Source organism: Streptomyces paradoxus (assembly GCF_014202475.1).
In the GTDB taxonomy this organism is placed as follows: domain Bacteria; phylum Actinomycetota; class Actinomycetes; order Streptomycetales; family Streptomycetaceae; genus Streptomyces; species Streptomyces paradoxus.
On sequence record NZ_JACHGV010000002.1, the window covers coordinates 570,873 to 627,984 of the forward strand.

At 71.2% G+C, this 57,112-nt stretch carries 47 protein-coding genes and 2 tRNA genes (2 of these 49 only partly in view); 26 read left to right on the plus strand and 23 right to left on the minus strand.

What is annotated here, in order from left to right:
- Together folC and HNR57_RS07525 are read right to left on the minus strand one after the other, a co-directional pair.
- Positions 1–1,113: the 5' portion of a bifunctional tetrahydrofolate synthase/dihydrofolate synthase gene (folC, locus tag HNR57_RS07520; protein ID WP_184558048.1), read on the minus strand. Its footprint begins 411 nt before the window's first position; only the first 1,113 of its 1,524 coding nucleotides appear in the window; the start codon lies at positions 1,111–1,113; its stop codon lies off the left edge, out of view.
- A 164-nt stretch (positions 1,114–1,277) separates the two neighbouring features.
- A complete protein-coding gene (locus HNR57_RS07525; protein WP_184558063.1) occupies positions 1,278–3,902 on the minus strand; it encodes a valine--tRNA ligase in 2,625 nt (874 codons plus the stop codon).
- Positions 3,903–4,040: 138 nt separating this feature from the next.
- On the opposite strand from HNR57_RS07525, the gene HNR57_RS07530 reads away from it, so the two are divergent.
- Positions 4,041–5,003, plus strand: a complete 963-nt coding sequence (locus HNR57_RS07530) for a hypothetical protein (protein ID WP_184558067.1) — start codon at positions 4,041–4,043, stop codon at positions 5,001–5,003.
- 67 nt (positions 5,004–5,070) lie between these two features.
- On the opposite strand, the gene clpX is transcribed toward HNR57_RS07530, so the two are convergent.
- From clpX to HNR57_RS07555, 5 genes are all read right to left on the minus strand, one after another.
- The gene (gene clpX, locus HNR57_RS07535; protein ID WP_031114127.1) at positions 5,071–6,357 is read right to left on the minus strand and encodes an ATP-dependent Clp protease ATP-binding subunit ClpX; all 1,287 of its coding nucleotides are present in this window, start codon (positions 6,355–6,357) and stop codon (positions 5,071–5,073) included.
- Positions 6,358–6,538: 181 nt separating this feature from the next.
- On the minus strand, positions 6,539–7,246 hold the full coding sequence (locus HNR57_RS07540) for an ATP-dependent Clp protease proteolytic subunit (RefSeq protein WP_031107154.1): 708 nt from the start codon (positions 7,244–7,246) through the stop codon (positions 6,539–6,541).
- A gap of 109 nt (positions 7,247–7,355) precedes the next feature.
- Positions 7,356–7,961 (minus strand): ATP-dependent Clp protease proteolytic subunit, encoded by a 606-nt coding sequence (locus tag HNR57_RS07545; RefSeq protein WP_030818448.1) that lies wholly within the window; start codon positions 7,959–7,961, stop codon positions 7,356–7,358.
- Between the two features lie 337 nt (positions 7,962–8,298).
- Positions 8,299–9,678, minus strand: a complete 1,380-nt coding sequence (gene tig / locus HNR57_RS07550; protein ID WP_184558070.1) for a trigger factor — start codon at positions 9,676–9,678, stop codon at positions 8,299–8,301.
- A gap of 192 nt (positions 9,679–9,870) precedes the next feature.
- A tRNA-Pro gene (locus HNR57_RS07555) sits at positions 9,871–9,947 on the minus strand.
- A gap of 164 nt (positions 9,948–10,111) precedes the next feature.
- Here HNR57_RS07555 and HNR57_RS07560 point away from each other — a divergent pair.
- A tRNA-Gly gene (locus HNR57_RS07560) sits at positions 10,112–10,185 on the plus strand.
- A gap of 69 nt (positions 10,186–10,254) precedes the next feature.
- Here the strand turns inward: HNR57_RS07560 and HNR57_RS07565 are convergent.
- Both HNR57_RS07565 and HNR57_RS07570 read right to left on the minus strand, forming a co-directional pair.
- A complete protein-coding gene (locus HNR57_RS07565) occupies positions 10,255–12,651 on the minus strand; it encodes a serine/threonine-protein kinase (protein WP_184558073.1) in 2,397 nt (798 codons plus the stop codon).
- Between the two features lie 113 nt (positions 12,652–12,764).
- Positions 12,765–12,959, minus strand: a complete 195-nt coding sequence (locus HNR57_RS07570) for a hypothetical protein (RefSeq protein WP_010041885.1) — start codon at positions 12,957–12,959, stop codon at positions 12,765–12,767.
- 697 nt (positions 12,960–13,656) lie between these two features.
- Here HNR57_RS07570 and HNR57_RS07575 point away from each other — a divergent pair.
- Entirely contained in the window at positions 13,657–14,769 is a 1,113-nt protein-coding gene (locus tag HNR57_RS07575; protein WP_376772209.1) for an acyltransferase family protein, read from the plus strand.
- Between the two features lie 15 nt (positions 14,770–14,784).
- Here HNR57_RS07575 and HNR57_RS07580 read toward each other — a convergent pair whose 3' ends face one another.
- From HNR57_RS07580 to HNR57_RS07595, 4 genes are all read right to left on the minus strand, one after another.
- A complete protein-coding gene (locus HNR57_RS07580) occupies positions 14,785–15,222 on the minus strand; it encodes an HD domain-containing protein (RefSeq protein ID WP_184558877.1) in 438 nt (145 codons plus the stop codon).
- Positions 15,223–15,236: 14 nt separating this feature from the next.
- Positions 15,237–17,660 (minus strand): ABC transporter permease, encoded by a 2,424-nt coding sequence (locus HNR57_RS07585; protein WP_184558080.1) that lies wholly within the window; start codon positions 17,658–17,660, stop codon positions 15,237–15,239.
- Positions 17,660–18,448 (minus strand): ABC transporter ATP-binding protein, encoded by a 789-nt coding sequence (locus tag HNR57_RS07590; protein ID WP_184558083.1) that lies wholly within the window; start codon positions 18,446–18,448, stop codon positions 17,660–17,662. The genes HNR57_RS07585 and HNR57_RS07590 overlap by 1 nt, the downstream gene beginning before the upstream one ends.
- A 120-nt stretch (positions 18,449–18,568) precedes the next feature.
- Entirely contained in the window at positions 18,569–19,747 is a 1,179-nt protein-coding gene (locus HNR57_RS07595) for a PP2C family protein-serine/threonine phosphatase (protein WP_184558086.1), read from the minus strand.
- Between the two features lie 162 nt (positions 19,748–19,909).
- Between HNR57_RS07595 and HNR57_RS07600 the strand changes: the two genes are divergently transcribed.
- The gene (locus HNR57_RS07600) at positions 19,910–21,169 is read left to right on the plus strand and encodes a GNAT family N-acetyltransferase (protein WP_184558088.1); all 1,260 of its coding nucleotides are present in this window, start codon (positions 19,910–19,912) and stop codon (positions 21,167–21,169) included.
- 13 nt (positions 21,170–21,182) lie between these two features.
- Here the strand turns inward: HNR57_RS07600 and HNR57_RS07605 are convergent, their stop codons facing one another.
- Both HNR57_RS07605 and HNR57_RS07610 read right to left on the minus strand, forming a co-directional pair.
- Entirely contained in the window at positions 21,183–21,992 is an 810-nt protein-coding gene (locus HNR57_RS07605) for an Fpg/Nei family DNA glycosylase (RefSeq protein ID WP_184558091.1), read from the minus strand.
- Between the two features lie 325 nt (positions 21,993–22,317).
- Positions 22,318–22,803, minus strand: a complete 486-nt coding sequence (locus HNR57_RS07610) for a ribose-5-phosphate isomerase (protein ID WP_142163952.1) — start codon at positions 22,801–22,803, stop codon at positions 22,318–22,320.
- Positions 22,804–23,082: 279 nt separating this feature from the next.
- Between HNR57_RS07610 and HNR57_RS07615 the strand changes: the two genes are divergently transcribed.
- On the plus strand, positions 23,083–24,573 hold the full coding sequence (locus tag HNR57_RS07615) for an amino acid permease (RefSeq protein WP_184558094.1): 1,491 nt from the start codon (positions 23,083–23,085) through the stop codon (positions 24,571–24,573).
- A gap of 92 nt (positions 24,574–24,665) precedes the next feature.
- On the opposite strand, the gene HNR57_RS07620 is transcribed toward HNR57_RS07615, so the two are convergent.
- Positions 24,666–26,549 carry a protein kinase domain-containing protein gene (locus tag HNR57_RS07620; protein WP_246554381.1) on the minus strand — a complete coding sequence of 628 codons (1,884 nt, stop codon included), beginning with the start codon at positions 26,547–26,549 and terminating at the stop codon, positions 24,666–24,668.
- Between the two features lie 241 nt (positions 26,550–26,790).
- Here HNR57_RS07620 and HNR57_RS07625 point away from each other — a divergent pair, with 241 nt between their 5' ends.
- Entirely contained in the window at positions 26,791–27,516 is a 726-nt protein-coding gene (locus HNR57_RS07625) for a hypothetical protein (RefSeq protein WP_184558100.1), read from the plus strand.
- 87 nt (positions 27,517–27,603) lie between these two features.
- Here the strand turns inward: HNR57_RS07625 and HNR57_RS07630 are convergent, their stop codons facing one another.
- Positions 27,604–28,185, minus strand: coding sequence for a biotin transporter BioY (locus HNR57_RS07630; protein ID WP_184558103.1), 582 nt, complete (start codon positions 28,183–28,185; stop codon positions 27,604–27,606).
- 460 nt (positions 28,186–28,645) lie between these two features.
- Here HNR57_RS07630 and HNR57_RS07635 point away from each other — a divergent pair, with 460 nt between their 5' ends.
- The 7 genes from HNR57_RS07635 to HNR57_RS07665 all read left to right on the plus strand — a co-directional run bounded on the left by HNR57_RS07635 (position 28,646) and on the right by HNR57_RS07665 (position 36,459).
- Positions 28,646–29,845 (plus strand): ROK family protein, encoded by a 1,200-nt coding sequence (locus HNR57_RS07635; protein WP_184558106.1) that lies wholly within the window; start codon positions 28,646–28,648, stop codon positions 29,843–29,845.
- A 231-nt stretch (positions 29,846–30,076) separates the two neighbouring features.
- Positions 30,077–31,135, plus strand: a complete 1,059-nt coding sequence (locus HNR57_RS07640) for an ABC transporter substrate-binding protein (protein ID WP_184558109.1) — start codon at positions 30,077–30,079, stop codon at positions 31,133–31,135.
- Positions 31,132–31,995, plus strand: coding sequence for an ABC transporter permease (locus HNR57_RS07645; RefSeq protein WP_184558112.1), 864 nt, complete (start codon positions 31,132–31,134; stop codon positions 31,993–31,995). Before HNR57_RS07640 ends, HNR57_RS07645 begins: the two co-directional genes overlap by 4 nt.
- Positions 31,971–32,705 carry an ABC transporter ATP-binding protein gene (locus HNR57_RS07650; RefSeq protein WP_184558115.1) on the plus strand — a complete coding sequence of 245 codons (735 nt, stop codon included), beginning with the start codon at positions 31,971–31,973 and terminating at the stop codon, positions 32,703–32,705. Before HNR57_RS07645 ends, HNR57_RS07650 begins: the two co-directional genes overlap by 25 nt.
- Positions 32,702–34,045 (plus strand): LLM class flavin-dependent oxidoreductase, encoded by a 1,344-nt coding sequence (locus HNR57_RS07655; RefSeq protein WP_184558118.1) that lies wholly within the window; start codon positions 32,702–32,704, stop codon positions 34,043–34,045. The genes HNR57_RS07650 and HNR57_RS07655 overlap by 4 nt, the downstream gene beginning before the upstream one ends.
- A 13-nt stretch (positions 34,046–34,058) precedes the next feature.
- Positions 34,059–34,952 (plus strand): TauD/TfdA dioxygenase family protein, encoded by an 894-nt coding sequence (locus HNR57_RS07660; protein ID WP_184558121.1) that lies wholly within the window; start codon positions 34,059–34,061, stop codon positions 34,950–34,952.
- Positions 34,953–35,073: 121 nt separating this feature from the next.
- Positions 35,074–36,459 (plus strand): amino acid permease, encoded by a 1,386-nt coding sequence (locus HNR57_RS07665; RefSeq protein WP_184558123.1) that lies wholly within the window; start codon positions 35,074–35,076, stop codon positions 36,457–36,459.
- Here the strand turns inward: HNR57_RS07665 and HNR57_RS07670 are convergent, their stop codons facing one another.
- The gene (locus HNR57_RS07670) at positions 36,460–38,652 is read right to left on the minus strand and encodes a tetratricopeptide repeat protein (RefSeq protein ID WP_221342167.1); all 2,193 of its coding nucleotides are present in this window, start codon (positions 38,650–38,652) and stop codon (positions 36,460–36,462) included.
- On the minus strand, positions 38,649–39,068 hold the full coding sequence (locus tag HNR57_RS39160; RefSeq protein ID WP_221342168.1) for a hypothetical protein: 420 nt from the start codon (positions 39,066–39,068) through the stop codon (positions 38,649–38,651). The genes HNR57_RS07670 and HNR57_RS39160 overlap by 4 nt, the downstream gene beginning before the upstream one ends.
- 151 nt (positions 39,069–39,219) lie before the next feature.
- On the opposite strand from HNR57_RS39160, the gene HNR57_RS07675 reads away from it, so the two are divergent.
- Positions 39,220–39,870, plus strand: a complete 651-nt coding sequence (locus HNR57_RS07675) for a superoxide dismutase (RefSeq protein WP_184558128.1) — start codon at positions 39,220–39,222, stop codon at positions 39,868–39,870.
- Positions 39,871–39,981: 111 nt separating this feature from the next.
- Here HNR57_RS07675 and HNR57_RS07680 read toward each other — a convergent pair whose 3' ends face one another.
- The 3 genes from HNR57_RS07680 to HNR57_RS07690 are packed head-to-tail and all read right to left on the minus strand — an operon-like array spanning position 39,982 to position 42,875.
- Complete coding sequence (locus tag HNR57_RS07680; protein ID WP_184558132.1) at positions 39,982–40,758, minus strand: SAM-dependent methyltransferase; 777 nt, start codon at positions 40,756–40,758, stop codon at positions 39,982–39,984.
- Positions 40,759–40,770: 12 nt separating this feature from the next.
- Positions 40,771–41,394: a histidine phosphatase family protein gene (locus tag HNR57_RS07685; RefSeq protein ID WP_184558135.1), complete on the minus strand. Its 624-nt coding sequence runs from the start codon at positions 41,392–41,394 to the stop codon at positions 40,771–40,773.
- A complete protein-coding gene (locus HNR57_RS07690; protein WP_184558138.1) occupies positions 41,391–42,875 on the minus strand; it encodes an FGGY-family carbohydrate kinase in 1,485 nt (494 codons plus the stop codon). Before HNR57_RS07690 ends, HNR57_RS07685 begins: the two co-directional genes overlap by 4 nt.
- Positions 42,876–43,031: 156 nt before the next feature.
- Here HNR57_RS07690 and HNR57_RS07695 point away from each other — a divergent pair, with 156 nt between their 5' ends.
- The 10 genes from HNR57_RS07695 to HNR57_RS07740 are packed head-to-tail and all read left to right on the plus strand — an operon-like array spanning position 43,032 to position 52,900.
- A complete protein-coding gene (locus tag HNR57_RS07695; protein WP_184558140.1) occupies positions 43,032–44,453 on the plus strand; it encodes an ABC transporter substrate-binding protein in 1,422 nt (473 codons plus the stop codon).
- Between the two features lie 3 nt (positions 44,454–44,456).
- On the plus strand, positions 44,457–45,341 hold the full coding sequence (locus HNR57_RS07700) for a carbohydrate ABC transporter permease (RefSeq protein ID WP_184558143.1): 885 nt from the start codon (positions 44,457–44,459) through the stop codon (positions 45,339–45,341).
- Entirely contained in the window at positions 45,338–46,162 is an 825-nt protein-coding gene (locus tag HNR57_RS07705; RefSeq protein ID WP_184558146.1) for a carbohydrate ABC transporter permease, read from the plus strand. The genes HNR57_RS07700 and HNR57_RS07705 overlap by 4 nt, the downstream gene beginning before the upstream one ends.
- Positions 46,159–47,250, plus strand: a complete 1,092-nt coding sequence (locus tag HNR57_RS07710; protein WP_184558149.1) for an ABC transporter ATP-binding protein — start codon at positions 46,159–46,161, stop codon at positions 47,248–47,250. The genes HNR57_RS07705 and HNR57_RS07710 overlap by 4 nt, the downstream gene beginning before the upstream one ends.
- Positions 47,247–48,080 (plus strand): DeoR/GlpR family DNA-binding transcription regulator, encoded by an 834-nt coding sequence (locus HNR57_RS07715; RefSeq protein WP_184558151.1) that lies wholly within the window; start codon positions 47,247–47,249, stop codon positions 48,078–48,080. Before HNR57_RS07710 ends, HNR57_RS07715 begins: the two co-directional genes overlap by 4 nt.
- A complete protein-coding gene (locus tag HNR57_RS07720; protein WP_184558156.1) occupies positions 48,052–49,137 on the plus strand; it encodes an ABC transporter ATP-binding protein in 1,086 nt (361 codons plus the stop codon). Before HNR57_RS07715 ends, HNR57_RS07720 begins: the two co-directional genes overlap by 29 nt.
- Positions 49,134–50,165, plus strand: a complete 1,032-nt coding sequence (locus HNR57_RS07725) for a 2-hydroxyacid dehydrogenase (protein ID WP_184558159.1) — start codon at positions 49,134–49,136, stop codon at positions 50,163–50,165. Before HNR57_RS07720 ends, HNR57_RS07725 begins: the two co-directional genes overlap by 4 nt.
- Before the next feature lie 19 nt (positions 50,166–50,184).
- A complete protein-coding gene (locus HNR57_RS07730) occupies positions 50,185–51,609 on the plus strand; it encodes an FGGY-family carbohydrate kinase (RefSeq protein ID WP_184558162.1) in 1,425 nt (474 codons plus the stop codon).
- Positions 51,610–51,635: 26 nt separating this feature from the next.
- Complete coding sequence (locus HNR57_RS07735; protein WP_184558166.1) at positions 51,636–52,673, plus strand: glycerophosphodiester phosphodiesterase family protein; 1,038 nt, start codon at positions 51,636–51,638, stop codon at positions 52,671–52,673.
- Positions 52,673–52,900, plus strand: a complete 228-nt coding sequence (locus tag HNR57_RS07740; RefSeq protein ID WP_107454981.1) for a hypothetical protein — start codon at positions 52,673–52,675, stop codon at positions 52,898–52,900. Before HNR57_RS07735 ends, HNR57_RS07740 begins: the two co-directional genes overlap by 1 nt.
- 3 nt (positions 52,901–52,903) lie before the next feature.
- Here the strand turns inward: HNR57_RS07740 and HNR57_RS07745 are convergent, their stop codons facing one another.
- On the minus strand, positions 52,904–53,542 hold the full coding sequence (locus HNR57_RS07745; RefSeq protein ID WP_184558183.1) for a mycothiol-dependent nitroreductase Rv2466c family protein: 639 nt from the start codon (positions 53,540–53,542) through the stop codon (positions 52,904–52,906).
- A 137-nt stretch (positions 53,543–53,679) separates the two neighbouring features.
- Between HNR57_RS07745 and pepN the strand changes: the two genes are divergently transcribed.
- A complete protein-coding gene (pepN, locus tag HNR57_RS07750) occupies positions 53,680–56,259 on the plus strand; it encodes an aminopeptidase N (RefSeq protein ID WP_184558200.1) in 2,580 nt (859 codons plus the stop codon).
- A gap of 196 nt (positions 56,260–56,455) precedes the next feature.
- A protein-coding gene (locus HNR57_RS07755) for a hypothetical protein (RefSeq protein ID WP_184558202.1) crosses the window boundary here: on the plus strand, positions 56,456–57,112 show its 5' portion. Its footprint extends 384 nt past the window's final position; 657 of the gene's 1,041 nt are visible here — the first part of the coding sequence; the start codon lies at positions 56,456–56,458; its stop codon lies beyond the right edge, outside the window.

The following is a 57,112-nucleotide window of genomic DNA, read 5'->3' on the forward strand; positions in this document are numbered from 1 at the left end:
GACTTCCAGCCGGCCCGGCGAGGCCACGGCGGCGAAGGCCTTGCGGACCGTGTCCGGATCCAGCGCGTCGGCCCGCTGCGCGCCGACGCCGAAGAACGCCTCGACGGCGGCCAGGGCGACGGCCGCGTTGTGCGCCTGGTGCGCGCCGTGCAGCGGCAGGTACACCTCGGGGTACTCGCCGCCGAGCCCGCGCAGCGTCACCAGCTGCCCGCCGACGGCCACCTGCCGCTCGACGACACCGAACTCCAGCCCCTCCCGGGCCACGGTCGCGTCCACCTCGACGGCCTTCTTCAGCAGCACCTGCGCCGCGTCGACCGGCTGCTGCGCCATGATGACCGTCGCACCCTGCTTGATGATGCCGGCCTTCTCCGTGGCGATCTCGGCGTGCGTGCTGCCGAGCCGGTCCGTGTGGTCGAGGTCTATGGGCGTGACGACGGCGACGTCCCCGTCGATCACGTTCGTGGCGTCCCAGGAGCCGCCCATGCCGACCTCCACGACGGCGACGTCCGCGGGGGCGTCGGCGAACGCCGCGTACGCCATGCCGGTGAGCACCTCGAAGAACGACAGCCGGTACTCCTGCGCGGCGTCGACCATCTCCACGTACGGCTTGATGTCCTGGTACGTCTCGATGAACCGCTCGGGCGAGATGGGGGCGCCGTCGAGACTGATGCGCTCGGTGATCGACTGCACGTGGGGCGAGGTGTAGCGGCCGGTGCGCAGCTCGAAGGCGTTGAGAAGGGCCTCGATCATGCGGGCCGTGGAGGTCTTGCCGTTCGTGCCCGTGATGTGGATCGACGGGTACGACCGCTGCGGCTCCCCCAGCACGTCCATCAGCGCGGCGATACGGCTGACGGAGGGCTCCAGCTTCGTCTCGCCCCAGCGCGTGGCCAGCTCCGCCTCGACCTCGCGCAGGGCCTTGTCGACCTCGGGGTCGGCGGGGCGCGTGGGGACGTCGGCGTCAGGCGGGCCGCCCTGGGTGCGCAGGGTGCGGCTGCCGGCCTCGATGACCGCGAGGTCGGGGTCGCGGGTGGTCTCCTCCGCGATGATCTCGTCGAAGGCGTTGAGGGGGTCGGGCTGGTCGTCGGCGTTGTGGTCTGGAGGGAGCTCGCTCACGGGGCCCAGTCTACGGAGCGGGGGTGACATCGGTCGGGGGTGGCTTGTGTCGTCGCGTGTGTGCGGGTTCGCCGTGGCTTGTCGCGCAGTTCCCCGCGCCCCTGAACTGCGCGAAGGCCCCCGGTGGCGACAAGCACCGGGGGCCTTCACACCGTACGGACGGGCTACGCCTGCGGCAGCCTCTCCAGCTGTGCCTGGATGCGGGCGATGTCCTCCTCCGCCTTGGCCAGGCGGGTGCGGATCTTGTCGACGACGTGGTCGGGAGCCTTCGCCAGGAACGCCTCGTTGCCGAGCTTGGCGTTCGCCTGGGCCTTCTCCTTCTCGGCCGCGGCGAGGTCCTTCGCCAGGCGCTTGCGCTCCGCCGCCACGTCGATCGTGCCGGAGAGGTCGAGGGCGACCTCGGCACCGGCGACCGGGAGGGTCGCCGTGGCCGTGAAGGCGTCGCCCTCCGGCTGGAGGCGGAGCAGCTGGCGGATGGCCGCCTCGTGGGGCGCGAAGGGCGTGCCGTCCAGGGTGAGGCGGGCCGGGACCCGCTGGCCGGGCTGGAGGCCCTGGTCGGCGCGGAAGCGGCGGACCTCGGTGATGACCGATTGGAGGCTCTCGATCTCGCGCTCGGCGTCGGCGTCCCGGAAGCCGCTGTCCTTCGGCCAGTCGGCGATGACGACCGACTCGCCGCCGGTCAGCGTCGTCCACAGGGTCTCGGTGACGAACGGGACCACCGGGTGCAGCAGCTTCAGCGTGACGTCGAGGACCTCGCCCAGGACGCGCTTGCTGACCTCGGCCGCCTCGCCGCCCGCCTGGAACGTCGTCTTGGACAGCTCGACGTACCAGTCGAAGACCTCGTCCCACGCGAAGTGGAACAGGGCGTCGGAGAGCTTGGCGAACTGGTAATCCTCGTAGAACGCGTCGACCTCGGCGACCACCGAGTTGAGGCGGGAGAGGATCCAGCGGTCGGTTGCCGACATCTTCGAGACGTCCGGCAGCGGGCCCTCGATCGTCGCGCCGTTCATCATCGCGAAGCGCGTCGCGTTCCAGATCTTGTTGGCGAAGTTCCGGGAGCCCTGCACCCAGTCCTCGCCGATCGGGACGTCGACGCCCGGGTTGGCGCCGCGGGCGAGGGTGAAGCGGAGGGCGTCGCTGCCGTACTTGTCCATCCAGTCCAGCGGGTTGACCGCGTTGCCGAAGGACTTCGACATCTTCTTGCCGAACTGGTCGCGGACCATGCCGTGCAGGGCGATGGTGTGGAACGGCGGGGTGCCGTCCATCGCGTACAGGCCGAACATCATCATCCGGGCGACCCAGAAGAAGAGGATGTCGTAGCCGGTGACCAGGACGGAGTTCGGGTAGAACTTCGCGAGCGACTCGGTCTGTTCGGGCCAGCCGAGCGTGGAGAACGGCCACAGGCCGGAGGAGAACCAGGTGTCGAGGACGTCGGTGTCCTGACGCCAGCCCTCACCGCTCGGCGGCTCCTCGTCGGGGCCGACGCAGACGATCTCGCCGTTCGGGCCGTACCAGACGGGAATCCGATGCCCCCACCACAACTGCCGCGAGATGCACCAGTCGTGGAGGTTGTCGACCCAGTCGAAGTAGCGCTTCTCCATCTCCTGCGGATGGATCTTGACGCGCCCGTCGCGGACCGCGTCACCGGCCGCCTTGGCGAGCGGGCCGACCTTGACCCACCACTGCATGGACAGGCGCGGCTCGATGGTGGTCTTGCAGCGCGAGCAGTGGCCGACGGAGTGGACGTAGGGCCGCTTCTCGGCGACGATCCGCCCCTCGGCGCGCAGGGCCCCGACGATCGCCGACCGCGCTTCCAGCCGGTCCAGGCCCTGGAAGGGGCCGTGGGCGGTGATCACGGCGTGCTCGTCCATGATCGTCAGGGCCGGGAGGTCGTGGCGCTGGCCGATCTCGAAGTCGTTCGGGTCGTGCGCCGGGGTCACCTTGACGGCGCCCGTGCCGAACTCCGGGTCGACGTGCTCGTCGGCGACGACCGGGATGGAGCGGTCGGTCAGCGGCAGCTTGACCAGCTTGCCGATCAGGTGCTTGTACCGCTCGTCCCCGGGGTGGACCGCGACGGCCGTGTCACCGAGCATCGTCTCGGCACGGGTGGTGGCGACGACGATGGTGTCGTCCCCGTCGCCGTACTTCATGGAGACGAGCTCGCCGTCGTCGTCCTGGTACTCGACCTCGATGTCCGAGATCGCGGTCAGGCACCGGGGGCACCAGTTGATGATGCGCTCGGCGCGGTAGATCAGCTCGTCGTCGTAGAGCCGCTTGAAGATGGTCTGGACGGCCTGGGACAGGCCCTCGTCCATCGTGAAGCGCTCGCGCGACCAGGCGACACCGTCGCCCAACCGGCGCATCTGGCCGCTGATCTGCCCGCCGGACTCGCCCTTCCACTGCCAGACGCGCTCGACGAACGTCTCACGGCCCAGGTCGTGGCGGGACTTGCCCTCCTTGGCGAGCTCCCGCTCGACGACGTTCTGCGTGGCGATGCCGGCGTGGTCCATGCCGGGCTGCCACAGCGTTTCGTACCCCTGCATGCGCTTGCGGCGGGTCAGGGCGTCGATGAGCGTGTGCTCGAAGGCGTGCCCGAGGTGCAGGCTGCCCGTGACGTTCGGCGGCGGGATGACGATGGTGTACGGCGGCTTGTCGCTCTTCTCGTCCGCCTCGAAGTAACCCCGCTCTACCCAGCGCTCGTACAGCGGCCCCTCTACGTCGGCCGGCGCGTACTGGGTCGGCAGGTCGGTGCTGGGCGCTGGTGGCTGCTGCTGAGCGTTCTCGGTCACGGGGGTCAGTTTAGAGGTGTCACGACCCCGTCCCGAAACGCGTTTCCTTTGTAACGGTGGGAGCCCCGATGCCATGCACACGGCGGGTCTGCGCCAGGATGTCCGGAACACATAAGCATCTGGAGGGGAACCCAGAACATGAGCTACAACCAGCCGGGCCCGTACGGCGGGCAGCCCCAGCAGCCCGGTCCGTACGGCCAGCCCGGCCCGTACGGCCAGCCGCCGCAGGCGCCCCAGCCCGGCTACGGCTACCCCCAGCAGGCCCCTCCGCCCCAGCCCGGCTACGGCTACCCGCAGCAGCCCCCGCAGGGCGTCCCGCCCCAGCAGGCGCCTTACGGCCAGCAGCCCCCGTACGGCCAGCAGCCGCCCTACGGCCAGGCCCCGTACAACGTCCCCCAGCCTCCCGCCCCGGGCGGCGGCAAGAAGAAGGCCGGGCTCATCATCGGCGCGGTCGCCGTCGTGGCGGCGATCGGCGTGGGCGCGTACTTCGTGATCGGCGGGGGCGGCGGCGCGGGCGCCCTGGAGGACGACGGGCCGCACAAGCTGGCTACGCCGGCGAAGGTGCTGAGCGAGTACAACCGCATGACGAAGGACGGGCAGACCGCCGGCGACGACTCCGCCAAGGAGCTGGAGAAGAGCGGCATCGAGAACGCCAAGTCCGTGCTGGGCTCCTACTCCACGGTGGACATGAGCAAGTACGACCCCACCGATCCGTCCTCCGCCGCCCAGATGGCAACGGCCAAGGGCGTCACGTTCGTCGGCGTCTACGGCAAGGTCTCCGACCCCGAGGCGGCCCTGGACACGCTCTTCGCCAACTTCAAGAAGTCGGCGGAGAAGGACTCCTCCAGCAGCGGCAAGAGCAAGACCGAGCTGATCGGTGAGCCCGAAGAGGCGGACCTCGACGGCGCGGTCATGAAGTGCCAGGCGGCCAAGGGCCAGGACCTGATGACCAAGAAGGAAAAAACCGACTGGTTCTGCGCGTGGGCCGACTACAGCACGATCGTCATGGTGTCGCCGGGTGAAGCCGCCGGAAGCGTCACCAAGGACACCGCCATCGACATCACCACCAAGGTCCGCCCGGAGATCCGGGTGAAGGCCTGACGACGCCGAAGGCACAAAGGGAAGGGGCCCCGGTCGATGACCGGGGCCCCTTCCCTTTACGTCCGTGTCACGCCGTCTTCTGCTCGCCCGGCCCCCGCCCCCGCGCATCCCGCGGGATCAGCGTCGGGTTGACGTTCGACTGGACGACGTCCGCCGTGATGACGACCCGGGCCACGTCCTTGCGGGACGGGACCTCGTACATCACGCCCTGGAGGACTTCCTCCATGATGGCGCGCAGGCCGCGCGCGCCGGTCTGGCGGAGGATGGCCTGGTCGGCGATGGCTTCGAGGGCCTCGCGCTCGAAGTCCAGCTCCACGCCGTCGAGTTCGAAGAGGCGCTGGTACTGCTTGACGAGCGCGTTGCGCGGCTCGACGAGGATCTGGAGCAGGGCCTCGCGGTCGAGGTTGTGGACCGAGGTGATGACCGGGAGACGGCCGATGAACTCGGGGATCATGCCGAACTTGACCAGGTCCTCCGGCATGACCTCCTGGAACTGGTCCTTGGACTCCATCTCGCGCTTGGAGCGGATCTGCGCGCCGAAGCCGATGCCCTTGGCACCCGCCCGGGCCTCGATGATCTTCTCCAGGCCGGCGAAGGCACCGCCCACGATGAACAGCACGTTCGTCGTGTCGATCTGGATGAACTCCTGGTGGGGGTGCTTGCGGCCGCCCTGCGGCGGGACCGAGGCCGTGGTGCCCTCCAGGATCTTCAGCAGGGCCTGCTGGACACCTTCGCCCGAGACGTCGCGCGTGATCGAGGGGTTCTCACTCTTCCTCGCGACCTTGTCGATCTCGTCGATGTAGATGATCCCGGTCTCGGCCTTCTTGACGTCGTAGTCGGCCGCCTGGATCAGCTTGAGCAGGATGTTCTCGACGTCCTCGCCGACGTATCCGGCCTCCGTGAGTGCCGTGGCGTCGGCGATCGCGAAGGGGACGTTCAGCATGCGCGCGAGGGTCTGCGCGAGGAGGGTCTTGCCGGAGCCCGTGGGGCCGAGGAGCAGGATGTTGGACTTCGCCAACTCGATGGCGTCGTCACGGCCGTTCGCCCCGCCGTTCTCGCCGGCCTGGACGCGCTTGTAGTGGTTGTACACCGCTACGGACAGGGCCTTCTTGGCGGCCTCCTGGCCGACCACGTAGCCCTCGAGGAACTCGTAGATCTCGCGGGGCTTCGGGAGTTCCTCCCAGCGGACCTCGCTGGTCTCGGCCAGCTCCTCCTCGATGATCTCGTTGCAGAGGTCGATGCACTCGTCGCAGATGTACACACCGGGCCCTGCGATGAGCTTCTTGACCTGCTTCTGGCTCTTGCCGCAGAACGAGCACTTGAGCAGATCGCCGCCGTCACCGATGCGTGCCACGGTGTGCTTCCCCTTCGCCTGGGAGACTCCTGGACGTCGACGTCCAGCGGACTCCTGGTGCTGCCTTATGTCCGACGGTACCTTGCCGGGCCCCCCGTTCGGGCCCCCCTTGGCGCGGTTCGCTTTGACGTGAACCGAGCCAAACCGTGCCAAGGGGCGGCAGACGATACAGACTCTCGCCTCAGCGCAGGCTCGAGTTGTCCATCTTCCGGGTGGTGATGATCTGGTCGATCAGGCCGTAGCTCAGCGCGTCCTCGGCCGTGAGGATCTTGTCGCGCTCGATGTCCTCGCGGATCTTCTCGACCGGCGTGGTGGAGTGCTTGGCCAGCATCTCCTCCAGCTGCGAGCGCATCCGCAGGATCTCGTTCGCGGCGATCTCCAGGTCGGAGACCTGACCGCGGCCGGTCTCGCTGTACGGCTGGTGGATCAGCACACGGGCGTTCGGCAGCGCCATCCGCTTGCCGGGCGTACCGGCGGCCAGCAGGACGGCGGCGGCGGAGGCGGCCTGGCCCATGCAGACCGTCTGGATGTCCGGCTTCACGTACTGCATCGTGTCGTAGATCGCCGTGAGCGCCGTGAAGGAGCCGCCGGGGCTGTTGATGTAGACCGAGATGTCACGGTCGGGGTCCATCGACTCCAGGCACAGCAGCTGCGCCATGACGTCGTTGGCGGAGGCGTCGTCGATCTGGACGCCGAGGAAGATCACGCGCTCCTCGAAGAGCTTCGCGTACGGGTCGTACTCGCGGATGCCCTGGGAGGTGCGCTCGACGAAGCGGGGGATGACGTAGCGGGACTCGGCCTGCGGGCCGGTGTAGCGACCCTGCGAGGCGCTCATGTCCTGCACGGCGTGCATACGGTCGTAGATCCCGCTGCCGGGGAACTGGTTCACGGTGTCTCCTGAAAAGGGCTGAGGCGGTCGGCTGGGGCTGTCTGGGGTCGCTGGGGCCCGGGAGGGCTCCGCGGGCCTCACGGGGCGCCACAGGCCCCGTGGGGACCGCTCAGGCCCCGGTGCCGCCGCCGCCCGGCATACCGGCGGCCGTGGGGATGACGTCGTCGATGAGGCCGTACTCCTTGGCCTCGAAGGCGTCGAACCAGCGGTCGCGGTCCGAGTCGCGGGTGATCTGCTCGACCGACTGCCCCGTGTGCTGGGACGTGAGCTCGGCCATGCGCTTCTTGGTGTGCAGCAGCCGCTCGGCGTGGATCTTGATGTCCGAGGCCGAACCGGCGAGGCCCGCGGAGGGCTGGTGGATCAGGATCTCGGCATTCGGCAGCGCGAAGCGCTTGCCGGGGGTGCCGGCGCTGAGCAGGAACTGACCCATCGAGGCCGCGAGGCCCATGGCGATGGTGACCACGTCGTTCTTGATGAACTGCATGGTGTCGTAGATCGCCATGCCGGCCGTGATGGAACCGCCGGGGCTGTTGATGTACAGGTAGATGTCCTTGTCCGGGTCGGCGGCAAGGAGCAGCAGCTGCGCGGTGATCTTGTTGGCGATGTCGTCGTCGACCGGCTGGCCGAGGAAGATGATCCGCTCGTTGAGCAGCCGGTTGTAGACCTGGTCGCCGAGGCCGCCACCGATAGAGGGCTCGCCGGCGGCTGAGGGCATCAGATTCGTCACGTATCCACCTGCTCGTCTTACGACGGCGCCGGGCCGTCTCACGTTTCCCTAGGGGCTAGGAGCCGTTCGGGGACTCCACTGCCCTCGTATTCATGGACCCTAACGCGCGGGTCCCTTCGGGGAATCCCGGAGATGGGAGTGTTCGCCGGGGGCGTAGCGCTGCGCATCAGGCCCGGGGGTGGTTTCGGGCCGTGGGGGGCTTCGGGCTTCGTCGTGGTTGGTCGCGCGTTCCCCGCGCCCCAGGGGTGCGCTACCCCCCCCCGGGCGGCAAGAAGGCCCTGGGGCGTACCCCAGGGCCTTCTCACTGACTCACCGCGACCGGGGCTCAGCCCTCGGTCTTCTCCTCGGCGGAGGCCTCCGTGGCCTCGGCCTCGGAGGACTCGGTCTCGTCCTCTTCGTCGTCGAGGTCGATGACCTCGCCGTTGGTGTCCTTGACCGTGGCCTTCTCGACCACGACGGCCAGGGCCTTGCCGCGGGCGACCTCGCCGACCAGGAGCGGAACCTGGCCGCCCTCGACGACCGCCTGGGCGAACTGGTCCGGGGACATGCCGGAGGAGGCCGCGCGGCGCATGAGGTGCTCGGTGAGCTCCTCCTGGTTGACGTTCAGCTTCTCCTGCTTGACCAGCTCGTCGAGCACGAACTGGGTCTTGATGCCCTTGACCGCGGCTTCCTTGGTCTCGGCGTCGAACTCCTCCTCGCTCTTGCCCTGGATCTCCAGGTACTTCGCGAGGTCGAGGCCCATCTGGCCGAGCTGGTGGTGCTCGAGGTTGTGCTTGCGGGTGTTGATCTCGTCCTCGAGCAGCTTCTCGGGGACCGGGACCTCGACCAGGTCGAGCAGCTTCTCCAGGACGCGCTCCTGGGCCTGCGTGGCCTGGTCGTACTGCTTCATGTTCTCGAGGCGCTTGCGGCTGTCCGCGCGCAGCTCCTCGATGGTGTCGAACTCGGAGGCGAGCTGCGCGAACTCGTCGTCCAGCTCGGGCAGTTCACGCTTGGCGACCTGGGTGACCTTGACGGTGACCTCGGCCTCCTTGCCGGCGGCGGAGCCGCCCTTGAGCTCGGAGGTGAAGGTGGCCTCGCCACCGGCCTCCAGGCCCTTCACGGCGTCGTCGATGCCTTCCAGCAGCTCACCGGAGCCGATGGTGTAGGAGACGCCGTCGGCGACGCCGTCCTCGAGGACCTCGCCGTCGACCTTGGCCTGCAGGTCGATCGTCACGACGTCGCCGTCCTCGGCGGCACGCTCGACCGGGGCGGTGGAGGCGAAGCGCTCGCGCAGCTCCTCTACGGCCTTGTCGACGTCCTCGTCGGTGACCTCGACCGCGTCGACCTCGACCTCGATGCCGGAGAAGTCCGGGATCTCGATGGACGGGCGGATGTCGACCTCGGCGGTGAAGTTCAGCGTCTCGCCGTCCTTCAGCTCCGTGATGTCGACCTCGGGCTGGCCCAGCACGCTGAGCTCGGCCTCGTTGACGGCGTCGGTGTAGAACTTCGGAAGCGCGTCGTTGACCGCCTCCTCCAGAACCGCACCGCGGCCGAACCGCTGGTCGATGACCCGGGCCGGGACCTTGCCCTTGCGGAAGCCCTTCACCGTGACCTGCTGGTTGATCTTCTTGTACGCCGCGTCGAGGCTGTCCTTGAGCTCCTCGAAGGGCACCTCGACAGTGAGCCGAACCCGAGTCGGGTTCAGGGTCTCCACGGCGCTCTTCACGGTTCGGTCTCCTTGTGGCTGACTTCTTGGTTTCTGCCGGGGCCAGAACGGCCCGGCGGATTTCGCCGCCCGGAGACTTCAGACGCTGAGACACACGGGCGTGCAGCTTGCATAGTAACGGCAGCGACTACACCGCCCAAAAGGCGATCACGCGAGTGATCCGATGGGCGATCACGCGAGTGATCGGGTGGCTGGTCGGGGTGGCGGGATTTGAACCCACGGCCTTCCGCTCCCAAAGCGGACGCGCTACCAAGCTGCGCCACACCCCGTCTGGTGCGACACGTAGGGTACATGCCGTCGGGCGGTGCGGCGGCCGGATTTCCACAGGGCCCGGGCCGCGTCGGCTCCGGCGGGAATGCGGTGTGCGACGACAGGGGCCGACCCGCTACGATGCCTTCAGTGCCGCGGTCACCCGACCTGCGGCGCGTGCTGTGCGGGCGTAGCTCAATGGTAGAGCCCTAGTCTTCCAAACTAGCTACGCGGGTTCGATTCCCGTCGCCCGCTCCATATGGCTCAGGGCCAGGCCGGAGGATTCATTCCTCTGCCTGGCCCTGAGTGTTTCCCGAGGTGGGCCCGTCACTGTCCGAGGGTCCGGACGTCCAGGGTGTAGACGGAGCGATCGCCGTACGGGACGTACAGGGCGTCCCCGGCCAGGGTGAGGGGGGCGCCGGAGGCGTTGTCGGCCTCGCCGCTGTCGTCCCGGCCGTCGCGGGTGCCTTCGATCTTGCCGGTGGTGACGTTCAGGGCGGCCACCCGGCCACTGGGGGACGCGAAGTAGACGTGCGTGGCGGAGGCGGCCGGCGGGCCCTGCTGTTCCACGGTGGAATTGCTGTCCCAGCGGGTCCGGCCCGTGCGGGGCGAGACCGCGCTGACGCCGCCGCTGCCCCGGGTGAAGTAGACGGTTCCGCGCAGGAGGTACGCGCCGGAGGCCTCGGACTGCCTGCCGGCGACCCGCACGGCGGTGAGCTCGCGCGAGGAGGTGTCGAGCAGGGTCAGGCCCTTGCCGGGCGAGTCCGCGTCCGCCAGCACCAGGCTGCCGCCGTCCCGGCCGAGCAGGTCCTGGGCGCCCTTCGTCTCGACCGTCCAGCGGGGCTTGCCGTCGGCCGTGCCGATCTCGGACACGGTGGTCCTGGCGGTGTCCTGCTGCCACCTGCCGGTGGTGCAGATCTGGTAGGCCCGGCCGGTCACGGCGCGCAGCAGGCAGTTCTCCGCACCCTGGGGCTCGGGGCGCTTCCAGCGGACCTCGCCCGTGCCGGCGTCGAGCAGGGCGTACTGCTCTCCCTGAGCGCCGTAGGACGTGATGACGCCTTCGGGGACGGCGACCGCGCCGCCCTGTTCGCCGTCGGGGGCGGTAGCCGTCTGGCCGTCGGCCGTCTCGGTCCGCCACAGCACCTTGCCGGTGCCGGCGGCCAGGGCGGAGACCGTATAGGTGAACAGCGGCCCGGCTCCGTCCGCCATCTGCCTCTCGTCCACCTGGTAGGCGAAGACGCGGGCGTCGCCCGTGCCGATGATCGAGCCCTCGTCGCTGGACAGGCTCTCCGGCCCGGTGGGGTCCACCAGGCGGGTCCAGGTGTTGCGGCCGCCGGCCAGGTCGAAGCGGGTCGCCATGACCTGGGCGCCGGCGCAGACCAGGGACGTGTCCACCACCGCGCAGTTCCGGAAGGAGTCGCGGCCCATGCCGCGATCGATGCCCTTGGGGACCTTCGCCCTGGTGGCCCAGGGTTTCCAGCCCTCGGGGAGGTCGGCCGCCCTGGGCTTGGAGGAGGGCGGGCGGTCGTTGTCGCGGATCAGGGTGACGGTGGTCGTGACGATCGCGGCGAATGCGACGGCCACGGCGGCCGCGACCAGCAGCAGCCCGTGTCTGCGGCGGGTGCGGGTGCGCCCCGCCCCGGGCGCGGGTGCGCCGGCCGGGTCGCGGGGCGCGGCGTCGCCGAACCGCCGTTCCGTCGGGGTTCTGCCGGGCCCGGGGCGCCGCGCCTCGTGGCGCTCGGCGTCGTCCGGTCCGCCGTCCGCCTCGTCGGGCAGCGGGTGGGACGTTTCGTCCCGCTCGGCGCGGGCCGCGTCGGGCCATGCCGTGCCGGCCGGCTCGGTCGGCCGGGCGCCCGGCCACGGACGTACGGGGCGCGGTGCGGCGATGCCGGGCACCAGGACCGGGCCGGGGGCGCCGCCCTCGCGGAGCAGCGTGAACAGTTCGTCCGCTGCGGGGCGGTCCTTCGGCTTCTTCTCCAGGCAGAGGCGGATGAAGGGGAGCAGTTCGCCGGGTACGCCGGTGAGTTCCGGTTCGCCTTCGACGACCCGCAGGGCCGTCTCGTACGGGCTCGGGCTGTCGAACGGTCCGCGGCGGGTGGCGGCGTAGGCGAGGACCGAGCCGAGGGAGAACATGTCGGCGGCCGGGCCGACGTCCTGCGGGGAGGCCAACTGCTCCGGGGACATGAAGGGCGGGGTGCCCATGACGCGGCCGGTCTGGGTGAGGACGTCGGAGGCGGCGAACTCGGCGGCGCGGGAGATGCCGAAGTCGATGACGCGCGGGCCGTCCTCGGCGAGCATCACGTTGGCCGGCTTCAGGTCGCGGTGGACGACTCCGGCGCGGTGGATGTCACGCAGGGCCTCGGCGAGGCCGGCGGCCAGGCCGCGCAGGCGGGGCAGCGGGAGCGGGCCGTGCTCGCGGACGTGGGTGCCGAGGTCCGCGCCCGGGATGTAGAGCGTGGCCATCCAGGGGTGCGGGGCGTCGGCGTCTGCGTCCACGACGGGGGCGGTGAAGGCGCCGCTGACCCGGCGGGCGGCGGCCACCTCGCGGCGGAAGCGGGTGCGGAACTCGTTGTCGTCGGCGTACTGGCTGTGCACGACCTTGATGGCGAGGCGCCGGCCGGAGGCCGAGCGGGCCAGGTAGACCACACCCATGCCGCCGGAACCGAGGCGGTCCTCGATGCGGTAGCCGCCCACCTCCGCCGGGTCGGAATCGCGCAGCGCCATCCCCGTACGTTCCCCCCGTCACGCACCGTCCTGTGGTCGGGGCGAGCGTAACCGCCCCTGCGCCGGGCCCTGAGCGCGGGGCGCGGGGCGCGGGAGGAGATGCCGGCGTCCGGTCAGAAACTGATGGAGTTGATGGTCTCCGCTATCGAGTTGAGGAACCGGTTGATGGACGGGGCCATGCCGGTCGAGGCGAGGAAGAAGCCGAAGAGGATCGCCACGATCGCCGGCCCCGCCTTGATGGATCCCCCTCTCAGCAACACCACAAGGATGATCGCCAACAGCAGCACCACAGACAGTGAAATGGCCACAACTGATCACACCCTCGGTCGGTCCGCTCTCCCGGCCCGGGGACGCGACCCCGCGCACCCCCGCCAGAACCATCGTGCCACCAACACGGCCGGGCTATGCGGCCGGTGACGCATCGACCACACACGTGTCGCACCCGGCCGCGCGGCACGTTTGTGTTCAGGGTCTCAACACCGAGGAGTCGCACGGCAATTCGACGAGCCATCCGCACAGGGAATTCGACCGCATCGTTTCCATCTCCACACAACGCGTTCGCAGCTAATTCGAATTGCTGCCACATGCCCATCAACCACCCCGTGAGGCAGGGTCCGAAGAGGGCTGAAGCGGACATTCCGCTGGAGTCGCCTGCTGGTCTTATGCACCGCTTAGTCCGGAAGTATCACGACAAGCAGGGCCCAGGTGGTGCACACAATCCGCCAACGGATGATGTGTCGGCCATCACGCCGACAGTGACGTCAACTACCCGTAATCCGGGGGTACCCGCAGCGAATAGCCAGGAATCACGTCCGGCGTTTTACGAATAGCTGCAGGGAACGCTAGGGTGCCTCAGATGTTCCACGCTGCCTCGTCCCCCGAACGCGCAGCGAGGTCCCGGATCGTCTCCCCGAGCTCCTGGTGGGAGGGTCTGTGACGAACTCGCTGCGACCGAACGGCGACCGCAGGGCGCCACTTCCCCCGGCACAGTCGCCGGCCGACGGAGTGCCGAGCCCGCGCTCGCCGCTGAGCACGCAGAAGAAGCAGAACGGCAAGCAGCGCGACGCGTTCTTCGACAACGCGAAGTACCTCGCGATCGTGCTGGTGGCCATGGGCCACGCCTGGGAGCCGCTCAAGAGCGACAGCCGGATACTGGAGGCGGCGTACCAGGTCGTCTACGCGTTCCACATGCCTGCGTTCATCCTCATCTCCGGGTACTTCTCGCGCAGTTTCGACATGCGGCCCGACCGGCTGAAGCGCCTGATCACCGGCGTGGCCGTGCCGTACATCATCTTCGAGACGGCCTATCCGCTCTTCAAGCGGGTCATCGACAACGACCCGCACCAGGAGATCAGCCTCCTCGACCCCTGGTACCTGACCTGGTTCCTGGTCGCGCTGTTCATCTGGCGTCTGACCACCCCCATCTGGAACCTGGTGCGCTGGCCGCTGCCGCTCGCGCTGGGGCTCGCCATGCTGGCGACCGTCACGCCGGAGATCGGTGACGACCTGGATCTGCAGCGCGTCCTGCAGTTCCTCCCGTTCTTCGTGCTGGGCCTCGTCATGAAGCCCGAGCACTTCCACATGGTGCGCCGCCGTTCCGTGCGGATCGCCTCGGTGCCGGTGTTCGCCGTCGCGCTGGCCTTCAGCTGGTGGGCGGTGCCGCGCATGAACACCGCGTGGTTCTACCACCGTGACGCCGCACAGGAGCTGGGTGCGCCCTGGTGGACCGGCCCGGTCATGGTGCTCGCGATGTTCGGCTGCTCCCTGGTGCTGACCGCCTGCTTCTTCGCCTGGGTGCCGCGCCGCCACATGTGGTTCACGGCCCTCGGCGCCGGCACGCTCTACGGCTACCTGCTGCACGGCTTCCTGGTGAAGGCCGGCGACTACCAGGGCTGGTTCGAGGCGTCCTGGCTGCACCGGCCGGCCGGTGAGATCCTCGTCACCGTCCTCGCGGCCGCCGTCGTGACCGCGCTGTGCACCAAGCCGGTGCAGCGCGGGTTCCGGTTCGCGATGGAGCCGAAGATGGAGTGGGCCTTCAAGAAGGACGCCGCCCAACTCGCCCGCGAACGCCAGAGCGGCGAACGGCGCGAGCGTGAGCGCGAGAAGGTCAACGCCTGACCCGCACAGCGGAGTTCATCCCACGAGACCGAGAAGTGCGCGCATCCGTGCGTACTTCTCGGTCAGTCGTTCACGGGTCGCCTCGTCGAGGACCGCGAGGCGGGCCGGGTCCGCGTTGTGCGCCAGGTCCGACTCCTTCACCAGCAGCGCCCCGGGCGTGGCGAGGATCCGCGCGGCGTACGCCTCCGGCGGCTCCCCCGCCCGTTTGGTGACCGCGAGGACGATGTCCTTCGTACGGCTGCTCAGCGCGGCCTCCCGCAGCCACCGTGCGGAGAGGACGTCGTCCTCGACGGCGTCGTGCAGCCAGGCCGCCGCGATCTGTTCCTCGTCGCCGCCCCGCGCCCGTACGCCCTCCGCCACCGCCCGGAGGTGTTCGGTGTAGGGCCGTCCCGCCTTGTCTCTCTGGCCGGTGTGCGCGGCGCGGGCGGTGGCCTCGACCTGGGCCAGGGTCATGCGCGATGTCTCGGTCACCGCTCCAGTGTCTCCCCGCGCAGCGCCGCCCGGGCCGGCAGGGTGACCGCGGCCAGGCCGAGGACGAGGATCGCGGCGGCGAACGAGCCGTACACGAGCGGGGGTATGTACGGCCCCCGGCCCGTCAGGCCCCTCATCATCGGCACCAGCGTGGCCAGGGCGATCGCCGTTCCCAGCGCGATGCCCGCGACGGCGACCAGGAGCGCTTCCCAGCGGACCATGCGCAGCACCTGGCGGCGGGTGGAACCGAGCAGGCGGAGCGTGCCGAGTTCGCCGCGGCGGTCCAGGACCGTCATCACCAGGGTGTTGACGGCGGCGACGGCCGCGAAGCCGCCGAGGACGGCCGCCATGATCGTGTTGGCCCAGGCGTTGAGCTCGCGGTCGAGGGACTGGGCCGCGGTGTGGTCGGCGCGGTCCAGGACCCGGCCGAGCGGGGCGAGCGCCTTCGCCGTGCCGCCCTTGACCCACAGTTCGGTGTCGAAGGCCGAACTGACGTGGCGGGCCAGGTCGGTCCGGCCGAGGGTGACCTCGGACAGGCCCAGGCCGCGGCCGTACGTCGCCACCACCAGCGGGGTGGCCCTGGTGCCGTCGGGCAGGTGGATGCGGACGCGCTCGCCGACCCGGGCGTTCGCGTTCTCGGCGACGGACGCGTCGAGGGCGATCTCCCCCGGCTTCAGCGACAGCCGTCCCTTCTCGACGTCCAGGTCCTGTACGGCGGCCAGGTCGCGCGCCGATCCCGTGACGCCCTGCGCGGAGACCGGGGTCAGGACGCCCGAGGCACGGACGAGGACGGACGTCTTCAGCAGGCCGACGGCCGCGGCGACTCCCGGGGTGTGCCCGGCCCGTCGCACGGAGTCCGGGGGCAGGGCGCCCCCGTCGGCCGTGACGATGTGGTCGGCGACGATGCCCGCCCGCTGCTGCTCCGCGGTGACCCGCTCCTCGCTGGTGTGCAGGAAGACCAGGACGGAGGAGAACGCCATGGCCAGCACGATCGGGGTGATCGCGGAGGCCAGACGCCGGGCGTTGGTGCGGGAGTTGGCGGCGGCCAGGGCGGCGGGGGCTCCCGCACCCCGCAGCGGGAGTCCGAACAGGGACGCGCAGGCTCGGGCGATCAGCGGGCCCAGCAGGGCGACGGCCAGCATGAACAGCATGACGACGCCGAGGGCGGCGTTGGCCGCGTCCTCGCCCGACTCCGAGGCGGCCAGGCCCGCGCACACGAAGCCGCCGGCCGCCGCCGCCACGCCGAGCGGTGTGCGGATCCAGCCCGGGCGCAGCCGCTCCACGGACGCCTCGCTCAGTGCCTGGCCCGGCTTGATGCGGGAACTGCGGTGCGCGGCGGTGTATCCGGCGAGCAGGGCGGTGACCAGGACGGCCCCGGTCGTGACGGTGAGGGGGATCCAGGAGACGGCGAGCTGGACGGGTTCCGGGACGGCGCCCTTGTCCTTCAGCTGCCCGAACCACCAGGCGGCCAGGGCGATTCCGGGCAGGCAGCCGAGCGCGCCCGCGACCGGCGCGACGAGCAGCGCCTCGGTGGCGATGGTGCGGCGGATCTGGCGCGGGGTGGTGCCGACGGCGCGCAGCAGGGCGAACTCGCGGGCCCGGCGGCCGACCGCGAGGGCGACGGTGCCGGCGGCGGTGAAGACGGCGACCATGGTGGCGACGCCGCCGAAGGAGCCGCCGATTCCGATGAGGACCTCGCGGGCTTCGGCGAGGGCCGGGTTCTCCACGGTGCCCCGCTCGTCGCCGGTGTGGATCTCGGCCCGGCCGCCCAGGGCGCGGGTGAGGCGGGCGTCGAGGGCCGCGGCACCGACTCCGGGGTCGGGAAGGACGGCGATGGCGTCGACGCGGTGGGGATGGCCGGAGACCCGGACGGCTTCGGCGTCGCTGAACCAGACCGTGTCCCGGGCGGCTGCGGTGCCGGCGACGCGGTAGGTGCGGGGGCCGTCCGGGAGGGTGAGGGTGACGGTGTCACCGGCCGGGGCGTGCCGGTCGTGGGCGACGACGACCTCGCCGGGGCCGGGGGCGCGGCCGGTGGTGAGGCGTTCACCGGTGAAGGCGGTGGAGCCCCAGCCGTGGGCGGTGAGCCTGCCCCCGGGCGTGAGTACCGGGAAGGTGACGTCGGGGATCGCCGCGCGCACTCCGGGGACGGCGGCGGCCTTCGCGACCAGGGAGTCGTCGAGGCGGGCCCGGTCGGGCACCGCGTCGCTCTCGTCCGGCTTTCCGGCCCGCTGCTCGGCGGCGGCCACGGCGGGGACACGCGCGTAGCGCTCGGGTGGGACCGTGGCGCGCACGCCCGTCTCCAGCAGGATGCCGCAGGCCGACACGATCGTGGCGGCCAGCACGAGGGCGACGAAGGTGCCCACGAACGCCGCGGGACGGAACCGGAGGGCCGCCCGGGCGAGGCCGTTGGGGGCGAGCATCAGGCGGCCGCCCCGGTGTGGGCGCGCGGGACGGCCAGGGACGTCATCCGGGCGGCGATGCGGTCGGCGTGGGCGCGGCCCGGGTCGTGACCGGTGGCGGCGCCGCGGTCCAGGTGGTCGACGATCTCGCCGTCCGACAGGAACAGGACGCGGTCGGCCCAGGCCGCGGCGGCCGGGTCGTGGGTGACCATGACGACCGTGGCGCCGTGGGTGTCGACGGCCCCGCGCAGGAGGGTGAGGATCTCCGTGGCGGTGGTGGTGTCCAGGGCGCCCGTCGGCTCGTCCGCGAAGACGACGTCGGGGCGTGTGACCAGGGCGCGGGCGATGGCCACCCGCTGCTGCTGGCCGCCGGAGAGCTGGCCCGGGCGGCGGCGGGCCTTGTCCCCGAGGCCGACCTGGTGCAGCACCTCGGCCGCGCGGCGGCGGTCGGGACGGTGCCCGGCCAGACGCATCGGGAGGACGACGTTCTGCTCGACCGTGAGCGAGGGCAGCAGGTTGAAGGCCTGGAAGACGAAACCGATGCGGGTGCGGCGCAGGGCCGTGAGCTTGTTCTCCTTCATCCCGGTGATCTCCGTGCCGCCCAGGCGGACCGTGCCCGCCGTGGGGCGGTCGAGGCCGGCCGCGCACTGGAGGAACGTGGACTTGCCGGACCCCGAAGGGCCCATCACCGCGGTGTAGCTGCCGTGCCGGAGAGAGAGGTCGACGCCGCGCAGGGCGTGCACGGCGGTGCGGCCGCGGCCGTAACGCTTGCGGATGCCGTGCAGTTCCACGGCCCAGTCGCCTGACATGTGTGTCCTTCCGGATCCGAGTCGTCCGCACCGGTGCGCCGGTGTGTCTCGAACGTACGGAACCGGAGGGTGGCCGGACCATGAGGAGGACCGCCCGGCCGGCCTGGGGAAAACCCCACCTCAGCGGGGAGCGGCGGCCGTCGGTCCCTCGCGGCAGATCAGCAGCAGGGCCCGGTCGTCGTTGACGTCCTTGGCGACCGCCTCGATGAGATGCCAGGCGGCACCGTGGAAGCCGCCGGCCACGTAGCGGTCGGCCTCGCCGGTGAGGCGGTCGATGCCCTCGACGATGTCGCGGTCGGCGGTCTCCACCAGGCCGTCCGTGAACAGCATCAGCACGTCGCCCGGCCGCATCGAACCCTTCACCGGGTCGAACTGGGCGCCGTCGTACACCCCGAGGAGCGGGCCCTCGGCCGCCTTCTCCTCCCAGCGGCCGGTGCCGGCGCTGAGCTGGAGGCCCGGCGGGTGGCCGGCGGAGTAGAGCTCGTAGTCGCCGGAGTCCAGGTCGAGGACCAGGTGGATGGAGGTCGCGAAGCCCTCGTCCCAGTCCTGGCGCAGGAGGTAGCCGTTGGCGGCCGGGAGGAAGGCGTGCGGCGGGAGGGAGCCGAGCAGGCCGCCGAACGCGCCGGACAGCAGCAGGGCGCGGGAGCCCGCGTCCATGCCCTTGCCGGAGACGTCGGTGAGGACGACTTCGAGCGTGCGGCCGCCGTTGGTACGGGCCGCCACCACGAAGTCGCCCGAGAACGACTGGCCGCCCGCCGGGCGCAGGGCCATCTCCCGGTGCCAGCCGCCCGGCAGGTCGGGCAGCTTGCTCTGCACCCGGATGCGTTCACGCAGGTCGAAGAGCATGGTGCCGCCGCGCCGCCAGGGCACACCGACCCGGCTGCGGAACTGGGCGAGGAGCAGCCCGAAGAAGCCGCAGGCCGCGACCACGAGGACGACGCCCGGGGTGACCCGCGACGGGCCCTCCGTGTACGGGCCTAGTTGTACCGACTCCACGATCAGCGCGGTGGCCGCGGCCGCGTACAGGCCGAGCAGGCTCGCCGGGCGCAGCAGCAGTCCGCCCACGACGACGGGCAGGACCAGGGCGGCCGGTGAGAACCACACCGAGTTCGCCAGGGTGGCCGCCGCGATCACGGGAACCATCAGGAGCAGGCCGGCCAGGGCGATCCAGTCCGAGCCGTTGCCGCGGAAGTAGTCCACGGCCGCTCGGCGCACGCCGACGCGGACCCGGTGCCACTGCTTCTTCAACCGGGCCGTGAACGTCTCGGCTTCCGCGCGCCGCTCTCGTCCTGATGCCATTAGTTCGGGACCCTATCCATCGGACCAGCCTCTTGGCACGGGAGGTCCTACTTGTCCCCCGTCCGAGGGCCGACTTCACAGTGAACTTCACAGCGCGCCGCTGTGCCGCCCCCCGGGGGAAATTGGCTCGCTGGTCCCGCATTGCCCTGGTAGGCATGGCTCATGGCTACTGACGCGAACGGCCTTTCGCCCGGTCTGCGGGTCCTTCGGCGGGACGATTGGGACAAGTGGTACGACACCCTGATCCGGGGCTTCGGAGGGGTGCCGGAGTCCGCCGAGGAACGGGAGTTGTGGAACTCGCTGACCGAGGCCGACCGTTCACTCGCCGTCTGGGACGGGGACGAGTGCGTGGGGACGGCCGGGGCGTTCAGCTTCCGGCTCACGGTGCCCGGGGGCGCCTCGGTTCCGGCCGCTGGCGTCACCATGGTCAGCGTGGCCGCCACCCATCGCCGGCGCGGGGTGCTGACCTCGATGATGCGGCGGCAGCTGGACGACGTCCGGGCCTCGGGTGAGCCGCTGGCCGTGCTGACGGCTTCCGAACCGGCGATCTACGGCCGGTTCGGATACGGCGCCGCCACCTTCCAGTTGACCGCAGAGATCGACACGACCCGGGTGGGGCTCACGTCCCTGCCCGTGGGCACGGACGACGTGCGCGTGCGTTACGCCGTTCCCGCCGACGCGCTCGATGTCTGTGAGGCGGTGTACGCCCGGGTGGTCCCTTCGCGGCCCGGGATGCTGGCTCGGCAGCCAGGCTGGGAGCGGCTCGAGGTGCTCGATCCGGAGAGCGACCGGGGAGGAGCGTCTCCACTGCAGTGCGTCCTGGCCGAGCGGGACGGCGAGACGGTCGGGTACGCGCGATACCGCGTCAAACCGGACTGGGAGGCCGCCGGGCCCAACGGCTCGGTGATCCTGGAGAACTCGGCCGCGCTGGACCCAGCGGCGGACGCGGCGCTGTGGCGGTTCCTGTTCGGCATCGACCTGACGTCGTCGCTGGTGCTGCGGGGGCGGGGCCGACCGGTGGACGACGCGTGGCGGCACTGGGTGTCCGACATCCGGCGATGCCGGCCGCGCGTGCTGGATGCGCTGTACCTGCGGCCGGTGCATCTGGGGGCCGCGCTGGAGGCGCGGACGTATCAGGCGCCGGTGGACGTGGTGCTCGAAGTGGAGGACGCGTTCTGCCCCTGGAACTCCGGGCGTTGGCGGCTCAGCGGGGATGCGAAGGGGGCGTCCTGCGAGCGTACGGCGGATGCGGCCGATCTCGCGCTGTCCGTACGGGAGTTGGGAGCCGCGTACCTCGGGGGTGTGTCGCTGGCCTCGCTGGGGACGGCGGGGCGTGTCCGGGAGGTGCGGCGGGGGGCGCTGGCGGAGGCCTCACTGGGGTTCGGGACCGGCGTGGCCCCGTGGTTGCCGCACGGCTTCTGAGGTCGGGGGTTCCTCAGGGGCGCTGGCAGGTCGGGCACCAGAAGAGGTTGCGGGCGGCGAGGTCGGCGGTGCGGATCTCGCCGCCGCAGATGTGGCAGGGCAGGTTGGCCCTGCGGTAGACGTACACCTCGCCGCCGTGGTCGTCCACGCGGGGCGGGCGGCCCATCGCCTCCGGGGTGTGCTCCGGGCGGACGGTGTCGATGCGGTTGTTGCGGACGCCCTCGCGCATGAGGCCGACGAGGTCGGTCCAGATCGCGTGCCACTCGGTGGGGGTGATGTCCTTGCCGGCGCGGTACGGGTCGACGCGGTGCCGGAAGAGGACCTCCGCGCGGTAGACGTTCCCCACGCCGGCGATGACCTTCTGGTCCATGAGGAGGGCGGCGATCGTCGTACGGCTGCGGGTGATGCGGCGGTACGCGGTGTCCGGGTCGGCGTCGTCGCGGAGCGGGTCCGGGCCCAGGCGGTCGTGTATCGCCTGCTTGTCCGGGGGCGTGATGAGGGCGCAGGTGGTGGGGCCCCGGAGGTCCACGTAGGTGGTGTCGTCCGCCAGGCGGAGGCGCACGGTGTCGGTGGGGGGCGGTTCGGGGGCCGGGCCGAAGGTGACCTTGCCGAAGAGGCCGAGGTGGATGTGGATCCAGTCGGTGTCGCGGAAGCCGAGGAAGAGGTGTTTGCCGTGGGCTTCCGTGTGGGTGAGTTCCGTGCCGGTGAGGAGGGTGGCGGCGGGGGTGAACTTGCCCTGGGGGCTGGTGGTACGGGGCTTGGTGCCGAGGAAGGCGGTGGCGTAGTCCTGGGCCAGGCGGTGGATGGTGTGGCCTTCCGGCACGGGGTCTCCCTGTGATCGTTGCGGTTGCCCTCCGGGCCGCCGCCCGGTCGAAGCGCCTGGTGGCTCCGCCCCGGGCGGACCTCGCCCACCCGCCTGCCCGACACGGTTGGCCGAGAGGCCAGATCGAAACGCCGCGGGGCTCCGGCGGGGACTTCGTCCCCTGCTAGCCCTCTCGGGGGCTCCGCCCCTGGGCACCCCCGCGGAAAGCCGGCCCCGCCCTCAGCAGGGCTCCGGCCTTGCCGGGACTGAACTCCCGCCCCCACCCGATCGCAAAACCCGGGCACCGGTGACACCGGGCCCGGGAGGTCGCGGACTCAGGGTCGGGCTACTGCTGCGGGTGGTGCGGGGGAATCGGGGGCAGGTCGCCGGTCGTCTCGTAGGCGGACAGCATGTCGATCCGGCGGATGTGACGTTCGTCACCGGAGAACGGCGTTCCGAGGAACGTCTCCACGAACTTCGTCGCCTCGTCCTGCGAGTGCATGCGCGCGCCCACCGCGACGACGTTCGCGTTGTTGTGCTGACGGCCCAGGGACGCCGTCTCCTCGCTCCAGGCGAGGGCCGCACGGACGCCCTTGACCTTGTTCGCGGCGATCTGCTCGCCGTTGCCCGAGCCGCCGATGACGACGCCGAGGGCGTCGGGGTCCGCGGCCGTGCGCTCCGCCGCGCGGAGACAGAAGGGCGGGTAGTCGTCCTGGGCGTCGTAGATGTGCGGGCCGCAGTCGACGGGGTCGTGACCCGCCTCCTTCAGCCACTCGACGAGGTGGTTCTTGAGTTCGTAGCCCGCATGGTCCGAGCCGAGGTACACGCGCATGGGACGAGTGTGACACGGGTGTTTCGGGGAAGGCGCGCGGGGTGGCGCTCATGAAAACCCTGGGCGAATGTGAGCCGCATTACGGAAGCTCAGGAAAACCTCAAGTAACAATCTGGATTCAGAGGTTCTCCTAGCCGTTCGCCTCCGATTCACTGGACCGGCTCGTACACCGCTCGTACGAGTCCCCCGTACACCGGCGTGCCGCGAAACACCCCGTTCGTGCGGCTCGCACGGTTCCGTGCGGAAGTACAGCTCCCCGGCGCAAAGGAAATCCGTTCCATGACCTCGCAGCCGACTCTGAACAAGACCGGAAACGACCCCGGAGGCCCCGGAGAACCCGGAGCCGAGGGCTCCGGGCTGCAGGCCGGGCTCAAGAACCGGCATCTTTCGATGATCGCCATCGGCGGTGTCATCGGCGCTGGGCTCTTCGTGGGCTCCAGCTCCGGTATCGCCACCGCCGGGCCCGGCATCCTCCTGTCGTACGCACTCGTCGGCACGCTCGTGGTGCTGGTGATGCGGATGCTCGGTGAGATGTCGGCCGCCAACCCGACCTCGGGTTCCTTCTCCGCCCACGCCGACCGGGCCCTCGGGTCCTGGGCCGGTTTCTCCATCGGCTGGCTGTACTGGTTCTTCTGGGTCGTCGTGCTGGCCGTCGAGGCGACCGCCGGCGCCGTGATCCTGGAAGGGTGGATCCCGGCCGTGCCCCAGTGGGGCTGGGCTCTGATCGTGATGGTGGTGCTGACCGCCACCAACCTGGTCTCCGTCGGCTCCTACGGCGAGTTCGAGTTCTGGTTCGCGGGCATCAAGGTCGTCGCCATCGCCGCGTTCATCGTCATCGGCGGACTCGCCGTGTTCGGGCTGCTGCCCGGTGTGGACAGTGAGCAGGCCGGGCTGAGCAACCTCACCGAGCACGGCGGCTTCCTGCCCAACGGGGCCGGCGCCATCCTCACCGGTGTGCTGCTCGTCGTCTTCTCCTTCATGGGCAGTGAGATCGCCACCCTGGCCGCCGGTGAGTCCGAGAACCCGCAGCAGGCCGTCACCAAGGCCACCAACAGCATCATCTGGCGTGTCGCCGTCTTCTACCTCGGCTCGATCGCCGTCGTCGTGTCCCTGCTTCCGTGGGACAGCAAGGCCATCAGCAAGGACGGCTCCTACGTCGCCGCGCTCGACTCCCTCGGCATCGCGCACGCCGGTCAGATCATGAACTTCATCGTGCTGACCTCGGTGCTGTCGTGTCTGAACTCGGGTCTCTACACCGCCTCTCGCATGGCCTTCTCCCTCGGCCAGCGCGGTGACGCGCCGAAGGCCTTCGCCCGCACGACGTCCAACGGCGTGCCGCGCACGGCGATCCTCGCCTCCGTCGCCTTCGGCTTCGTCGCGGTGTTCTTCAACTACAAGTTCCCGGACTCCGTCTTCCTGTTCCTGGTGAACTCCAGTGGCGCGGTCGCCCTGTTCGTGTGGCTGGTGATCTGCTTCTCCCAGCTGCGCATGCGGAAGATCATCAAGGCCGAGGCGCCCGAGAAGCTCGTGGTGAAGATGTGGCTGTACCCGTACCTGACCTGGGCGACTGCCGGACTGATCGTGTTCATCCTCGGCTACATGCTCACCGACACCGAGCACGACGGGCGCCAGACCATCCTGCTGTCGCTGCTCGTCGCCGCCGTGGTGCTCGTCATCGCCTTCGTGAAGAAGGGGGTGCGCGGGGGACGGCCGGCCGCCGATGCCCCGCAGGCTCAGGGCGAGGAGCGCAGCGAGGTGTCGGCCGGCTGATCCTCCGGCCGCCGCCTCTCCGTTCGCGGTGAAAGGGGCCTGTGGTGCGTGCTGTCGCGCGCCGCAGGCCCCTTTCGTCTGCCCACGGCCGTCTACAGCACCGTGAAACTGTCCCTGACCTTCTCGTAGGTGGCGAGTGCCTCCTGCTCGATCCCGGCGTCGTACCACGTGTTGACCTGGTACGACTTGCCGGTCACGTTGAAGCCGAGCAGACGGGCGTGCCAGTGGACGCCCTTCAGCGTGAACGTGTACTCCCAGACCACCGCCGGGTGGCCGCGGAACGTCGTCTCCTCCAGGCGGATCTTGCGGTAGTCCTGGCCCTGGTGGGCGTTGCGCTCCGAGGTCTGCCAGGTCTCCAGCAGGTCACCGCGGGCCAGGGAGGACTTGCCGACCAGTTCCTGGGCGCCGTCCGGGGAGGTGTAGTGCACCTCCGCGCCCGTCTTCACGTCCCGCCGCCAGCCGTCCGGCGTCGCCCAGGCGAACCCGCCGGCCTCCCGGTGTGTGCCGGGCGGCAGGGTCTGCGGCCTGGTGGTGCCCTCGACGGTGGGCGAGGGGGTGGTGGTGCCGCCGGTGGTGACCGGCGCGGACGCCGAGGATCCGGCGCGGGGAGTGCCGCCGTCACCCGGTGAGCCTGATGACGTCGCCAGCAGGATGGCGACGACGGTGCCGGCGGTGGCGAGGGTGGCTGCCGCGGCCGTGAGCACGGTACGGCGGCGGCCCGGGCGGGGACGTGGGCCTGGTGCGGCCGGGACGGCCGGCCCGGGGAGCTCGCCCGGCGGCATCGGCGTGGGCGCGGGGTGGGGGCGGTGCTCGGTCTCCGCCTGGGCGCGGGTGAGGGAGACGGGACCCCGGGGCTGTGCGGACGCTTCCGCGGGTGTGGTGTGTGCGGGGTGGGGGTGCGGGCCCGGGACGGGGGCGGGTTGGCGGGGGTCCTGGGGCGCCGGGAGGCAGGCGGGGGTCGGTGATTCCTGCGGGGGTGCGGGCGCAGGTGCCCGCGACTGCTGGTCCAGGGCCGGTTGTGGCCCTCCGAGGGTGGTTTCCAGGTGTGGGGCGGGCTGCGGCGGCAGACCCGGCGCGGACCCCTCCGCCCCGGACTGCGGCTCCGGCTCCGGCTCCCGTACCCGTTCCGGCTCCGCCTCCCCCGGTCCCACCCCGACCGCCACCGTCGGTGTCGGGACCGGGAACGCCACCGGTCGCAGCGCCGTCTCCAGCGCCTCCAGGTCCGGGCGGGCCGACGGCTCCTTGGCCAGCAGGGACGTCAGGATGTCCCGCAACGGGCCTGCTGCGGCGGGGAGTTCCGGTTCCTCGTACAGGACCGCGTGCAGGGTCGCCAGCGTGGTGTCGCGGGAGAACGGGGAGCGGCCGCCCAGGGCCGCGCAGAGGGTCGCGCCCAGGGACCAGATGTCGGACGGCGGGCCCTGGGGGCGGCCGGAGATGCGCTCGGGGGCCATGTAGTCGGGCGAACCCACCAGCATGCCTACCATCGTGAGCGCCTTGGCGTCCTGGATGGCGGCGATCCCGAAGTCCGTGAGGACGACGCGCCCGCCACGGCCGGAACCGGTGCCGTTGCCGCGTCCGGATCCGGCCACCCCGTCCGCGGGTTCCACGAGTACGTTGCCGGGCTTGATGTCGCGGTGCAGTACGCCCCGTTCGTGCACCTGCCGCAGCGCCGCGACCAGACCCAGTCCGATGCGGGCCGTCTCGCCGGGGCTCAGCGGGCCCGTCTCCGCGAGGATCCGTTCGAGGGAGCGGCCCGCGACCAACTCCATGACGATCCAGAGGCGTTCACCCTCGTCGACCACGTCGTAGACCCGTACGACGTTGGGGTGGTCGATCCGGGCCGTGGCCCTGGCCTCGCGCAGGGTGCGTTCGCGGCGGGTCCCGCTGTCCTCCGCGTCGAGACCGTCGATTCGCATTTCCTTGACGGCGACCGGCCGGTCGAGTATTTCGTCGGCGGCTCGCCACACCCGCCCCATTCCCCCCTGGCCGATACTTTCGACCAACCGATAGCGTCCCGTCACCAATATCCCTGGAACACCGCCGCTGTTCGCATTTCCCGGCAATCCGCTGCACCCCCTCCACGACACCGCGACCGACTCCAGTGAAACACAACGGTCACACTTCGTGCCGCACCAGGATAGTGCGGTGAAATCTTGTGGTACCTCTTTCAGTGCTGCGAATTCAGGCGCAGCCCTGGGGGACGCAAGGGGGACGAACATGAGTTCTCGTCGTTCGACAGCGGTCGCGGGATCGCTGGTCATGGCATCTTTTTCGGCGGTGTTGATCCTTTCCGGCACAGCCGGGGCGGAGGACGAAGGGCCGCCGAGCGGCAAGGGGGGAAAGGCGGTTGACGAGGCACCGGCGGGCGTGAAGCTCACCACGCTGCTGCCCGGGAAGATCTCGGTCGACAACGACTCGGAAAAGACGGCGATTACCGCCACGGTGAAGAACGAGGGGAGCAAGGACAGCGGGAAGATCAGGCTGTTGGTCGTCGGATTCGACGGCCTTGCCGTCAAGGGCGTCGAGGGATGTTCGGCGATACCCGAGAACGGACTTCCGGAGGGTTCGAACAGCGGATTCGCATGCCCGATCGACAATCTCGCGGCCGGTGAGTCGAAGTCGTACGCCGTCGATGCGACGTTCGACCTCGGCAAGACCGGGAAGATCTGCCTGCCCGTGCAGACGGGCGACGGGAAGAAGACCTTCTGGCAGCAGGGCCCGGTGCCGTTCGGCACGAGCAACCCGTCGCCGAACGCCCCGGCCACGCCCCTGCTGCTCGGTACCGACAACGAGCCGGCGGGCCCGGGCGGCAAGGAGCTGCCGAAGACCGGTCCGGCCCGTGACCTGCTGCCGCTGGGCGCGGCGGGGGCGTCGCTGCTCGCGGCGGGCGTGGCCGGAATGTGGTGGTCGCAGCGGCGTCGGCCGGGGGTTCAGGAGGGCTGAACCAGCCGCTGTCGCGCCGTGCGGAACGCGGAGAGGCCCGCCGGGGGGTCATCGCCCCCGGCGGGCCTCTCCGCAACGCCTGTGGTGTCAGCGCTTGTTCGCGAACTTCCAGGCCGTCGGCAGGGCGCCCATCGCCAGCGCCGCCTTCAGCGCGTCGCCGATGAGGAACGGCGTGAGGCCGGCCGCGATCGCGGCGGTGGCGGACATGCCGGTGGCGAGGGCCAGGTAGGGCACGCCGATGGCGTAGATGATCGCCTCGCCCACCAGCATCGTGCCGGCCATGCGCAGCACCGAGCGGTCGGCGCCGCGGCGGGCCAGGGCACCGACCACGGTGGTGGCAAGGATCATGCCGAGGATGTAGCCGAAGGAGGGCGCGACACCGGAGGAGGCGCCGGCGAACCACGGCACACCGGCGATGCCCGCGAGGGCGTACAGCGCGAGCGCGAGGAAGCCGCGGCCGGCGCCGAGGGACGTGCCGACGAGCAGCGCGGCGAAGGTCTGGCCCGTCACCGGCACCGGGGAGCCAGGCACGGGCACGGAGATCTGGGCGGCGAGGCCGGTGAGCGCGGCGCCGCCGAGCACGAGGGCCGCGTCCCGGACTCGGGAGGAGGGGAGCAGGTCGGCGAGGACCTGCCCGGCGCGGGCGGGTGTTGCGGCAGCGGTGCTCATGGGGACTCCGCGAGGGTGAGGGCCGGTGGGACATCGTGACGCTATCCCAGCGTGCCCGGCCCGATCACCGTCAGCCGTCCACAAAGGCGTGGACCGGCCGTTGGTCGGCTTCGTACAAAGGGTGCGGGTTACAGCCAGTGCCGCGTGATGCCGGTCACGGTGATGGGGTGCCATGCGCCACGAGAACGGGACAGCACGCGTCTGTAGGTTTCCCCCAAAGACGGATTCCAAGGCTCTGTGCCGCCGTCTCGCCCGTCGGTCGCCGTCTGGGCAGCCCCGGGCCGTTTTGCTAGCGTCGCGAACATGGTTGCCCAGGCCCGGTACTTCTCGTCGCGTCGCTATGTCGACCTGCGACGCCAGGGCACGGCCACCTGTCGCCGCCCGGTGTGAGGCGGGGCGGAGGGATCCGGCTCGCCGAACGAGACGGCGCAGTGTCGGACCGGCCTCCAGGAAGATTCCCATGCCCCCTACCGCGGCTCCCCTTCTGACGTCCCCCATCCCCCGTGTCGCCGACAGCGACCGGCGCCGCACCAGCGCGAGCGTCGTCCTGCGGTCCGTGCTGGAGCACGGGCCGGTCGCGCGCAGCACCATCGCCCGGCTGACCGGCCTGTCGCCCGCGTCGGTCACCGACTACTGCGCCCGGTTCGCCGAGTTGGGCCTCATCCGGGAGTCCGCCGTGCTGCGGCGGTCCAAGGGTGTGGGGCGGCCGCACCTGCCGGTCGACCTGGACGACTCCCGGTTCGTGGTGGGCGGGGTGCACGTGGCGGTGCCGTACACCACGGTCGCGCTGCTGGACCTGCGCGGGCGGGTACTGGCCCACAGCGAGGTGAAGCACGAGGGGCCCGAGCCCGGGCAGGTGCTGGCCCGGGCCGCCGACGCGCTGGCGGCGCTGCTCGCCGGGGTCCCCGGCAGCAGGGCGCTGGGGGTCGGGTTCGCGGCGGGCGGCTGGGTGGACCGGGACTCGGGCACCGTCGTGGAGCATCCGCTGCTGGGCTGGCGCGAGGTGGCGGTGCGGGAGGTGCTCGGGGCGCGCACCGGGCTGCCGGTCCATGTGGACGGGCACGCGCGGGCGTTGGTGAACGCGGAGCGGCTGTTCGGGCGGGTGCGGGGCAGCCGCAGTGTGCTGCACCTGTTCGCGGGCAATGTCGTCGACGCGGCGTTCGCCACCCATGACGAGGTGCACCACGGGCCGCGCTCCCAGGCGGGGGCGATCGCCCATCTGCCGGTGCCGGGCGGCACGGAGACCTGCGACTGCGGCCGGGTGGGCTGCCTCCAGGCCGAGCTGAGCGAGCGGACGCTGTGCCGGCGGGCCCGTGCGGCGGGGGTCGTCGACGGGGTGAACCCGATGCACGTGGTCGATGCCGCGGCGGGCGGCGACCCGGTGGCCGTGCGGCTGCTGCGGGAGCGGTCGCGGCGGGTGGGGCGGGCGGTCGGGCTGCTGCTCGATGTGCTCAATCCCGAGCGGGTGGTCGTGACGGAGATCGGGGTCATGCACCGTGCGGACTGTCTGGCCGCGCTGCGGGAAGAGGTCGGAGCGGATCGTGCCGCGACCGTCTCGCCGATCAGTTTCCCGGATTCCGTCCTTGCCGTGGCGGGTGGTTCGGTGGCGCTCGACGTCCTCTATCGGGATCCGCTGGCCGCGTCACCTGACGCTATTTAATTCAGAAACTCGGAATGTTGACAGGACGGGCCGCTGACCAGGAACATCCTGTTCATGAACCCGCTCACGAGCTGTCGCACTCTCTGTTGCTGACCCGTTGACGCGCCCAGGCGCCCGTTCACGGAGCGCCTTCTTCTTCCCCGTGTGAAATTCACGTGAATTCCCCTGCCCGGCTTTTCCTGTCCGGAATTCCGCGTGCGGTGCCGCCTTCCATACCCAGGGAGTCCTCCCATGCCCTCTCCTCACCTGCCCGGTCTCGACCGGCGTCTTTTCCTCACCTCACTGCTCGGCGTGACGGCCGCGGCGGCCGGACTGAGCGGCTGCGCGGACAGCAGCGCCGCGGCCGGCGAGACGGCGTCCGACGCTCCCCTGGCCTCCAAGGTCCCGGCGGGGACGAGCCTGAAGATCTCCTCGTACCAGAACGCGCAGCAACTCCAGTTCCAGCTGGCCGGGTTCGACGATCTGCCGTTCAAGGTGTCCAACTGGCTGAACATCGGCGCGGGCCCCGATGTCATCAACGCCTTCCGCGCGAAGTCCCTGGACGTCGCCAACAACGCCGGGATTCCGCCGATCCAGGCGCACTACCAGGGTTTCGACGCGAAGATCGTCGCGATCAACATCACCCGCAAGCCGAACTACCTCTTCGCCACCAAGCCCGGCAGCGACATCCGTTCGGTCGCCGGGTTCAAGGGCAGGCGGCTCGCCTTCTCCCAGGGCCAGGCGCAGGGCGTCGTCCTGCTGCGGGCGCTGAAGAAGGCCGGGCTGGCGTACGACGACGTGGAGCTGGTGCCGCTGACCAGCAACCAGTTCCTCACCGCCCTGCAGTCCGGGCAGGTGGACATCGCCCCGCTCGCCAATACCCAGGCGCCCGCTTATCTGACGCAGTACAAGTCCGCCCGCACCATCACCACGGACGTGGTGGACCTGCTGAACCTGTTGTGGGCGCCGGTGTCGGTGCTGAACGACCGGGCGAAGGCCGCCGCCGTCGCCGCCTACGTGCCGTACTGGGCGAAGAGCCAGGTGTGGACGTACGAGCACCCCGACGAGTGGAACGAGCGGTTCTACGTCGGGACGCAGAACCTGACCCTCGCCCAGGCGAAGGCGGTCACCGCACTGGCCAACAAGCCGCTGTTCCCGCCCCGCTGGGACGAGGCGATCCGCTGGGAGCAGGAGACCGCCGATCTGCTCGCGGCGGGCGGCTTCGTGAAGAAGTTCGACGTCTCCGAGCTCTTCGACCACCGCTTCGAGCCGCTGGCGGCGAAGGCCGTGCCCGCGGAGTACCGGAGGTGACCGCCGTGACCACGACGACGCACACGACCGCGACGGCCCCCGCGGCGCTCGCCCCGGTGGAGGGGACGCACCAGGTGCGCCGGCGCCGGCGGCTGGCCCCCGGCAAGCGGCTGCCCGCCACCCGGCTCGTCGGGCCCGCCGTCGTCCTCGCCCTGTGGAGCGTCGCCTCCGCGGCCGGGCTGCTCGATGCGGGCGCGATCCCGGCCCCCTGGACCGTGCTGGAGACGGGCAGCCGGCTGTGGAGCGCGGGCACGCTGCCGAACGACATCCTGACCTCGCTGCAGCGCGCGGCCACCGGCTTCTCGATCGGTCTGACCGTGGGGATCCTGCTGGCGCTGGCGTCCGGGCTGACCCGGACCGGGGAGGCGCTGATCGACGGGACGGTCAACCTCAACCGGGCCATCCCCACCCTGGGTCTGATCCCGCTGTTCATCCTGTGGCTGGGCATCGGCGAGACCTTCAAGATCGCCATCATCGCGATCGTCGTCTACATCCCGATCTACCTCAACACACACGCCGCGCTGTCCGGCATCGACAGCCGTTTCGTCGAACTGGCCGAAGTGCAGGGGCTGTCCAAGCTCCAGTTCATCCGGCAGGTCGTCATCCCCGGCGCGCTGCCCGGCTTCTTCGTGGGACTGCGGCTCGGTGTGACCGGGTCCTGGCTGGGTCTGGTGGTGCTGGAGCAGATCAACGCCACCAGCGGCCTCGGCTACATGATGTTCCAGGCGCAGAACTACGGCCAGACGGACGTCATCCTCGTCGGCCTGGTCGTCTACGGCGTCTTCGGCCTCATCTCCGACAGCGCGGTCCGTATCGTCGAACGGAGGGTGCTGTCATGGCGCCGCACACTGAGCAGCTGACCCGTCCCGCCGTCCGGCTGCGCGGCCTGACCCGGTCGTTCGAGGGGCGCACGGTCCTCGACGGCATCGACCTCGATCTGCCCGCCGGGCAGCTGACGGCCCTGCTCGGGCACAGCGGCTCCGGTAAGAGCACCCTGCTGCGGGCGATCGCCGGACTCGACCACGGCGTCGCGGGAAGCGGGCAGCTCACCGCGCCCGAGCGGGTGTCGGTGGTCTTCCAGGACTCCCGGCTGCTGCCCTGGCGGCGGGTCCTCGACAACGTGCTGCTCGGCGCGGAGGGCAAGGACGCCGGGCGCAAGGGCCGTGAAGCCCTGGAAGAGGTGGGGCTGAAGGGCCGCGAGCGAGCGTGGCCGGGCCAGCTGTCCGGCGGCGAGGCCCAGCGCGCCGCCCTGGCCCGGTCGCTCGTAACGGAGCCGGAACTGCTGCTGGCCGACGAGCCGTTCGGGGCGCTGGACGCGCTGACCCGGATCCGGATGCACGGCCTGCTGCGGGAGCTGTGGGAGCGCCACCGGCCCTCGGTGCTGCTGGTCACCCACGACGTGGACGAGGCGATCGTGCTCGCCGACCGGGTGCTCGTCCTGGAGAAGGGCCGCATCGGCCTCGACCTCACCATCGACCGCGCGCACCCGCGGTCGTACCGCGACCCCCTGCTCGGCGAATACCGGGAGCGGCTGCTGGCCGCGCTCGGTGTCACGGAGGACCACCGATGACCCGCAGACAGCTGCACCTCAACGCGTTCCTGATGAACACCGGCCACCACGAGGCGTCGTGGCGACTGCCGGAGAGCGACCCGTACGCGAGTGTCGACCTGGCCCACTACGTACGGCTCGCCCGGATCGCCGAGCGGGGCACCTTCGACTCGCTGTTCCTCGCCGACGGCCCGCAGCTGTGGAGCAGTGTGGGCCAGCGGCCCGCCGGGGCGCTGGAGCCGATCACGCTGCTGACGGCGCTGGCGACGGCGACGGAGCACATCGGCCTGATCGCCACGGCCTCCACCTCGTACAACTCGCCGTACAACCTGGCCCGCAAGTTCGCCACGCTGGACCACATCAGCGGCGGCCGGGCGGGCTGGAACATCGTCACGACCGCCGGTGCCGAGGCCGCCCGGAACTTCGGTCTGGACGCCGAGCCGGCGCACGCCGAACGGTACGCGCGGGCCGCCGAGTTCCTCGACGTGGCGCTGAAGCTGTGGGACAGCTGGGAGGACGACACGATCGTCGCCGACAAGGCGGCGGGCGTGTGGGGCGACGACGCGAAGATCCACCCGCCCCGGCACCGGGGCCGCTACTTCAGCGTTGAAGGCGCGCTCAACGTGCCCCGCTCGCCCCAGGGTTATCCGCTCCTCGTGCAGGCCGGTTCCTCCGAGGACGGCAAGCGATTCGCCGCACGGTACGCGGAGGCGGTGTTCACCGCCCAGCAGACCGTCGAGGACGCGCGGGCCTTCTACACCGACCTCAAGTCCCGGACGGTCGCGGCGGGCCGGGACGCCGACCACATCAAGGTGCTGCCGGGCATCGTCCCGGTGATCGGCTCCACGGAGGCCGAGGCGCGGGCGCACGAGCGGGTCCTGGAGGAGCACATCGTGCACACGCACGGAGTGAACCACCTGGAGCGGCTGCTGCACCTGGACCCGGGCACCCTGGAGCTGGACGGCCCGCTGCCGGCCGATCTGCCGCCGGAGAGCGCCATCGAGGGCGCCAAGAGCCGCTACACGCTGATCGTCGAGCTGGCCCGGCGCGAGCGGCTCACCGTGCGGCAGCTCATCGGGCGGCTGGGCGGAGGCCGCGGGCACCTCACCTTCGCCGGAACGCCCGAGCAGGTCGCCGACACGATCCAGCTCTGGTTCGAGTCGGGCGCGGCCGACGGCTTCAACATCATGCCCGCCCTGCTGCCGTCCGGCCTGGAGGCCTTCGTCGACCACGTCGTCCCGATCCTGCGCGCCCGCGGCCTGCTCCGCACCGAGTACGGCAGTCCCCGCCGCACCCTGCGGGAGCGGTACGGCCTGCCGCGCCCCGCCAACCAGCACGTCATCGCCCCCGCACTCGTCTGAGAGGAACTCCGCCATGAGCATTCAGATCCACAAGGTCACCGCGAACATCGGCGCCCGCGTCGAGGGCGTCGACATCACCCGGCCCCTCGACGAGGAGACCTCCACCGCCCTGCGTGAGGCGCTCAACGCCCACAAGGCCCTGGTCTTCGACGCGGAGGGCCTGGACGACGCGGGCCAGCAGGCCTTCGTCCGCCACTTCGGCGACATCACCACCGCCCATCCGACGGTGTCGGCCGTCGACGGCGCCCCGAACGTGCTGCCCGTCGACAGCGAGGGCGGCCGGGCCGCCAACCACTGGCACACCGACGTCACCTTCGTCCTCAACCCGCCGCAGGCCACCAGCCTGCGCAGCATCACCGTCCCGCCCTACGGCGGCGAGACGCTGATCGCCAGCTCGGCCGCCGCCTACCGCAACCTGCCCGAGTCGCTGCGCGGCCTCGCCGACACGCTGTGGGCCGAGCACACCAACGACTACGACTACGCCGTCCCGGAGGAGGACGTCGACGAGGAGCAGTCCGCCCGGCGCGCCCAGTTCACCTCGATCAAGTACCGCACGGTCCACCCGGTGGTCCGCGTCCACCCGCTCACCGGGGAGCGAGGCCTGTTCATCGGCGGCTTCGCCCAGCGGATCGTGGGCCTGTCCGCCGGCGAGTCCCGCAAGATCCTCGACCTGCTCCAGGCGTACGTCACCCGGCCGGAGAACGTCCTGCGCCACCGTTGGTCGCCGAACCAGCTCGTCCTGTTCGACAACCGCATCACCCAGCACTACGCCGTCGACAACTACGACGGCCTGCCCCGCCGCCTGCACCGGGTGACGGTGGCCGGGGACATCCCCGTGGGCATCGAGGGCAAGGAGAGCTACGTCATCGAGGGCGACGCCTCGCACTACACGCCGGTCGCCGCGTAGTCACACTGAGCTACGTGACTGTCCGCATGCTGGGATGCCTCTCCGTCACGACGGAGAGGCATCCGAGACTGGCGGCGTTTTTGCCCTCGTACGCCCCTCACGCATTGGACGAGCCGCGCCCATGCCCAGCAGCACCACCCAGACGCCGACCGGCACGGACGGCGTCTCCCTCTCCCACGGCCTGAAGCAGCGCCACCTGTCGATGATCGCGCTCGGCGGGGTGATCGGAGCCGGTCTGTTCGTCGGCTCCGGTGCCGGTATCGCCGCCGCCGGTCCGTCGATCGTGGTCGCCTACGCCCTCTCCGGTGTCCTCGTGATGCTGGTGATGCGGATGCTCGGCGAGATGTCGGCCGCGTATCCGTCGTCGGGGTCGTTCTCGGCGCACGCCGAGCGGGCGATCGGCCCCTGGGCCGGATTCACCGCCGGCTGGTCCTTCTGGGTGCTGCTCTGCACGGCCGTCGGCCTGGAGGGCATCGGCGCCGCGAAGATCGTCAGCGGCTGGCTGCCGGGTACGCCGGAGTGGGCGTGGGTGGCGCTGTTCATGGTCGTCTTCTGCGCCACGAACCTCGCGGCCGTGAAGAACTTCGGCGAGTTCGAGTTCTGGTTCGCGGCGCTGAAGGTCGGCGCGATCACCCTGTTCCTGGTGCTGGGTGTCCTGGCGATCCTCGGGATCCTGCCCGGCACGGACTCGCCGGGCGCGAGTCACCTCACGGACTTCCTGCCGAACGGCAGCGAGGGCCTGGTCATCGGCCTGCTCGCCTCGGTCTTCGCCTACGGCGGCCTGGAGACGGTCACCATCGCGGCGGCCGAGTCGGAGAACCCCGTCCAGGGCGTCGCGAGCGCGGTCCGCACGGCGATGTGGCGCATCGCGCTGTTCTACATCGGCTCGATGGCCGTCATCGTCACGCTCGTCCCCTGGGACTCCAAGGAGGTCGTCGAGAAGGGCCCGTACGTCGCCGCCCTCGACGAGCTCGGCATCCCGGGCGCCGGCCAGCTGATGAACGTGGTCGTGCTGGTCGCCCTGCTGTCGGCGATGAACGCCAACATCTACGGCGCCTCGCGCATCGCGTACTCGCTGGTGGAGCGCGGCCAGGGCCCGAAGGGTCTTGGCCGGGTCTCGGGCGGGGTGCCGCGGATCGCCGTGCTGGCGTCCTCGGTCTTCGGCTTCCTGTGCGTGCTGCTGAGCTACTGGCGGCCCGACGACGTCTTCGCCTGGCTGCTGAACATGATCGGCGCGGTGATCCTGGCCGTCTGGATCTTCATCGCCGTCTCGCAACTGCGGCTGCGCCGCCGCCTGGAGCGTGAGTCCCCGGAGAAGCTGGCCGTGCGTATGTGGGCGTTCCCCTGGCTGACCTGGGTCGCCCTGGCCGGCATGGCCGCGGTCTTCGTCCTGATGGCCCGCGAGCCGGACACGCGGGTGCAGCTGTACTCGACGGGCGGGATGATCCTGGTCCTGGCGGCGGTCGGGTACGCCTGGCAGCGGACGCGGGCCAGGGCCGAGGACTGATCAGCCCCGGGCCTCGGCCTGCCAGGTGGCGACCCAGGCCCGGTCATGGGCGGCGAACGGGTGCTCCTCTCCGAGCACCCGTGCCCGGTGTTCGGACAGCTCCTTCATCATCCTGATGGCCTCGTCGGTCCTGCCCAGGGCATGGGTGATCCGGGCGGTGAGGGAGGTGGCCGACAGGGTGAGGGGATGGTCCGGGCCCTGGAGCCGGAGCCGGTCGGCCAGCACCTGGCGGGCCATGGGTTCGGCCTCCTCGTGGCGGCCGAACTCGAACAGGCCGCCGGCGTAGTCGTGCCGGGCCAGCACCGTCGTGGGATGGTCCGGGCCCAGGGCACGCTCGCAGGCCCCGACGAGCGCCGGCCCCTCCTCCGCGAGCTCCCGCTCCTTGCCGAGCTGGGGCAGGATCTCGATCAGCCCGCACCAGATGAACAACGCCTCCGGGCTGTCCTCCCCCAGCGTCCGCCGGTAGCCGTCCAGCGCCCGCCTGCCCCAGCTCTCGGCCTCCTCGTCCCGGTCGAGCAGATCGAGCGACTGGGACAGCGCTGCGCAACTGTGCAGCGTGTCCACGTCGTCGGCCCCGAGCAGAGCCTCCCGGCGTTCCAGCACCCGACGGTGCAGCTCCTCCGATTCGGCGAACCGCCCCATCCGGAACAACGCCGTGCCCTGGAGGTGCTCGGCCTCCAGGACCAGCCGGTGCTCGGCGCCCAGGACGCCCCGGGCCGCTGCGACGACCGTGGGCGCGAGCACCAGTGCCGCCGCGTAGTCCCCCGACTCGTAGACCTGCCGCAGGACCCGGACCCCGAGGGCCGCGGTCCGTTCGTCAGCGGCCGCCGTGAGCAGCCTCGTCACGTGCGGTGCCAGCAGCGCGAGCCGGCTCCGCGTCGCGGGGGAGTCGGAGCCCTCGCCGGGCAGGGCGGCCTCCAGGAGTGAGGCCGCGGCCCGTGCCACGATCGCCCGCCGGTCCTCGGGCACTCCCCCGGCGACGCTGTCGAGCAGCACCCCGTGGGCCCGTACGCAGCGCACCCCGTCCACGGTGACCAGTTCGGCCAGCGAGTGGTCGATCAGCCCCTTCAGCGCCGGCTCCAACTGCTCGGGGCGAAGGGCGGGTTCGAGCCCGTCGGGGGTCACCTCTCCCCGCGCCACCGGCACCAGCACGCTCAAGGGCACCGGATCCGCGGCCAGGAACGACAGCAACCGCAGCAGTGTCGTCGCCTCGGGAAGCCCCTGCCCCGCCAGGGCGTCCAGCGACAGCTGCCAGGTGCGGCCCACCAGTTGGCGTGACTGGCTGCCGCCGTGCCCGGCCGCTCCCCTGTCGACGATCACCGTCGACTCCTCGCCGAGCTTGCGGTCGTACTCGTCCATGGACCACGACTCCAGGAGTTGGTGGGAAAGATGGGAGCCGGCGAGCGTGAGGGCGAGCGGCAGACGGCCCAGGCGCTCGGCGACCTTCCGTGCCGATGCCAGGTCGCCCGCGTCCGGCGCGAGATCGCACAGCACCTGGGCCGCCTCCTCCAACGGCAGGACGCCCAGGGGGTGCCGGTGGACGCCCGGTCTCCGCCACAGCGGCGACGTGGCGTGGCGGGTCGTGACCAGAACCGTGCCGCGACCGCTGGCCCGGAGCCAGGCACCGCCTTCCAGAACCGTCGGGTCGTCGGCGTTGTCGAGGACGAGGAGCCACGGGGCGCCGGAGTGGTCGAGGTAGTGCCAGACGAGGTCGGCGGCAGCGCGCCGGCCCGCTGCCGCGGCGGCGAGCTCATCCGCCCCCGCACCCCGGTCCCCGGCGACCGCCAGCATCCCGGCGCGCAGGGACATCAGCTCGGACGCGTTGACCCAGAAGCCGACGCGCCCGTGTGCGCGCACCGCCTCGGTGAACAGCCAGTAGGCCAGCGCGGTCTTGCCGCAGCCGCCCATGCCGTGCACGACGTGCACCTCACCGCCGGGTCCGGCGACGGCCGCGCCGAGCCTCTCGCGGAGTTGCTCACGGTCGCGCAGGATGCCCGGCGCCCGGCCGACCAGCGGCATCCGTACGGAGTCGGGAGCGGTCGGCCCGGCACCCGCCAGGGCCGCGGCCTCCCGCCCGAACAGCGGGCCGCCCGCACCGGCCCCGTAGTGATGGTGGTGTTCCTCGATGTACTGGTCGCCGGAGGTCTGGAAGATCCGCCCCTGTCCCGAGGCCCGGGCGCCGAGTTCGCTCATCGCTCGGTGATGTGCTGGTCGCGTCCGGCCTGGTAGACCCGGCCGCTGCCGGAGACCTCGGCGCGCAGCCGGACGTCCACCACGGACTGTGCCTCCGGGGGCTGGGGGTTCAATTCCGCGAGGATCCTGCGCAGTTCGTCGGCCACCTCGGGCCGGGCGACCAGGAGCCGGCGGACCCTCGCCTGCCACTCGGCGGTGAGTTCGGACTCGGTGTCGGCGTCGCCGGTTCGCCGGGCGAGCAGGAGGTCCTCGCGGGTGGCCTCCAGTTCGCCGTCGACGGCCTCCGCGCGGTCGGGCTGGAAGCGCTGCCAGAGGGAGACGAGGCCCTCACGGGCCGACTCCCAGGTCTGGCCGACCATCAGCGTCACCATCGTCGTTCCCGCGGTTCTGGCGAGTTCGGCGATCTCGGGCCCCATGGCCGCCCCCTTTCCCTACGAGGACCGATAGTAGGTCGCGCTCCGCCGGGCGCGCACCGCCGTTCCGCGCGTCCGCCCCGCTCGGCCCTCTTCTTGCTGTTAGCGTGTATCTGCAAGCTTGTTGCAATAAGGTCCGGAGGGGATCCCGCCCATGCCCGTCTACACGTTGCCTGAACTGCCCTACGACTACTCCGCGCTCGCCCCCGTGATCAGCCCCGAGATCATCGAGCTGCATCACGACAAGCACCACGCCGCCTATGTGAAGGGCGCCAACGACACGCTGGAGCAGCTTGCCGAGGCGCGGGACAAGGAGACGTGGGGGTCGATCAACGGGCTGGAGAAGAACCTGGCCTTCCATCTCTCCGGGCACATCCTGCACAGCATCTACTGGCAGAACATGACCGGTCCGAAGGACGGCGGCGGTGGCGAGCCGCTGGCGCAGGACGGGGTGGGTGAGCTCGCGGACGCGATCACCGAGTCCTTCGGGTCCTTCGCGAACTTCAAGGCGCAGCTGTCCAAGGCCTCCGCGACCACGCAGGGCTCCGGCTGGGGCGTGCTCGCGTACGAGCCGCTGAGCGGGCGGCTGATCGTGGAGCAGGTCTACGACCACCAGGGCAACGTCGGCCAGGGCGCCACCCCGATCCTCGTCTTCGACGCCTGGGAGCACGCCTTCTACCTCCAGTACCGCAACCAGAAGGTCGACTTCATCGAGGCGATGTGGCAGGTCGTCAACTGGCAGGACGTGGCCCGCCGTTACCAGGCGGCCAAGTCCCGCGCGGATGTGCTGCTGCTGGCGCCCTGAGTCCGTGAAGCGTCCTGCCTCGTGATCGTCTTCTCACCCTTCACGACCGGCAGGCGGAAAGAAGGAAACCCCCGCGAGGACATGACTCGCGGGGGTTTCCCGTGGTGCGCGCTACGGCTTGCGGCCCACGCCGCCGTGCTGGCCGATCGGCTCGGCCTGCGCGCCCGGCTCGGGGCGCCACAGCGGCACCGAGACCACGCCCGGCTCCACCAGCTCCAGGCCCTCGAAGAACGCCTCGATCTGCTCGACCGGCCGCAGGAAGTACGGGACCGCGCCGGTCTCGTTGTAGGCGTCCTGCGCCTGCTCGTAGGCCGGGTCCGTGCCGCGGGAGCCCTCGTTGAGGGAGAGGTGGCTGCCGGACGGCAGTGGAGCCATGAGGCGGCGGACCAGGTCACGGGCCTGCTCGTAGTCGGCCACGTGCCCCAGGATGCCGCTGAGGATCAGGGCCGTGGGCCGGGTGAGGTCGAGGGTCTTCCCCGCGGCCTCGATGATCCGCTCGGGCTCGTGGAGGTTGATGGGCTCGTACGCCGTGGCGCCCTCGGGGGTGGAGGTGAGCAGGGCGCGGGCGTGGGCGAGGACCAGCGGGTCGTTGTCGACGTAGACGATCCGCGCCTCGGGGGCGAGGCGCTGGGCGACCTCGTGGGTGTTGTCGACGGTCGGCAGGCCGGTGCCGACGTCGAGGAACTGCCGTACGCCGGCCTCCTGGACGAGGTAGCGGATGCTGCGGCCGAGGAAGGCGCGGCTGCTGCGGGCGATGGTGACGATGCCGGGGAAGACGGCGGTGTACGCGTCACCGGCCGCCTCGTCCACCGGGTAGTTGTCCTTGCCGCCCAGCCAGTAGTTCCAGATCCGGGCCGAGTGCGGCACCGACGTGTCGATCTGCGTCATGTGCCCATAGTGCTACGGCACATCGGCCTCGCACGGCACATTGAGTGAGAGGAGTGCGGCGGAACCGTCGGGGTTCACGCGCAGTTCGCTGATGGCCGCGTTCCGCAACCGCGGGAGCACTCTGCGGTACTCGCTCACCGGGATCGACAGCAACGTGCACAGCACCAGCCGCAGCAGGGTGTTGTGGGCGACGACCAGGACGCGTTCGCCGGGGTGGGCGGCGGCGATGCCCCTGAGGGCGCGCACGCCGCGGGCCGCCGCCGCACGCGGGTCCTCGGCGCCCGGGAAGGAGTGCTCCACCGGGTCGGCCCGGTAGGCCGCGGCCCACTCCGGGTCCTCGGCCTCGAACTCGGCGAGCGTCCGGCCCTCCAGCACACCGAAGTCGCATTCGCGCAGGTGGGGTTCGCTCTGGGCGGTGAGGCCGAGGGCGCGGCAGGCGGGCTCGGCGGTGGCGACGGCGCGGGACAGCGGGGACGTCCAGATCGCGTCGACGGGATGGGCGGCTGCCCACCGGCCGAGGGCCTCGGCCTGGACGCGGCCGGTGTCGGTGAGGTCGATGTCGCTGATGCCGGCGTAGCGGTTCTCGGCGTGCCAGACGGTCTGTCCGTGGCGGACCAGCAGAAGGGTCGTACTCATGACGCGGAAGTATCCCGGCTCAGGCGGCTGTGTGCGTGCGCGGCGACCGGGCCGGGCAGCCAGCCGCGGTCCCGCAGGGCGTCGACCAGACGCGCGTACGGCTCGGCGAAGACCGCGGTGCGGCCGGGGCGGGGGTCGACGACGGTCCGGACGCGCACCATGCGTTCGGCGACGTCCGCGAGGGCCCCGGCCTCCGACGCCCCGTAGACGGCCAGTGCCGCCATGCCCAGGGCCGGTTCGGTCTGCCGGGGGACCCGGGCCGGGCGGCCCAGGATGTCGGCGCGCAGCTGGTTCCAGTACGGGCTGCGGGCACCGCCGCCCGTGAAGGTGAGGGGGCCGTCGAGGGGTGCGCCGAGATGGTGCAGGTAGTCCAGGCACAGCCGCTCGGCGTAGCCGACTCCCTGGAGGAGCGCCGCCCACAGGTCGGCGTCCTCCACGGGGTCGCCCAGGACGAACGGGGTCGCCTCCGGTGCCCGGAAGGGGAACCGCTCCCCCGGCGAGACGAGGGGGTAGGCGACCGCGTTGGACGGCTCGTACGCCCTGGCCGGTGCGTCCATCCCGGACGGGTCGGCCCCCGGGAAGTGCGCCGCGAGCGCCCCGGCCCCGACGCTCGACGCCCCGCCGGGCAGCCAGGTGCCGTCCGGGGCACGGTGGTTGTAGACCACTCCGTCGGGGTCGTGGACCGGGTCGCGGGCGGCGCCCTTCAGCACGAGCGTGGTGCCGAGCACGGAGTTCCAGGAGCCGGGCCGCAGTGCGCCCGACGCGATCTGGGCCGCGCAGCCGTCGGTCATCCCGGCGAGCACCGGTGTGCCGGCGGGGATGCCGGTGGCGTCGGCGGCGGCCGGGCAGACCTCGCCGAGGCGCGTCCCCGGGCGGACCACCCCCGGCAACAGACCGTCGGGCAGGCCCAGCCGGGCCAGGGCGGCCTCCGGCCAGCGGTCGCCCGCCAGGTCGTAGCCCGTCTTCAGGGCATGGCTGGAATCGGCGAGCGGCGGCTCGCCCGTGAGCCGGCCGACGACCAGGTCGGGCTGGTGCGTCAGGCGCAGCGAGGTGCCGCCGTACTCCCCCAGCAGCCACAGCGCCTTCGGCAGCGCCCAGGTGTCCTGGACCGCGAGCCCCGCCTCCCGCGCCCGCGCGGCCTGCGCCTTCGCCCGCCCGTCGTCGTACATCAGCGCGGGGCTGACCGGGCGGCCCGAGCCGTCCGTGAGCAGGACCGTGCCGGACGTGCCGCACACCGCGAGTCCGCCGACCGGCAGACCGGGCGGCGCGGAGCCGAGGGCCGCCCGCGACGCCTCGCACAGCGCCGCCCACCACCGCAGCGGGTCCTGCTCGTGCCGCACCCCGTCCCGCCGCCCCGTGAGCGGGGCCGAGCCGCTGCCGAGGACCGTGCCGTCGGCGGTGACGAGCAGCACGCGGACGCTCTGCGTGCCCAGGTCGACGCCCAGCCAGCCCGCACCCTCGCCCGCACCGTCGTTCACCATCCGGAACCTCCCACGCCGTCGCAGCCGGATCTGTGAACTTCTCACTGTGCCCCGATATTTTCCCGTGCGCGAGGGATTGACGCCCAACTTCAGCCGTTCCACCCTCTGTTAACGAGTCGACTCGACGTGTTAACCAGGCTCCACGCGGAGGTACGGATGGACACGCACGTGCACGACCGCCGGCGCTTCCTCGCCCTCGCCGCCGGGGCGGCCGCCGCCCCGCTCCTCACGGCCTGCGGCGCCGGTTTCGGCGGGAACGACGACAAGAGCGACGGCTCCGCCGCGGACGACGTCACCGGTTCCTTCGACTGGAAGCGGGAGAAGGGCACCACCGTCAAGGCGCTCCTCAACAAGCACCCGTACACGGACGCCCTCATCGCCGACCTGAAGTCCTTCACCGCGAAGACCGGCATCAAGGTCGAGTACGACGTCTTCCCCGAGGACAACTACTTCGACAAGCTCACCGTGGACCTGTCCAGCGGACGGGCCTCCTACGACGTCTTCATGCTCGGCGCGTACATGGTGTGGCAGTACGGGCCGCCGGGCTGGCTGGAGGACCTCGGGCCCTGGATGCGCAACTCCTCCGCCACGGGCGCCGAATGGGACCAGGCGGACTTCTTCCCGAACCTGCTCCAGGCCGACCAGTGGTCCCTGAAGGCGGGCGCGCCGCTCGGCCAGGGCGGGCAGTACGCGCTGCCGTGGGGCTGGGAGACCAACGTCGTCGCCTACAACACCGAGGTGTTCCGCAAGCTCGGCGTGAAACCGGCGGAGACGTTCGACGAGCTGACCGAACTCGCCGCGACCATCAAGCGGAAGGCGCCGGGCGCGGGCTTCGACGGCATGTACGGGATCGCCGTACGCGGGTCGCGGAGCTGGGCCACCATCCACCCGGGCTTCATGACCATGTACGCCCGTAACGGGCTGAAGGACTTCACGGTCGACGGCGGGAAGCTCACCCCCGCCATGAACAGCCCGGAGGCCGTCGCCTTCACCGAGGACTGGGCCCGGATGGTCAAGCGGGGCGGACCGCCGTCCTGGACGTCGTACACCTGGTACCAGTGCTCCAGCGACCTGGGAGCGAAGAAAGCCGGGATGCTGTTCGACGCCGACACGGCCGCCTACTTCCAGGCGGTGAAGGGCGCCAGCCCCGCCTCCGGGAAGATCGCCTTCCACCCGGGGCCGAAGGGGCCTGGCGGGTCGCTCGCCACCAACATGTGGATCTGGTCGCTCGGGATGAACGCCAAGAGCAAGAAGAAGAGCGCCAGTTGGCTGTTCCTGCAATGGGCGACGGGCAAGGAGCACCTGCGCAAGAGCGCGATCACGCACAACCACATCGACCCGGTGCGCAAGTCCGTCGCCGACGACGCCTCGTACAAGGACAAGATGCGGCATCTGCCGGGCTTCCTGGAGACCTTCGAGACGGTCGTCGACCAGACGAAGATCCAGTTCACCCCGCAGGCGCAGTTCTTCGACGCGACGACCAGCTGGGCGGCGGCCCTCCAGGAGATCTACGGCGGCCAGGGCGCCAAGTCCGTCCTGGACGGGCTGGCGGACGACCTCGCCGGCAAGGTGGGCTAGCCGATGGGGTGGCGGCTCGCCCTGCGCCCGTACCTCCTGATCGTCCCGGCACTGCTGCTGACCTGCGGGATCCTCTACCCGTTCGGGCTCGGCCTGTACTACACGCTGTTCGACTTCTCGGCGAGCAAACCGCAGCCGGACATGGTGCGGTTCGAGAACTACACCACCGTCTTCACCCAGGAGGCGTTCTGGAACTCGGCGTGGGTGACGGTGCTGTACGCGGTCGGGGCGGCGCTCGCCGAGACCGTGCTCGGCGTGGCCGTCGCCCTGCTGCTGCACCGCTCGTCCCTGCTGGGCCGGGTGCTGGAGAAGATCCTGATCCTGCCGCTGATGATCGCCCCGGTGATCGCGGCGATCATCTGGAAGCTGATGCTCCAGCCGTCGGTCGGGGTGGTCAACCACCTGCTCAAGCCCTTCGGGCTGGGCGGGGTGCAGTGGACCGACACCCCGACGGGCGCGCTGCTGTCGTCGATCGCCGTGGACGTCTGGGTGTACACCCCGTTCGTGGCGATCCTCGCCCTCGCCGGTCTGCGGTCGCTGCCCACCTCCCCGTTCGAGGCGGCGGCCGTGGACGGCGCGGGATGGTGGTACACCTTCCGCCGGCTGACCCTGCCGATGCTGTGGCCGTACGTCCTGGTCGCGGTGATCTTCCGCTTCATGGACTCGCTGAAGGTGTTCGACATCATCTACGCCCTGACGGAAGGGGGGCCGGGCGACTCGACCGTCGTCCTGCAGATCCGGGCCTACCTGGAAGCCATCCGCTTCCAGCGGTACTCCTTCGGGATCAGCTACACGATCGTGCTGTGGGCCGTGGTGTACCTGGCCGCGATGGTGCTGGTGAAGCATCTGGGGAAGATCCAGCGGAAGGCCGCGGAGGTCACCGCATGAGGAAACGCGTCCTGGGGTGGCTGTGCGACACCGCCCTGATCCTCTACTTCGTCTTCGCGCTGTTCCCCATCGCCTGGATGGTGATCCTGTCGCTGAAACCGGCCGACCAGCTCTTCTCCACCTACTTCTCCTTCTCCCCCACGCTCGACGGCTACCGGACGGTCCTCGGCGACAGCGAGGGCATCCCGTTCGTGCGGTTCTTCGTCAACAGCCTGGTGGTGTCGGTGGGCGCGGTCGTGCTGTCGCTGGTGGTCGGACTGCCGGCCGCCTACGCCTCGGCGCGGTGGCGGTTCAAGGGCTCCGAGAACCTGATGTTCACGCTGCTGTCGTTCCGCTTCGCACCCGAACTGACCGTCATCATCCCGCTGTTCGTGCTGTACCAGAAGCTCGGATTGTTCGACACGTACGTCGGCATGGTGTGGGTGCTGCAACTGGTGACGCTGCCGCTGATCGTGTGGATCATGCGGTCCTACTTCGCCGACCTCACACCCGAGCTGGAGCAGGCCGCCCTGCTGGACGGCTACACCCGCAAGCAGGCGTTCTTCAAGGTCGCCCTGCCGCTGGTCAAGCCCGGCATCGCGGCCGTGTCGCTGCTGGCGTTCATCTTCGCCTGGAACAACTTCGTCTTCCCGCTGATCCTCACCTCCAACGAGGCCCAGACGGTGACCGTGGGCGCGTTGTCGTTCCTCGGCGGGGACCGGCCCAAGTACAACCTCACGGCCGCCGCCGCGCTGGTGTCCGTCGTACCGCCGCTGCTGCTGGCGCTGACGATCCAGCGGTACCTGGTGCGGGGCCTGTCGTTCGGGGCGGTGAAGTCATGATCCGGCTGAGCGGGATACGCAAGGCGTACGGGAAGACCCTCGCCCTCGACGAGCTCGAACTGGAGGTGCGGGAGGGCGAGTTCTTCTGTCTGCTCGGACCGTCCGGCGCGGGCAAGACCACCACCCTGAAGACCGTCGCCGGGCTCGAACAGCCCGACTCCGGCACGGTCGTACTCGACGGCGAGGACATGCGGGGGGTCGAACCGTACGACCGGGGCGTGGCGATGTGCTTCGAGAGCTACGCCCTCTATCCGCACCGCTCGGCCTACGACAACCTGGCCTCGCCGCTGCGCTCGCCCCGGCACCGGCTGCCCGCCGCCGAGGCCCGGCAGCGGATCGGCGCGATCGCCGAACTGCTGGGCATCTCGGGGCTGCTGGACCGGCCCGTCGGGCAACTGTCCAACGGGCAGCGGCAGCGCGTCGCCCTCGGCCGGGTCCTGGTCCGGCCCGCCCGGGCCTTCCTGCTCGACGAGCCGCTCTCCCACCTCGACGCCAAGCTCCGCCAGCAGATGCGGGCCGAGCTGAAGGCGATCGGGGCCGTGCAGCACACCACCACCCTCTACGTCACCCACGACTCGGTCGAGGCACTGGCGCTCGGCGACCGGATCGGGGTCATCCGGGAGGGCCGGATCGTGCAGACGGGGACGCGGGAGGAGATCTGGTACGAGCCGTACGACACGGAGGTCGCGCGGGCCTTCGGCCGGCCCCGGATCAATCTGCTGCCGGGGGTGGTGACGGAGAGCGGTGTGCGCTCGGACGGCGGTGTGGAACTGCCGGTCCGTGCCCAGGCCGCACCGGGCACGGAGGTACTGGTGGGCCTGCGCCCCCGGGACATCGCCCTGCACGGCGGCGAGGGCCACGAGCTGACCGGGACGGTGTACGTCACCGAGGTCCTCGGCCGGTCCGTCGAGGTCACCGTCCGGCTCGGGACCGGGGAGCAGCGGGTGTCGCTGGTGGCCCCCCGGGCGGACGCGGCGCGCCTGTGTCCGGACGATCCGGTACGGCTCGACGTCCGGCCTGAGAACCTGCTGCTGTTCGAGGCCGACCGGCCGGAGCGACCGGGACGACGGATAGAGACGCAGTCATGAGCAGCAACAGCAGTGGTGGACAGCAGGGGCCCGCGGCGCGGCAGGCCGCCATGGCCGAGCAGGTGCTGGCGGACGGCTCGGCGACGGCGGCGGAGCTCGCCGAGCGGTTCGGGGTGAGCCTGATGACCATCCACCGGGACCTCGACGAGCTCGAGCGGCAGGGCATCGTACGGAAGTTCCGGGGTGGGGTGACCGCACAGCCGTCGGGGGTCTTCGAGTCGAACGTGCAGTACCGGCTGAAGACCATGCGGGCCGAGAAGGCCGCCGTCGCGGAGCACGCACTGCGGTTCGTGGAACCCGGGATGGCGGTCCTGCTGGACGACTCGACGTCCACGCTGGAGATAGCCAGGCGGCTGCGCACGGCCGAGATCACACCGCTGACGGTCGTCACCAACTTCCTGGAGGCGATCAACCTCCTGTCCGGCCAGCGGGGCATCCACCTGATGGCGCTCGGCGGCGACTACGACCCGCTGCACTCCTCGTTCCTGGGCGTGTCGTGCGTGGAGGCGGTCGAACAGCTCCGGGTGGACGTGTGCTTCGCGTCGACGTCGGCCGTGCACGGGGGTTACGCCTACCACCAGGAGCAGCACATCGTGTCGGTGAAGCGGGCGATGCTCGACGCGGCGGCACGGAACGTCCTGCTGATCGACCACACCAAGCTCGGCCGGGTCGCCCTGCACCGGGTCGTCCCGCTGTCCCGCTTCGACACGCTCCTCGTGGACGACGGGGCGACGCCGGAGGCACTGCGGGATCTGGACGAGCACAAGGTCCGTTACGAGGTTTGCGCGATGAAGGGCGGCCATGACGGGAACGGGACTGGAGCTACGTGAGCTGCGCAAGACCTACCGGTCGCGCGGACGGCCGTCCGTGGACGCCGTACGCGGCATCGACCTGAGCCTCGGGTCCGGGGAACTGCTCGGGCTCCTCGGCCCCTCCGGCTGCGGCAAGTCGACCACCTTACGGATGATCGCCGGTCTGGAGTCCGTCACCGGCGGGGACATCCTGGTCGGTGGGGCGTCGGTCGTCGAACGGCCCGCTCAGCAGCGGAACATCGGGGTCGCGTTCGAGAACTACGCGCTGTATCCGCCGCTGTCGGTCGCGGAGAACCTGGCGTTCGGGCTGAAGGCCCGCAGGAGGGCCGCCCGGGGCGATGTCGAGCGCAAGGTGAAGGAGATCGCCGAGCGGGTCGGCCTGACCGGACTTCTCGACGCCCGCCCGGCCGGCCTCTCCAGCGGCCAGAAGCAGCGCGTCTCCCTGGCCCGGGCCCTGATCCGCGAACCCGACGTGCTGCTCCTCGACGAGCCGCTCTCCCACCTGGACGCGGCCCAGCGTGACTCCACCCGCCGGGAACTCAAGCGCATCCAGAAGGACCTGGGCCACACCACGATCCTGGTCACCCACGACCAGGAGGAGGCCCTCTCCCTGGCCGACCGGATCGCCGTGATGAAGGACGGCGTCATCCAGCAGCTCGGCACCCCCTACGAGATCTACGACAGCCCGGCCAACGTGTTCGTCGCGGACTTCGTCGGCGAGCCCGCGATCACCCTGCTGCCCGGCATCTCCGGCGGCGACGGCCACGCCCGCCTCTCCGACTCGGTGCGGATCGCCCTGCCCGTGCCGGTGGACCGGGGGCGGGAGGTGGTGGTCGGGATCCGCCCCGAGGACGTCCGGCTCACCGCCGAAGGCGGCCTGCCCGCCCGGGTCGTCGCCCATGAACCGCTCCTGGAGTCGGGCCTGGCGACCCTCGCCCTGGACGGGGTCGAGCGGCATCTGGTCGTCCTCACCGACCCCGAGGTGCGGCTCGCCCACGACGACCGGGTCCGGGTCGCCGCCGACCCCCGGCACACCCATGTCTTCGACGCCGAGACAGGAGAGGCCCTGCGATGAGTGACGGAAACAGCGTGCGTGTCGTGGCCGCCGGTGACCACTTCGTCCTGCCGTCGCTGATCACGCGGGCGGTGGAGCACGAGGTGGAGCGGGCCGACGTCAGGGAAGTGCGGCTCGGCTGGCCGCTGGAGCCGTTCGGGCCGGTCGCCGAGGTGCAGGAGGCCAGTGACGCCGAGGACGAGATGATCGAGGCGCTGGCCGGGGCGCAGGTGCTGGTCACGCAGATGGGCCCGGTCACCGAGAAGGTCCTCGCCGCCTGCCCGGACCTGAGGCTGGTCGTGGTCTGCCGGGGCGGGCCGGTCAACGTCAACCTGGACGCCGCGAAGAACCGTGACGTGCGGGTGTGCTTCGCGCCGGGCCGCAACGCCGCCGCCACCGCCGAGTTCACCGTCGGCATGATGCTGTCGGCCCTGCGCCGCATCCCCCAGGCCCACGCCCCGCTGGCCGGGCGGGGCAGCTGGGAGGGGGCGACGTACTACACGTACGAGCGCAGCGGACTGGAGCTGGAGGACCTGCCCGTCGGCCTGGTCGGGTACGGGGCCGTCGGCAGCCGGGTCGCCCGCGTGCTGTGCGCCTTCGGGGCACGGGTGATGGTCTACGACCCGTATGTGCACGGCGAGATCCACGGCCTGCGCGTGACCTCGCTCGACGACCTCCTGCGCCGCTCTCAGGTGATCACCCTGCACGCCCGGCTCACGCCCGAGACGCGGGGGCTGATCGGCGCCCGGGAGCTGGGGCTGCTGCCGTCCGGTGCGGTGGTGGTGAACGTGGCCCGGGGGCCGCTGCTGGACGAGGGGGCGCTGTGCGACGCGCTGGAGAGCGGCCGGGTGTCGGCGGCGGCGCTGGACACCTACGAGCGGGAGCCGCTGCCCGCGGAGTCCCGGCTGCCGGGGCTGGCCGACCGCGTGGTCCTCACCCCCCACTTGGGCGGGGCGTCGCGCGCGGTCGCGGAGAAGGCCGCCCGGATCGCCGCCGAAGAGGTGGGCCGCTGGGTGCGCGGGGAGCCGCTCGCGCACTGCCTGACCTGAGGACCGGGAGGAGAGCCGCATGTACGTGGGGATCGATGTGGGCACGTCCATGGTCAAGGCGGCGGCCTTCGACTCCGCGGGCCGCCAACTGGCCGTGGAATCCCGCCCGGTGGGGCTGACGCTGCGGGGCGGGGTCGTCGAGCAGGACATGGAGGAGGTGTACGGGGAGGTCGTCGCGGTCCTCGAAGCGCTGACCTCCGCCGTGGCGGAGCCCGTCGAGCTGGCCGGGCTCACGGGGCAGGGCGACGGGGTGTGGCTGGTCGACGGCGAGGGCCGGCCGGTGCGTCCCGCCGCCTCCTGGATGGACGGGCGGGCGCACGAACTGGTCGACCGGTGGCTGGCGGACGGCACCTTCGAGACGGTGTTCCGGCGAACGGGCGGTGCGATGTTCCCGGGCTCCCCGGGCCCGCTGCTGGCGTGGCTGGACCGTCACGAACCGAAGGCGCTGGATGCCGCGAAGGCCGCCCTGTACTGCAAGGACATGGTGTTCCAACGGCTGACGGGCGCCGGGTTGACGACGGATGTGTCGGACGCGTCGATGCCGTTCCTGGACCCGCGGACCCGGACCTACGACAACCGGGTCGTCGAACTGCTGGGACTGGCGCACCGCAGGGGCCTGCTGGCCCCGGTCAGCGACCCGGTCGCCACAGCCGGGGCGCGCGGTGAGGGCCTGCCGCCCGGGACACGGATCGCGAACGGGCCCTACGACCTGCCGGCCTGCGCGCTGGGCGCCGGGGTGACGTCGCCGGGGGACGGTCTGCTGATCGTCGGCACCTGTCTGGCCAGTCTGGTCGCCACGACGGAACTCGACCTGACCGGCGAACCGGCCGGTCTGTACATCTCCACCGACCGGCCCGGGCACTGGCTGCGCGCCATGCCCGCCATGGTCGGCACGGCCGCGCTGGACTGGGTGCTGTCGACGACGGGGGTGCGGCACGACGAGGTGGACGGTCTGCTGGCCGGGACGCCGCCGGGCGCGAACGGCGTCCGGGTGCTGCCGTACTTCGCGCCCTCCGGTGAACGCGCCCCCTTCGTCGAACCGCGCCTGCGCGCCGAACTCACGGGCGTCTCCCTGGAGTCGAGCCGGGGCGACCTGGTCCGCGCCACCTGCGAGGGCATCGGGTACGCGGCCCGGCACTGCCTGGAGGCGGCGGGCCTCACCGGGAGCCTGGCCGTCTGCGGCGGCGGCACCCGCAGTTCCGCCTGGATGCGGCTGCTGGCCGACGTGCTCGGGCGGCCGTTGCGGGTCGTCGAGGGCGAGGTGGGCGCCCGGGGCGCGGTCCTGGCGGCGGCCGGGCGGTACGGGGTGCGGCTGGACGCGGAGGCGTGGACGAAACCGACGGCGGTCGTCGAGCCGGACCCGGACCGGGCCGCCTTCTACGCGAGCGGTTACGAGGAACACCTGGACCGGCTGGCCGGGGCACGGGCCCGGGCACGGAAGTGAACCCGCCTTCGACGAAGGGGAGTCGTATGCGACTCGGACGGAGATCCCTCCTGCTCGCGGCTGCCGCGGGAACCGCGACAGCCGCCACGGCGGGCCCGGCGGCGGCCGAGCCCCGCAAGGGCGGCGGCCCGGTCGTCATCGGCCACCGCGGCGCGGCCGGCTGGCGCCCGGAACACACGGCCGCCTCGTACACGTACGCCGTGCAGACGGGCGCCGACTGGATCGAACCGGACCTGGTGCCGACGAGGGACCACGTGCTGGTGGTCCGGCACGAGAACGAGATCTCCCAGACGACCGACGTGGCCCGCCACCCGGAGTTCACCGACCGCCGTACGACGAAGACGGTCGACGGGAGGCAGGTGACCGGCTGGTTCACGGAGGACTTCACGCTGGCCGAGCTGAAGACCTTGCGGGCGGTGGAGCGGCTGCCCGCCGTCCGCAACCGCAATACCGTCTTCGACGGGCGGGCCGAGGTCATGACCTTCCAGGAGGTCGTGGACCTGGCGCGGCGGCTGTCGCGGGAGCACGGCCGGACGATCACGGTCTTCCCGGAGACCAAGCACCCCACGTACTTCCGCTCGATCGGACTGCCGCTGGAGCCGAAGCTGGCGGCCGCGGTCCGCCTGGGCCGGCTCGGTCGGCGCGAGTGCGTCGTGCAGTCCTTCGAACCGACGAGCCTGCGGCGCATGACGGATCTGAACGTGCCGTTGTGGCAGGCGCTGGGGACGACGGGCGGGCCGTACGACCTGCCCTCGACGACCTACCGGGACATGATGACGCCGGCGGGACTGGCCCGGATCGCCGAGTACGCGGACTGGATCGGGCCGGACAAGTCCTCGGTGGCGGAATCGACGCTCGTCGCGGACGCGCACGCGGCGGGGCTGCGGATCGGGCCGTACACCTTCCGCGCGGAGAACCAGTTCCTGCCGGAGCGGTTCCGGCGCGGGAGCGGAGCGAACGATTTCGGGGACGCGTTCGCGGAATACGCGCTGTACTACCGCATGGGGGTCGATGCGGTCGTAACCGACTTCCCGGACTTGGCGGTGATCGCGAGGAGGAGCTGATGACGGTGAGCCGGGCGTGCCGGACCTGCGGCACCATGCAGGAGTTCCGGATGTTCAACGCCGCCGAGCGGGCGGCGGTCCGGGCGGAGAAGGGGCACGGGCACTTCGTGGACGACTACTGGCGCTGCACCGCCGCCGGCTGCCGGTGGTACCAGCGCTACCTCAACCGCGGCGAGGACGGCCTGCTCCCCGAGGAACTCAAGATCCAGGCCGTCCCCGCGGAGTGAGCCCTACAGGTTGGAGAAGTCCGGCCCCTTGGTGCGGGAGCGCTTGATCTCGTAGAAGCCGGGGACCGAGGCCACGGCGAGGGTGCCGTCCCACAGGCGGCCGGCCTCCTCGCCCTGCGGGGCCGGGGTGACGACCGGGCCGAAGAAGGCGATCTGCTCGCCGTCGGAGCCGGGCACGGCGATGACGGGGGTGCCGACGTCCTGGCCGACCTTGTCGATGCCCTCCTTGTGGGAGGCGCGCAGCTCGGCCTCGTACGGGGTGGAGTCCCAGTGCTCCAGGAGGGACTCGGGCAGGCCGACGTCCTTCAGGGCGGCGGCGACCGTCTCCTTGCCGGGGCCCTCGGCCCGGTTGTGGATGCGGGTGCCGAGCGCGGTGTAGAGGTCGCCGAGGACCTCGGGGCCGTGCTCCTGCTGCGCCGCTATGACGACCCGGACGGGGCCCCACGCCTTGGTCTCCAGAAGCTCGCGGTACTCCTCGGGCAGCTCGTCCAGCTTGTTCTCGTTCAGGACGGCGAGGCTCATGAGGTGCCAGCGGACCTCGATGTCCCTGACCTTCTCCACCTCCAGAACCCAGCGGGAGGTCATCCAGGCCCAGGGGCACAGCGGGTCGAACCAGAAGTCGACGGGGGTCTTGTCCGACATGTCTCTCCTCAGCAGGAAACCGTTTCTCCGGCAACGCCGGTGTGAGCTCCCGTCATTCCCGGCTGCCCCGCGTCAGGGGCACGTGGCAGGATCGGTCCTGTTCAGCCGTACCCCACGACATCCGAGGAGTGCCACCCGTGCCCGGTGAGAATCTGTCCCGCGACGAGGCCCGGGAGCGGGCCGCCCTGCTGAGCGTCGACGGGTACGAGGTGTCCCTCGACCTGCGGTCCGCGGTCGGCGAGGGCCCGGGGGACGGGCCCCGCACGTTCCGCTCCGTCACGACGGTCCGCTTCCGCTGCAACGAGCCCGGGGCGAGCAGCTTCGCCGACCTGATCGCGCCGAGTGTGACGGCCGTCTCACTCAACGGCCGTGATCTGGACCCCGGGGAGGTCTTCGACGGCTCCCGGATCACGCTGGAGGACCTGGCCGCGGACAACGAGCTGGTGGTCGACGCCCAGTGCGCCTACTCGCGCACCGGCGAGGGCATGCACCGCTTCGTCGACCCCGAGGACGGCGAGGTGTACCTGTACACGCAGTACGAGCCGGCCGACTCGCGCCGGGTCTTCGCCAACTTCGAGCAGCCCGACCTGAAGGCCCCCTACCGCTTCGAGGTGCGGGCCCCCGAGGGCTGGACGGTGTGGAGCAACGGGGCCGGCGAGCAGACCGACGGGGTGTGGCGGTTCGCCGAGACCAAGCCGATCTCGACGTACATCACCTGCGTGGTGGCGGGCCCGTACCACTACGTGACCGACTCCTACACACGCACCCTCACGGACGGCACGTCGCTGGAGATCCCGCTCGGCGCCCTGTGCCGCAAGGGCCTCGCGCCCTACTTCGACGCCGACGACGTCTTCCTCGTCACCAAGCAGGGCCTGGACTTCTTCCACGACCACTTCGACTACCCGTACCCGTTCGGGAAGTACGACCAGGCCTTCGTGCCCGAGTACAACCTGGGCGCGATGGAGAACCCGGGCCTGGTGACGTTCCGGGAGGAGTTCATCTTCCGCGGGAAGGTGACGCAGGCGTCCTACGAGGGCCGGGCCAACGTCATCCTGCACGAGATGGCGCACATGTGGTTCGGCGACCTGGTCACCATGGAGTGGTGGGACGACCTGTGGCTGAAGGAGTCCTTCGCGGACTTCATGGGCGAGTTCTCACTCGTCGGCGCGACCCGCTTCGTCAACGGCTGGATCACCTTCGCCAACCGCCGCAAGGCCTGGGCCTACCGCGCCGACCAGCTGCCCTCCACCCACCCGATCACCGCGGACATCCGGGACCTCCAGGACGCCAAACTCAACTTCGACGGCATCACGTACGCCAAGGGCGCGTCGGTGCTGAAGCAGCTCGTGGCGTACGTCGGCGAGGAGGCATTCCTGGAGGGCGCCCGGCGCTACTTCAAGCGGCACGCGTACGGCAACACCCGCCTCGGTGACCTGCTGTCGGTGCTGGAGGAGACCAGCGGCCGGGACATGAGCGCCTGGTCGCGGTCCTGGCTGCAGACCGCCGGGGTGAACTCGCTGACGCCGCAGGTACTGCTGGGCGCGGACGGCCGCGTCGAAGAGCTGGCGGTGGTGCAGGAGGCGGCCGAGTCGCACCCCGAACTGCGCCCGCACCGGATCGCGGTGGGCCTGTACCGGGTGACGGACGGCGGGACGCTGGAGCGCTACACGCGCGTGGAGACCGACGTCGACGGCGCGCGGACGGTCGTGGCGGAACTGGCCGGAGCCGGGGCACCGGACCTGGTCCTGGTCAACGACGACGACCTGACCTACTGCAAGACCCGCTTCGACGAGACCTCGCTTGCGACCCTGCGCGAGCACCTGGGAGCGGTCACCGACCCGCTCGCGCGTGCCCTGTGCTGGTCGGCGCTGTGGAACATGACGCGTGACGCGCTGCTCCCGGCGCGGGACTTCGTGGACCTGGTGCTGCGGTTCGGCGGGCGCGAGTCCGAGATCGGCGTGGTGCAGATGCTGCACGCCTGGGCCGAGTCGGCGGTCACCCACTACACGGCGCCCGCCCGGCGCGAGACGGCCGCCCGGCTGCTCGCCGAGGGCGCCCGGCGCGAGTTGTACGCGGCCGGGCCGGGCAGCGAGCACCAGCTCGCCTGGGCCCGCTTCTTCGCCCGGACGGCCACCGCCGAGGCCGACTTCGAGCTGCTGCGGGACCTGCTCGCGGGCACGGCGACCGTCGAGGGCCTGGACCTCGACCAGGAGCTGCGCTGGGCGTTCCTGGAGCCGCTGGCCGCGCACGGGGCCGTGGACGAGAAGGCGCTGACCGAGGAGCTGACCCGGGACGACACGGCCTCCGGCAAGCGCCATCAGGTGCGCTGTCTGGCCGCCCGCCCGTCCGAGGCGGTGAAGGCTCAGGCGTGGGCGCAGGTCGTGGAGTCGGACGCGCTGTCCAACGCCATGGTCGAGGCGACCATCGCGGGCTTCTCCCAGGGCTCGCAGCGGGAGCTGATCGCGCCGTACGCCGAGAAGTACTTCGCGGCGATCGAGCGGGTGTGGGCCGACCGGTCGATCCAGATCGGCATGCACGTGGTGCAGGGCCTGTTCCCCTCCCTCCAGCAGTCCCGGGCGACGCTGGACGCCACGGACGCGTGGCTGGACGCCCACAAGGAGGCGGCCCCCGCGCTGCGCCGGCTGGTGCTGGAGTCCCGGGACGATCTGGCACGGGCGTTGCGTGGACAGGCGTGCGACGAGGCCTCCGACCAGTAGCTTTGGCCTGGGATTTGGGCGTTCCGCCTTCGTTACGAGACGAACGCCCCGCGAGCCGTAACCCCTGGCCCGCACCCGAACGGACCAGGGACTTTCGGCATCCGAACATCCGTCCTTTAGCGCCGGGTTGTCCGTGTATGTCGACGGACTTGTAACAGCGGTTCCAAGCGGGCCGGAGCGCGGGAAATTGCGGGTCATGACCCACAACGCCCCGCTCTCCCCCCGCCCGCTGCACGACCTGTCCGGCGGCGGCCGCCCCCGCGTGACGACCACGGCCCGGCTCCGCTCGCACGGCGTCTCCACCGCCGAGACGAACGAGCAGTGCCGCGCGGGCGGCCCCTGGCAGCAGCTCCTGCCGGGCGTCGTCCTGCTCCACCCGGGTCCGCCGACCAGCGAGGAGCGGCTGCACGCGGTGCTGATGTACGCGGCGCGGGAGCGCGGCACCGGGGTCCCCGCCCAGCCGGGCGGGAGCCGGCCGCACACCCCCGCCTACCCCGAGGCGATGATCACGGGCCTGGCCGCGCTGACCCTGCACGGCTTCTCCTCCACTCCCCCGCTGCCGTCCCTGGACACCATCGACGTCCTGGTCCCGCGGCTGCGCAGGCTGCGCTCCACGGGCTGCGCCCGTATCGTGCGCACGCCCGTCATGCCCGACCCCGAGCAGGTCACGGGGGTCCCGGTGGCACAGGTCGCCCGCGCGCTGGCCGACGCGGTGGCCGAACTCGCGGACGCCGGCACCGTCCGCCGGCTGCTCACGGAGGCGGTCCGCGGCGGCCACTGCGACCCGGCGGCGGTGGTCCGTGAACTGAACCAGGCCCGGCTGCTGAGCCGCCCGCACGTCGTGGACGCGGTG

Bases quoted from the DNA above. Each gene is read 5' to 3' on its own strand.
- HNR57_RS07530 (WP_184558067.1), top strand. From the start codon at position 4,041: ATGAGCTACAACCAGCCGGGCCCGTACGGCGGGCAGCCCCAGCAGCCC.
- HNR57_RS07545 (WP_030818448.1), bottom strand. From the start codon at position 7,961: ATGCCCTCAGCCGCCGGCGAGCCCTCTATCGGTGGCGGCCTCGGCGAC.
- HNR57_RS07565 (WP_184558073.1), bottom strand. From the start codon at position 12,651: ATGGCGCTGCGCGATTCCGACCCGGCGGAGGTGGGCGGCTACCGCATC.
- HNR57_RS07580 (WP_184558877.1), bottom strand. From the start codon at position 15,222: ATGACCCTGGCCCAGGTCGAGGCCACCGCCCGCGCCGCGCACACCGGC.
- HNR57_RS07585 (WP_184558080.1), bottom strand. From the start codon at position 17,660: ATGCTCGCCCCCAACGGCCTCGCCCGGGCGGCCCTCCGGTTCCGTCCC.
- HNR57_RS07590 (WP_184558083.1), bottom strand. From the start codon at position 18,448: ATGTCAGGCGACTGGGCCGTGGAACTGCACGGCATCCGCAAGCGTTAC.
- HNR57_RS07595 (WP_184558086.1), bottom strand. From the start codon at position 19,747: ATGGCATCAGGACGAGAGCGGCGCGCGGAAGCCGAGACGTTCACGGCC.
- HNR57_RS07600 (WP_184558088.1), top strand. From the start codon at position 19,910: ATGGCTACTGACGCGAACGGCCTTTCGCCCGGTCTGCGGGTCCTTCGG.
- HNR57_RS07610 (WP_142163952.1), bottom strand. From the start codon at position 22,803: ATGCGCGTGTACCTCGGCTCGGACCATGCGGGCTACGAACTCAAGAAC.
- HNR57_RS07615 (WP_184558094.1), top strand. From the start codon at position 23,083: ATGACCTCGCAGCCGACTCTGAACAAGACCGGAAACGACCCCGGAGGC.
- HNR57_RS07620 (WP_246554381.1), bottom strand. From the start codon at position 26,549: ATGGGGCGGGTGTGGCGAGCCGCCGACGAAATACTCGACCGGCCGGTC.
- HNR57_RS07625 (WP_184558100.1), top strand. From the start codon at position 26,791: ATGAGTTCTCGTCGTTCGACAGCGGTCGCGGGATCGCTGGTCATGGCA.
- HNR57_RS07630 (WP_184558103.1), bottom strand. From the start codon at position 28,185: ATGAGCACCGCTGCCGCAACACCCGCCCGCGCCGGGCAGGTCCTCGCC.
- HNR57_RS07635 (WP_184558106.1), top strand. From the start codon at position 28,646: ATGCCCCCTACCGCGGCTCCCCTTCTGACGTCCCCCATCCCCCGTGTC.
- HNR57_RS07640 (WP_184558109.1), top strand. From the start codon at position 30,077: ATGCCCTCTCCTCACCTGCCCGGTCTCGACCGGCGTCTTTTCCTCACC.
- HNR57_RS07650 (WP_184558115.1), top strand. From the start codon at position 31,971: ATGGCGCCGCACACTGAGCAGCTGACCCGTCCCGCCGTCCGGCTGCGC.
- HNR57_RS07655 (WP_184558118.1), top strand. From the start codon at position 32,702: ATGACCCGCAGACAGCTGCACCTCAACGCGTTCCTGATGAACACCGGC.
- HNR57_RS07660 (WP_184558121.1), top strand. From the start codon at position 34,059: ATGAGCATTCAGATCCACAAGGTCACCGCGAACATCGGCGCCCGCGTC.
- HNR57_RS07665 (WP_184558123.1), top strand. From the start codon at position 35,074: ATGCCCAGCAGCACCACCCAGACGCCGACCGGCACGGACGGCGTCTCC.
- HNR57_RS07670 (WP_221342167.1), bottom strand. From the start codon at position 38,652: ATGAGCGAACTCGGCGCCCGGGCCTCGGGACAGGGGCGGATCTTCCAG.
- HNR57_RS39160 (WP_221342168.1), bottom strand. From the start codon at position 39,068: ATGGGGCCCGAGATCGCCGAACTCGCCAGAACCGCGGGAACGACGATG.
- HNR57_RS07675 (WP_184558128.1), top strand. From the start codon at position 39,220: ATGCCCGTCTACACGTTGCCTGAACTGCCCTACGACTACTCCGCGCTC.
- HNR57_RS07680 (WP_184558132.1), bottom strand. From the start codon at position 40,758: ATGACGCAGATCGACACGTCGGTGCCGCACTCGGCCCGGATCTGGAAC.
- HNR57_RS07685 (WP_184558135.1), bottom strand. From the start codon at position 41,394: ATGAGTACGACCCTTCTGCTGGTCCGCCACGGACAGACCGTCTGGCAC.
- HNR57_RS07690 (WP_184558138.1), bottom strand. From the start codon at position 42,875: ATGGTGAACGACGGTGCGGGCGAGGGTGCGGGCTGGCTGGGCGTCGAC.
- HNR57_RS07695 (WP_184558140.1), top strand. From the start codon at position 43,032: ATGGACACGCACGTGCACGACCGCCGGCGCTTCCTCGCCCTCGCCGCC.
- HNR57_RS07700 (WP_184558143.1), top strand. From the start codon at position 44,457: ATGGGGTGGCGGCTCGCCCTGCGCCCGTACCTCCTGATCGTCCCGGCA.
- HNR57_RS07705 (WP_184558146.1), top strand. From the start codon at position 45,338: ATGAGGAAACGCGTCCTGGGGTGGCTGTGCGACACCGCCCTGATCCTC.
- HNR57_RS07710 (WP_184558149.1), top strand. From the start codon at position 46,159: ATGATCCGGCTGAGCGGGATACGCAAGGCGTACGGGAAGACCCTCGCC.
- HNR57_RS07715 (WP_184558151.1), top strand. From the start codon at position 47,247: ATGAGCAGCAACAGCAGTGGTGGACAGCAGGGGCCCGCGGCGCGGCAG.
- HNR57_RS07720 (WP_184558156.1), top strand. From the start codon at position 48,052: ATGACGGGAACGGGACTGGAGCTACGTGAGCTGCGCAAGACCTACCGG.
- HNR57_RS07725 (WP_184558159.1), top strand. From the start codon at position 49,134: ATGAGTGACGGAAACAGCGTGCGTGTCGTGGCCGCCGGTGACCACTTC.
- HNR57_RS07730 (WP_184558162.1), top strand. From the start codon at position 50,185: ATGTACGTGGGGATCGATGTGGGCACGTCCATGGTCAAGGCGGCGGCC.
- HNR57_RS07735 (WP_184558166.1), top strand. From the start codon at position 51,636: ATGCGACTCGGACGGAGATCCCTCCTGCTCGCGGCTGCCGCGGGAACC.
- HNR57_RS07740 (WP_107454981.1), top strand. From the start codon at position 52,673: ATGACGGTGAGCCGGGCGTGCCGGACCTGCGGCACCATGCAGGAGTTC.
- HNR57_RS07745 (WP_184558183.1), bottom strand. From the start codon at position 53,542: ATGTCGGACAAGACCCCCGTCGACTTCTGGTTCGACCCGCTGTGCCCC.